Below are 41,966 nucleotides of genomic sequence, written 5' to 3' on the forward strand. Positions count from 1 at the left end.
CCTCGCCGGCAATGTCGGCCGCCATGGCCAGGCTCGCGCCGCATGGCCGCTGCACCGTTCTCGCCGGCCAAAGGCACATGATGGCGGCGGCGGCACCGGATCTCACCTCACGATGCATCGCCGAGTTCCTGAACGAAGGTGAAAGCCTGGAGCAAGGAGCAGCAGCGGACGCCAGCTTCGACAGCGGCGAGTTCCGGCGTGCGCTCGGCTCCTTCCTAACAGGCGTCACCATCGTCACCACGATCGGCGCGGAAGGCGAGCCGCGCGGGTTCACCGCCAACTCGTTCACATCGGTGTCGCTTGATCCGCCGCTGGTGCTGGTCTGCATCGCCCACAAGGCGCTCGGTCATCCGGTGTTCGCGACATCGAAGAGCTTCGCCATCAACATTTTGAACGAGACCCAGAAAGCGGCCTCCGGCATCTTCGCCTCGAAGGCAGCGGATAAATTCGCGTCGGTCGACTGGCGCCCGGGGAAGACCGGCAGTCCGGTTCTCGACGGCTCGGTCGCAACCTTCGACTGCGATATGGAGCGGTTGGTCGAGGCGGGCGACCATTCGATCCTGATCGGCCGCGTCCGCGACTTCCAGCACAATACCTCGCAGCCTCTCGGCTATTGCCGCGGCGCCTACATCACGCCCGGGCTCAGTCAGGAGGCGCTGGCCGCCGCCCAGCCCGGCACCGATGTCGGCGCCATTCTCGAAAACGGCGGCCGTATCCTGTTCCTCGAAACGCCAGACGGCTTCCTCGAACTGCCGCGCGGCCGGGGGCTGGGCTCGGCAAGCGACGGCAAGAGCCTCAACGGGCTTCTGGCCGCAAAGGCCATCGAGGCCCAGCTCGGCTTCCTCTTCGCCGTATGGGACGACGCGGGCAATCCCTCGCGCACCCATGTTTACTATCGCGGTACCTTCGACGTGCCGGCTTCCAGCGATCGAGGCATCCGGCTGATCGACATCGACGCGATCGACGGCTTGAAGATCGCCGATCCGGCCATCCGCTCGATGCTCACCCGCTATGTGCGCGAATGCACTGAAGACGCATTCGGCGTCTATGTCGGCAACGAGGTCGAAGGCGAGGTAAGGCCGCTCGCCAGGACCGCCGCCCTCAATACAGGTGACCAGGGATGAAGTTCTCGCTCTTCGTGCATATGGAACGCTCGGATCTCGCCAAGCCGCATTCGGAGTTGTTGCGCGAGTTGGGTGAGCTGGTCCTGCTGGCGGAACAGGCGGGCTTCGAGACCGCCTGGATCGGCGAGCATCACGGGATGGAGTTCACCATCTCGCCCAATCCATTCATCAACATCGCCTATCTTGCGGCCAAGACCAGCCGCATCCGCCTAGGCACCGGAACCATCATCGCGCCCTTCTGGCACCCGATCAAGCTTGCCGGCGAGGCGGCGATGACCGACGTGATTGCCGGCGGCCGGCTCGACATCGGCATCGCCCGGGGCGCCTACAGCTACGAATATCAGCGCGTCTTCCCCGGGCTCGATGCCTGGGGCGCCGGGCAGCGCATGCGCGAGATCATTCCGGCGATCCGAGGTCTCTGGGACGGCGACTACAAGCACTCCGGCGAATTCTGGCAGTTCCCGCCAACCACCTCCTCTCCCAAACCCCTGCAAAAGCCCTACCCGCCGATCTGGGTGGCGGCGCGCGATCCGAACTCGCACGACTTCGCTGTCGCCAACGGATGCAAGGTCCAAGTGACGCCACTGGCGTCCGGCGACGATGAGGTTGCAAGCCTCATGCAGCGGTTTAACGACGCCTGCGCCGCGCATCCCGAAATCCCGCGTCCGGAAATCATGCTCTTGATGCACACGTTCGTCGCCGAGGACGCCGCCGATGCCGATCGGCTGAGCCAGGATCTGTCGAACTTCTACTGCCAGTTCGGCGCCTGGTTCCAGAACAAGAAGCCGGTGCACCAGGGCATTTTGGAACCGCTGAGCGCCGAAGAGATCGCGGCCATGCCGCAATACGCGCCGGACAAGATGCGCCAGAACCTGGTGATCGGCGAGGCGCACGAGGTGGTCGCGCGGCTGAAAGCCTATGAGACGCTAGGCTTCGACCAGTACTCGATCTGGATCGACAGCGGCCTTTCGCACGAGCGCAAGAAGAAATCGCTGCAATTGTTCATCGACCGGGTGATGCCGGCCTTCATCTGATCGCGAACGAACGGGCAAGGCCATGACCGACGCCGCATTCAGGAACTTCATCGACGGCCGCTTCGACGAGCCGTCGGCCAGCTTCGACAGCGTCGATCCGTCGACCGGTGCGCCATGGGCGAAGATGCCGGCTGCAAGCGAAGCCGATGTCGACCGCGCCGTCGAGGCCGCGCATCGTGCGCTGCGCACCGGCCCTTGGGCATCGATGACAGCAACCGCGCGAGGCAAGCTGCTGGTCAGGCTCGGCGACCTCGTGGCCGCCAATGCGGGCCGCCTGGCCGAGCTGGAGACGCGCGACACCGGCAAGATCATCCGCGAGACGCGCGCCCAGATCGCCTATGTCGGCGACTATTACCGCTACTATGGCGGACTCGCCGACAAGCACGAAGGCGCGCATGTGCCGATCGACAAGGCCGATCTCGACGTCACCATCCGCCGCGAGCCGATCGGCGTGGTCGCCGCGGTGGTGCCGTGGAACTCGCAGCTCTTCCTCTCGGCGGTCAAGCTCGGCCCGGCGCTTGCCGCGGGCTGCACGGTGGTGCTCAAGGCCTCAGAGGACGGCCCGGCACCGCTGCTCGCCTTCGCCGAGTTGGTCAGCGAAGCAGGCTTTCCGGCCGGCGCCGTCAATATCCTCACGGGCTTCGGCCAGGAGTGCGGACGGCGCCTGACGAGTCATCCGCTGGTCTCGCGCGTCGCTTTCACCGGCGGCCCGGCCACGGCGCGCGCCATCGTCAGGAACACGGCGGAAAACCTCGCGCACACGACGCTCGAGCTCGGCGGCAAGAGCCCGGTCGTCGTCTTCGCCGACGCCGACCTCGACAGCGCCGCCAATGCGGTCGTCGCCGGCATCTTTGCGGCGACCGGACAGAGCTGCGTCGCCGGTTCGCGCCTGCTGATCGAGCGTACCGTAAGACAAGAATTCCTTGGTCGGTTGAAGCGCAAGGCCGAAGCGATCCGCATCGGCGATCCTCAGGATCCGGCCACCGAGATGGGGCCGCTCGCGACCCTGCGCCAGCGCGACCGGATCGAGACCATCGTCGCCGAAAGCCTCGCCGCCGGGGGCACGCTGGTCACCGGCGGCAGGCGCCCCGACGCCGGCGCCGGCTTCTACTATGCGCCGACGATCATCGATGCCGGTGATAGCAACCTGCCCTGCGTACGCGAGGAATTGTTCGGGCCGGTGTTGAGCGTGCTCGCCTTCGACACCGAGGCCGAGGCATTGGCTCTAGCCAACGACACGCCCTTCGGTCTCGCCTCCGGCGTCTTCACCTCGAATCTCGGCAAGGCGCACCGCATGGCGCGCGACATCCGTGCCGGCGTCGTCTGGGTCAACACCTATCGCGCCGTGTCGCCGCTCGTTCCCTTCGGCGGCTACGGGTTGTCGGGTCTTGGCCGCGAAGGCGGGCTCGACGCCATCCGCGACTACACGCGCTCGAAATCGGTCTGGATCAAGACCTCGGACGAGCCGATTCCCGATCCCTTCGTCATGCGCTGAGAACGCATGCCGAGGGTGCAGCGACAAGAACAAGAAACGGAACAGAGAAATCAGAGGAGAATGACATGAGACTGATCTTAGCCGGCGTGCTCGCCGGGCTGCTATCGGCAACCGCCGCCAAGGCCGACGAAATGGTATTCACCAGCTGGGGCGGCACCACGCAGGAAGCGCAGACCAAGTCCTGGGCCGAGCCGTTCGCGGCGAGCTCCGGCATCAAGGTGCTGCAGGACGGCCCGACCGACTACGGCAAGCTGAAGGCCATGGTCGACGCCAAGAACGTGACCTGGGACGTGGTCGACGTGGAAATGGATTTCGCCATCAAGGCCGCCAAGGACGGGCTGCTCGAGCCGATCGACTTCGCCGCCGTGCCGAAGGCCGATCTCGACCCGCGCTTCAGCAACGAGCATGCCGTCGGCAGCTTCTACTATTCCTTCGTGCTGGCCTGGAACAAGGGCGCCGTTTCGGGTGAGCCGACAAGCTGGGCCGACATGTTCGACACCAAGAAGTTTCCCGGCAAACGGACCTTCTACAAATGGTCGGCGCCGGGCGTGATCGAGATCGCGCTGCTCGCCGACGGCGTGCCGGCGGACAAGCTCTATCCGCTCGATCTCGAGCGCGCTTTCAAGAAGCTCGACACGATCAAGTCGGATATCGTCTGGTGGGGCGGCGGCGCGGAGTCGCAGCAGCTCATCGCTTCGGGCGAGGCTGCCTTCGGGCAGCTCTGGAACGGCCGTGTCTTCGCGCTCGAGAAGGACGGCGCCGATGTCGGCGTCTCCTGGAACCAGAACCTCACCGCCGCTGACGTTCTCGTCGTGCCGAAGGGCGCCAAGAACAAGGACAGCGCGATGAAGTTCCTCGCCGCCGCGACCAGCCCGACCGGCCAGGCGAAATTCGCCGAGGCAAGCGGCTACGCGCCGATCAACACCAAGGCCAAGGCGGAAATGCCCGCCGACGTGGTGAAAGGGCTGCCCGACGCGCATGTCGAGGGCCAGATCAATCTCGACATGAACTACTGGGCCGAGCACCGCGACGAGATCGCCACGCGCTGGTACGCCTGGCAGACCAAGTAGCGCCACAGCAAGCCGGGGGCGCGGCAAGCCGCTCCCCCTTCGGGACGACGGGAACCGCTCGATGCAAGCACACTCCCTCAGCCGCGGCTCGGTTGCCGGCCTGCCGGCCGGCAGCGGCGGCGCCCTGCCGGCCCTGGTGCTGGTCGGCCTGTTCTTTGTCGTGCCGGTGGTCGCGCTCTTGCTGCGCAGCGTCACCGATCCCGAGCCCGGCCTGCAGAACTATGCCGCGCTGTTCGGCAGCGGCACTTATGTGCGGGTGTTTCTCAACACCTTCCTGGTCGCGGCCGTCGTCACCGTCGTGACCATCCTCGTCGCGTTTCCGGTCGCCTGGATGCTGGCGATCATGCCGCCGGCGCTCGGTTCGGTCGTCTTCGGCATCATCATCCTGTCGATGTGGACCAATCTCCTCACCCGCACCTATGCCTGGATGGTGCTTTTGCAGCGCACCGGTGTGATCAACCGGGCGCTGATGGGGCTCGGCGTCATCCACGAGCCGCTGCCGCTCATCAACAATTTGACCGGCGTCACCATCGGCATGGTCTACATCATGCTGCCCTTCATGATCCTGCCGCTGGTCGGCACGCTGCGCGCCATCGATCCGATGACGCTGCGCGCCGCCGCCCTTTGCGGCGCTAGCCCGTCGCAGGCATTCCGCCGCATCCTGCTACCGCTGTCCCTGCCCGGCATCGCCGCCGGCGGGCTGATGGTCTTCGTCATGTCGCTCGGCTATTTCGTGACGCCCGCGCTGCTCGGCGGCACATCGAACATGATGCTCGCCGAAATGATCGCCCAGACGGTGCAGTCGCTGCTCAACTGGGGGCTCGGAAGTGCTGCGGCCTTCGTGCTGCTCGCCGTCACCATGGTGCTCTACGCGATCCAATTGCGCATGCTCGGCGCCAGGCGCCTCGCCGGAGGGCTCTAAGATGCTGCTCGACTACGACCGGCTCGGATGGCTGCGTGCGGCGCTCGCCGGCTTCACTGCGCTCATCGCGGCTTTCCTTCTGTTACCGGTGGTCTTCATCGTCCTGTTGTCGTTCGGCTCGTCGCGCTGGCTGGCCTTTCCGCCACCAGGCTGGACGCTGAAATGGTATCAGGAACTGCTTGCCGACCCGGCCTGGGTCGACGCCGCTTTGACCAGCGCGAAGATCGCCGCGATGGCCGCCATCCTCGCGGTTCTGATCGGCCTGCTCGCCTCGTTCAGCCTGGTCAGGGGCGAATTTCGCGGCCGGCAGTTCCTGCGCGGCCTGCTGCTGACGCCGATGGTGCTGCCGGTGGTGGTTTTCGCCATCGCCATCTACGCCTTTTTCCTGCGCATCGGGCTCGCCGGCACGACGATCGGTTTCGTCATCGCCCACACGATCCTGGCGCTGCCCTTCGCCATCATTCCGATCGCCACCGCGCTCGAAGGTTTCGACAAATCCATCGAGGACGCGGCGATCGTGTGCGGCGCCAGTCCGCTGCAGGCAAGGCTCAGGATCACCCTGCCCTCGATCCGCATCGGCATCTTCTCAGCGGCGATCTTTTCCTTCCTCGCCTCATGGGACGAGGTGGTGGTGGCGATCTTCATGGCGAGCCCGACCCTGCAGACCTTGCCGGTGAAGATCTGGGGCAGCCTGCGTGCCGATCTGAGCCCGGTCGTCGCCGCCGCCTCCAGCCTGCTCGTCGGCCTCACTCTCGCCCTGATGATCGTCACCGCACTCCTTCGCAGAAGACTGTCCAGATGACCCGGCCATTCCTGTCCATCCGCGCGGTGAGAAAGGCGTTCGGCGCCTTCGTCGCCGTCCACGACGTCACCATCGATGTGCCGAAGGGCGAATTCCTGACCTTTCTCGGGCCGTCAGGCTCCGGCAAGTCGACGACGCTCTATGCGATCGCCGGTTTCCAGGATCCGACGTCGGGCGACGTGCTTTTGGAAGACAAGTCGCTGCTTTCGGTGCCGTCGCACAAGCGCAACATCGGCATGGTGTTCCAGCGCTACACGCTGTTCCCGCATCTGAGCGTCGCCGAGAACGTAGCCTTTCCGCTGCGGGTGCGCCGCCGGCCGGATGCCGAAGTGAAGCGCAAGGTCGCCGATATGCTGGCGCTGGTGCGCCTGGAAAAATTTGCCGACCGCTATCCCGGCGCGCTGTCCGGCGGCCAGCAGCAGCGCGTGGCGCTTGCCCGCGCGCTCGCCTACGATCCCCCGATCCTGTTGATGGACGAGCCGCTGTCGGCTCTGGACAAGAAACTGCGCCAGGAAATCCAGGCCGAGATCCGCCGCATCCACCGCGAGACCGGCGTCACCATCCTCTATGTCACGCACGACCAGGAGGAGGCGCTGCATCTTTCCGACCGCATCGCCTTGTTCAAGGAAGGCCGCATCGAGCAGATCGGCACCGGCGAGGATCTTTATCTCAGACCCGCGAGCGAGTTCGTCGCCGGCTTCATCGGCAATTCCAACTTCCTGCCGGCGGAGCACCTCGAAACAGAGAACGGCGTTGCCTTGGTGCGGCTGGCCGATGGCTCGATCGTCAAGGGCGTGAAAGCCACACAGGCGCTCGGCCGCGGCCAAAAGGCCAGGCTGATGGTGCGGCCGGAAGCGTTCCGCCTGACCTCCATGGAGGGGAATGCATCGCTTGCCGTCGAGATCGTCGACACCGCCTTCTTCGGCGATCGCCGGCGCGTCGTGGCGCGCACGGGGTCGGGCGACGAGATCGATATCAGGCCAACTTCGGATACAGCCGAACCGGGCGGCACCGATGCCGCTTCGGGACGGCAGATTTTCTTCGATCCCGCTACGGCCTTCCTGTTTCCGGTCTGAAGCCGGGCTGGGTCATCCCCGCGACTGGCTCGCCGCCATCCAGTGCCACGTCGTCACAACCGCGACATGGCCGGCGCCTCGATCACCGTCATGCATCTCGATGACGAATTGCAACGCATGATCGACCATCCGTGCGACTGCGCCATGTTCCGGAGCTGAGCGAGATGGACTTCACGTCCGGGGATTTGAAAGCCCTTTTCGGCACTTTCTCCGAGCGGATGGCGACGGAACGCGACAGGCTCTGCGCGCTCGACGGAGTGATCGGGGACGCCGACCACGGCGTCGCCATGGAACAAGGCATGAAAGCCGCGGCCGAAGCGGCGCAAGCCGCCGAAGGCACGCTGCGGGATTATATTCAATACCGCGGCCAAAGGCTTTCTCAACGCAGTCGGCGCCTCCTCCGGACCGCTCTACGCAACCGCGCTTTTGCGCGCCGTCAAGGCCGCGGGTCCGCGCGCATCGATGCCGACCGGCGAGTTGCGTACCATCATTGCGGCGATGCGCGACGGCATCGCCCAGCGTGGCAAGGCGGAACTCGGCCAGAGGACAATGCTCGACGCCTGGGGGACGGCCGCCGACGCGGCAGTCAATGGCCGCAACGCCGATGCCATAGCCGCCGCTGCCCGCCGGGGCGCGGAAGCGACGCGCGACATGATCGCAACCGTCGGTCGCGCCGCGCGTCTCGGCGAGCGCTCGCTCGGCAATGCGGACCCCGGCTCGGTCTCGGCCGCAATGCTGGTCGAAGAAATCTGCAGGGCGATAAAGATCGCTTAGGCGGTGTGCCGCCATGCGATCAGCACTTGCCAGCAGGCCTGCATTCGATACAGGAGGCGCTTCAGCCGTTTACGATCGATTGTATCGATCAACTCTCCAGCGACATGACGGCAAGGTGAAGCGCGCGGACGCCTTTCTTAATGATCGGCTCATGTCGGCGTCGGGCGAGGACCGCCGTGTAGACGGGCTGATGCAGAGTTGGAGCTTCTTCCACGATGTGGGAGGGGCGCTCGGCGGCGAAGCGTCGCGCATCCTCGGCGCGCATGTAGCATGTGCCGCCGGCCCGCCGCAGCATATTGTCCGCAAGCGTCTCGGAGCCCATCGAAAGCCGGCACGCAGTCAGGTTTGGCAGCGCCTCGGCATGAGCCTTCTCGAGCGCCACCGTGTAACCCGGCCGGATGTAACTGTCGGGGCTTACATCGCAAAGCCTGCGCGCCGTGGTCGAGACCATCACATATTCTTCGACCATGAGCTGGTCATATGTGATCTCGGGCAGGTAGCGCGGAGCGTAAACAACGGCAATATCAAGGTTTCCCAGGCTCAGATCCGATATCATCTGCGGCGAATAATCGGATTCGACGTGGATCGAGGACCGGGGCAAGACTTGCAGCAGCATTTCCAGCCAACCAGGCAGGATCGAGCGGGTCATCCCGACCTGGGCAGCGACCCGTAGGCTGCCCTCGAACCTGTTGAAGGCGCGCACATCGTGACGCGCCTGGGACCAGGTCGACAGCATCGACCGCGCATAGGCCTCAAACCGCCGCCCTGCCGCCGTCGGCTCGGCACCGGCGCGGCCGCGGTGGAAGAGCTCGGATCCAACGGCGGTTTCCAGGTTCTTGATACGGGTGCTGACCGTCGATTGCGTCAGTCCGAGGCGCTCCGCCGACCGGTTGAAGTTCCGCGATTCGATGATGTCCAGAAAGGTTTCGACCTGTTCCAGCTGCATGGGCCAGCCAATCGATTTTTACGATCGTATCCGCCCGATCATACGCTTGATCCAAACACTGACAAGGCAGAAGTTCGATGCAAGCAACCCAGGGGCCTCCAGCGCGCCCGCATCATTTAGAGGGACAAGTGTTCATAGTCGATTGCGATTGCCACAATTACTGGTCCAGCGCGACGGTGCTGGAGCCCTACCTGTCCGGCGTCTGGAAAGACATGTTCATCGAAGGCGAGAAGACCGGCCCCGTCGGCGCCTTTCCGCACGGCCATCGCCCCTGGTTTCATCCGCAGGATTTCTCCCGGAAGGACGTGCGGCCGAAGGTCGAGGCGGACAATTACCTGATCATGAAGGAGAAGCACCTCGATAAATACAATATCGGAGTGGCAATCCTGACTGGCGACGAGCCGATCGAGGCTTCGACGCTGGCAAATCCCTATTACGCCAGCGCGCTGGTAAGCGCCTATAACGACTATCAGATCAATGAATGGCTGCCGAAAGACAGCCGCTTGATGGGCTCCATCGTCATCGCGCCGCAGGACCCACGCCTTGCGGCGGCGGAGATCCGGCGGCTCGGCGCGCATCCCCGGATGGCGCAAGTTCTGGCCTCCCAAGGCTCGGTGCGGCCGTATGGCGATCCGTTCTATCACCCGATCTTCGAGGCCTGTGCCGAGGTCGGCTTGCCGTTCGCCATACATCTTGGCGGGCATGGCGGCATCAACTGGAATGCCGTCGCGCCCGCGCCCACGACTTTCTTCTGGGAGACCCATGCGATCCTGCACATGTCGGCCATGTCGCATGTCGCGAGCATGATCGCGCATGGTGTGTTCGAAAAATGGCCGGATCTTTACTTTGTCGTCATCGAGTGCGGCATCGCCTGGGTGCCGTCGGTGCTCTGGCGACTTGACGCCGACTACAAAGCCCTGCGCAAGGAGACGCCATGGCTGAAGATGCTGCCGTCGGAATATTGTCGACGCAACATACGCTTCTCCACGCAGCCGTTAGAGCAACCGTCGAACGTCAAACACCTCTGGGCGCTCCTGGAAGCGATGGACGGGGAGAACACGCTGCTGTTTGCGTCCGACTACCCGCATTGGGATTACGATGACGTCAACACGCTGCACATCCCGCCGGAATGGCGCGGCAAGGTGCTCGGCCAGAATGCGCTCGATGTCTACAAGCGGATCCCCCGCCCGCAAGCCGCCGCGGCAGCGTGACGAGGACCCAAATGGCCGAGAAGACGTATATCTGTCGCGCCGACGAGATCCAGGTCGGGACGCCATTCATCGCCAAGGTGCGCAGCCTGTCGATCGGCGTGTTCCGGATCGGCGATAGTTTCCATGCGCTGCTGAATGTTTGTCCTCACCGAGGCGCTCCGCTTTGCGAAGGGCCGCAATGCGGAACGACCGCTCCCGTCGAGGGACCCGAATTCATCTACCACCGCGAGAACGAAATCGTTCGCTGCGCCTGGCATGGGTGGGAGTTCGACATCCAGACGGGTGCGGCCCTGGTCAACCCGTCCGTTCGCGCGCGGACGTTCCCAGTCACCGTCGAGGCCGGGAGCATTTACGTGACGGCCTGATCGGAGCGGCGCGCGCCTTGGCGACCGGTTGGGCGCCGTTACCCGAAGCAGCCGTCTTATGCGCCCGGCTTTTGGCATGCTGCTGCTGGCGCCGATCGCATCGGCATCCGCTGCAATAGGCCGCTGACGGATCGGCGCCGGTTTCTTCGCGACAAACCGCTGGGCTATGGCGAAGACGCATTTGCGGCTTGGCAGGTCAACATGTGGCGTTAGAAATGGGAAGCTGGTGCCGACCGGCGATACGGCATGCGTCCCTTCTATGACGCCTCCGCCGGCCACACCCCAACCAAGGAGCATTCCATGACCTGGAGCGGCGTGTTTCCAGCAGTGACGACCAAGATGCAGGCTTCCGGCGCAGTCGACCTGAAAGCCACGCAAGCCAGCATCGAGCGGCTTGTTCAGAACGGCGTGTCAGGCGTGATCGTCCTGCCCATGCTTGGCGAGAATGCCACGCTGACACAGGCCGAGCGCGATGCCGTGGTTTCAGCGGCCAGGGAAGTCGTGGCGGGACGGGTGCCGCTGCTCTCCGGTCTTGCGGAATTATCCACCGACGACGCGGCCGCGGCGGCTCGCAACTACCAGAAGCTTGGAGCCGAGGGGCTGATGACCTTCCCCAGTCTCGCCTATCGCACCGACCGCCATGAGACGGTGGCATGGTACAAGACCGTGGCCGAGGCCAGCGACCTGCCGGTGATGATCTACAACAATCCGCTCGCCTACAAGGTCGACGTCGACGTCGAGACGCTGAAGGCGCTGGTCGATGTTCCTGGCATCGTCGCCATCAAGGAAGAGACCGGCGATATCCGCAGGGTAACCGACCTGTTCAACGCCTTCGGCGACCGTTTCGACATCTTTTGCGGCGTCGACGATCTTATCCTTGAAAGCCTGACGCTCGGTGTCGCCGGCTGGGTTTCGGGCATGACCAATGCATGGCCGGCCGAGTGCGTATCGCTGTTCAACGCCGCCCGCGGCGGCGATTATGCGGTAGCGCTTCCGCTCTATCGGCTGATGACGCCGGCATTTCATCTCGATACGGACGTCAAGCTGGTGCAGTACATCAAATTCGCCGAGCATCTGGTGTACGGCGCTCCGGAACACGTTCGAAAGCCGCGCCTGCCGATCGGCGGCGAGGAACGGTCGAAGGTGGAAGCGGTGATCAGGAAGACGATTTCCGATCTCACAGCGCTGAAACGTGTTTGAGAAACGTTTGCAGGTGACGGCGCTGCGGACCGCCGAGCAGTCGGCCATGGTCAACTGCCGGTTCGCACCCGCACCTTTTCGGCGAAGGCCTCCACCTCGCCCTGGCGAGGTTGCTTGCCGGTGTGCGTGAGCAGGTAGGCCGGCGTCAGAGACAGACGGTTGCTCACCGGCTCGACGATCTCGAGCGAGTAATAGCCGATCTGCGTGAAGTACAGCACGCGCGCCCGCACGAAGGCTTCGGTGTCTGCGTAACCGTGCCGCAAAAACATCGCCCGGATGGCATCGACCCGCGCATCGTCTTCCTCGTTCACGATACGATGGACCTTGGCGGACTGGCGCGACCAGGCACGCACGGCGAAGTCCAAGCGCGGATTGAACAGCCTCTCATCCAGCCAGCACTCGAAGACATTGAGCACGGCCTCAGTTATCGACGCGGCGGGCCGGCCGGCCTGCTCGAGGATGAAACGGGTGTTGTTGTTGCGCCAACAGTCGAGAAGCTGATCGAGCAGGTCCTGACGGCTCTTGAAGTACCAGTAGAAACTGGAACGGGAGACGTTCAGCTTCTGCCCGAGCGCGAGGACGCGCACCGCCTCCACGCCTTCGGAGATCAACGTCTCCAGCGCGAGCTTCATCCAGTCCTCGCGCGTCACCTTGGTGTTGCCGATCAGACCGGACCGTCGCACGACTGCATCTGCACTGGAATCGGAAGGCATGTCGGGCCGGCCAGGTTTGAATGCCGGCTAGATAGACCTGAAACCGCCCCCGCTACAATACTTGCACCTGTTCGAGCCACTCCCAAAGATACGGGGCAATGCTCCGGTCGACGTGCACACGCGCCCGATCGGGGTTGCCGAACCGGTAGAAGAGAACGCCGGAGCCGGCAAAAAGGATCGAAGCCGAGAGACTTGCCTGCCTCGGATCGAGCGCCGTGCCCCTGGCGACCAGACCGGCCAATCCCGGCCCTTCGATCTCGAATACATGCAGCCCGGCATCCATGACCGTGACCGCGAAACCGGCCGCGTGCCAGCCGGCCGCGACGGGTAATGGCCGTCCGCTCACGGCGAGAATACGATCGCGCGCGATGCGCACCATGTATTTGTCGCCGTTGGCAACCGCGCCGGCTCCGACTCCTTCCCCCGCGAGACCCGAAGCCTGCGCCCAAGCCGTCAGGTCGCCGCTGACCAGAAGCTGCTTCAGCCCGTCCAATGTGCGCACGCTAATCCCGTCCGTGTTCAGGACCGCGGTGGTCCAGTCGGGCGCTGGGGGCCATTTTTCGGCAAGGTTACGCATGCAGGCGGCTCCCTTCCGGATCGAAGGCGCAGGGCGCGACGATGGTGGCCTGGCGCAGGACGCCGAGGTGCTGAACGTCGATCGTTTGGCCATGCCGTGCGGCACCCCGTTCGATGAGCGCCAGGGCGACGGGGCGGCCCAGGGTCGGGCTTTGATAGCTGGAGGTGACGAAGCCGATGCTCCGGAGCCGGTCGCCGCTTTTCTCCACACCATGCGCGCCGGTCGCCAGCGGCGCCTCGCCTTCGCCGACAGCCAGGCCGACAAGCTGATTGCGATCGGTTCGGCACGCCGCTTCGGTGAAAAGCGAGCGCCGGCCGACGAACTCACCTGTACGCTTGGTCCGCGGTCCCGCGACGCCGAGGTCGTGCGGCATGACGTTGCCGTCGGTGTCCTTGCCGATGACGATGAAGCCCTTCTCGGCGCGCAGGATCATCAGGGATTCAAGCCCGAGCAGCACGGCGTCGAACGCGCGGCCTTCCTGCTGCATTCTTGCCCAGAGCGCCTCGGCCCGGTCGGCGCGGATGGAGATTTCGTAGCTTCGGTCGCCGGTGAAGGAGACCCGGGCAATGCGCACCTCGTCGCCGGCAAAGCGGCCGGCGGTAACCGCCATGTGCGGCAGGCTGGCATCGTCCAGCGCGGCACCCAGATCGAGCGCCTCTATCAGCCCGCGCGCTTTCGGACCCGAAATGGTCAAGGTGGCGTATTGCGCGGTGGCGTTGTGGATATAGACCGCATCGCGGCCGAAACGATCCTGCCGCCATTCTTCGAGACGCGCGTGGACAGCGGCGACATGCGACGACGAGCAGGAGACGATGAAGCGGTGCTCGTCGAGACGAACCAGGACGCCGTCATCGAAGACGACGCCATTTTCCGACAGCATGAAACCGTAGCGGCAATGGCCGGGTTTGAGGGTCGACATGGTGTTGTAATAGATGAAGTCGACGAATTCGGCCGCGCGTGGACCGATCACCTCGATCTTGCCGAGCGTCGAGCCGTCGAAGAGCGCAACGGACTGCCGGGCGCGCCGCGCATCCTCCTGGATCGTGGCTCCGGCTTCGCCGCTTCCGTAATAGGCCGGCCTCAGCCAGCCGCCATATTCCTGGAACACTCCGCCTGCTGCGCGATGGTTTGCCTCCAGCGGTAGGCGACGGACCGGGGCGTGCATGCTGCCCCGACGCGCTCCCGCCAGGCTGGCGAACGGCACAGGCGTGAAAGGCGGCCGGTAGGTGGTGATGCCGACATCCGAGATGGCGCGGCCGGTAGCCGCGGCCAGCAGCGCCAGACCGTTCAGGTTCGACGTCTTGCCCTGGTCGGTCGCCATGCCAAGGGTCGTATAGCGCTTCAGGTGCTCGACGGAGACAAAATTCTCCCGCGCCGCCAGTTCGACGTCCTTGGCGGTGACGTCGCTCTGGTAGTCGATCCAGACGCGGCCTTTGGCATTGGGCTTCGGCCACAGGCTGACGCCGCCAAGCGTTCTTTCCTCGCCCGTGCTGCGAGGTGCCGGCGACGCTGAGCCGAACCCGCCGAGGGCCGCTAGGCCGCTGGCCAAGGTTTCGGAAAGCGAGACCATGCCGGCGACGGCGCCGGCTACGCCGATCCCCTCGATCGCTTCTGCGGGAATGAAAACCGACAGTTGATCGCTCCAGGCGAGCTTGCCTTTCGCCTGCGAGAACAGATGCACGGTGGGTGTCCAGCCGCCCGAGACGAGCAGGCAATCGGCCGCAAGGGCGGTCCCGTCGTCGAGCAGAACACTCTGAACGGCGTTGCGGCCGCGCGCCGCTGCAATGGCGCGTCCGGCGAGGACCCGAATACCGGTCTTGGCCTGCGCGCCACCCTCACGCCGGCAATCAACCACCGTCACCGAAGCGCCGGCCGCAGCCAGCGCCGAGGCCGGCTCGTAGGCGCTGTCATTGTTGGTTGCGACCACGATATGCCGGCCGACAAGGACGCCATGCCTGCGCAGGTAGCTCAACGCCGCGTCAGCGGAGAGTATGCCCGGAAGGTCGTTGTTGGCGAACGGGACCGGCCGCTCGATCGCGCCCGTCGCCAGCACGATGCGGCGCGGGCGCACGCGCCACAGCGTGTCGGGTCGGCCGTCGCGGTGAATCTGGTTGAGCGCGACCAGATTGTGATCATAGAGGCCGAAGGCGGTCGTATCGCTAAGCACGAGATGCCCACTGCTCTTCAGCCGGGCCACCGTCGCATCGATCCATGCCGCACCCTTGACACCGTCGATTTCGCCTGCACGGTGGCGCAGCGACCCGCCGGGATGCGTCCGCTCGTCGACCAGCACGACCGAGTGCCCGGCTGCCGCCGCGCCGGCAGCCGCGGCGAGGCCGGCCGGTCCGGCGCCGACCACCAGGACGTCGCAATGGTGGTTGATCTGGTCCGAGACGGGGCGCGGCTTCCAATTGCGGTCGACGACGCCAAGCCCGGCCATGGCGCGGATGCGCGGCTCGAACAGGTGCCAGTCCGGCCACATGAAGGTCTTGTAGTAGAATGCGGCGGGCAGGAAACGGGCAAGGCGGTCCAGCACCGCGTTGCGGTCGGCCAGCGCCGTCGGCGACGCGTTGACGCTCTTGACCATGAGGCCGTCCCGCGCCGGCACGGTCGTTGCCCGCGCATTGGGCATGCGGCCGCCGGCGCTCTCGACATCGACCAGCGCATTGGGCTCCTCCACGCCGGATCCCCAGATGCCACGCGGCCGGTGATATTTGAAGCTGCGGCCGACGATCGGCCGGCCGCTCGCCAGCAAGGCAGACGCGATCGTGTCGCCGGCAAAGCCGTCGACGCGCGTGCCGTCGAAAGTGAAGCTCAGCGGGCGGGCCCGATCGATGTCGCTGCCGCCATTGGCAAGTCGCGAAGCGCTCATGCGCCATGCTCCGCGTCGCCGAGCACGGAGGAACCCGACACCTTGTGATTGACGCTGTCGCGGCTCATCGCAAAGAATTCGCCGCAGGTCAGGTGCATCCAGATCTCGCGAGTCGGCCCCTTCGGGTTGTCGCGCATGTGGAGATAGCCGGCCCAGCGCTCGGCCCCCACTTCGCCACCGTCGGGCCGCAAATTGCCGGCCTCGCCGCCATAGTGAAACTCGCTTTCTTCGCGCGGCCCGCAGAACGGACAGGGAAAGAGCTGCATCTTCTCTATACCTTCAATGGGCAATGCCGGAGCCGGCAGCCTCGTCGATCAGCCGGCCGCGGGCGAAGCGGTCGAGATCGAAAGGCCGGCTGATGTCGTGGTGCCTGCCGGTGGCAAGCAAATGGGCAAGCAGCGTGCCGCCGGCGGGAATTGCCTTGAAGCCGCCCGTGCCCCAGCCGCAATTGAGGAAAAGCCCGGGCAGTGGCGATTCGCCGATGATGGGCGAGGAATCGGGGACGACGTCGACGATGCCTGCCCATTGCCGCATCATCTTCAGCTGGCCGAAGATCGGGAACATTTCGAGCATGCCTGCGATCACGCCTTCCAGCACCGGCAAGTTGCCGCGCTGGCCATAGGACGGGATGCGGTCGAGCGCGCCGCCGATCACCAGTTCGCCCTTGTCCGATTGGCTGACATAGACGCCCGTATCCGGCGAGATCACCACCGTGTCGATGATCGGCTTGACCGGCTCGGACACGCAGGCCTGCAGTGCATAGGAATTGACCGGCAGCCGGAATCCCGCCTTCGCCGCCAGCACCGAGGAGTGGCCGGCCACCGCCATCCCCGTACGCTCGGCCCGGATTGCGCCGCGCGACGTGACGACCCCACGGCAGCGCCCGTTCTCAATGATAAAGTCCCTGATCTCGCAGTTCTGAATGATGTCGACGCCGAGACGGCTGGCGGCGCGCGCATAGCCCCAGGCGACAGCGTCATGACGGGCCGTGCCGCCGCTCGGCTGCCAGGTGCCGCCATAGACGGGGTAGCGGGCATCCGGGCTGAAATTGTAGATCGGCACCACCCGGCGGACATCCTCGACCGAGAACAATTCGCAATCGATGCCGTTGACCTGGATGGCGTTGACGGACCGGGCAGCGGTTTCCATTCCCGCTTCGCTATGTGCGAGGGTGAGAATGCCGCGCGCGGAAAACATCACATTGTAGTTCAGATCCTTCGATAGCCTCTTGTAGAGACTATGCGCCAATCCGTAGATCGCCGCGCTTTCAGGGTAGAAGTAATTTGATCGGACGACGGTTGTGTTGCGGCCGGTGTTGCCGCCGCCGATCCAGCCTTTCTCGAGCACCGCCACATTGGTGACGCCGTGGTTCTTTGCGAGATAGTAAGCCGTGGCGAGGCCGTGGCCGCCACCGCCGACGATGACGGCGTCGTAACGCGGTTTGGGCTCCGGCGAGCGCCAGGCCTTCTCCCAGCCCGTCTGGCCGGCGACGCCTTCCTTGAATAGCGAAAGCGCTGAATAGTGCCTTGTCATGCGCTCAGGCCCGCATCACGTGAGCGATAGTGCAACGGGCCAAGAAACCTTGAGACGCCATATCGGCGGCGCAGTACCGAACCGGCGCAATCAACTCGCCCCGTCCTCGAAAGTCCATAACCCATCCCGTTCTGCCGCGGTTCGACAAAGTCGTCCACCTTCGCGCGGGGCGAACTTAGCTCGAATGGACACCTGTGTCCATTGAGGAATCGAGGCTGCGCCTCGCAGGGAGCGCGGCAACCGGCCATCTAAGCCAAGTGAAATGCATTTGCGCGTGTCAGGCGCATGGCGGATTTCATTTGCTTGGTGATCCTCCTCCCATGGGGCAAACTCCCGCCGGGCTGTCAGGAGGAGAAATGAGAGCACGCGCAGCGACGGTCGGAGATCTCGAGGATGTTTTCCGCGGCCTGTCCAAGCGAATGTCGGACGAGTACCTGGCGGCCGGCAAGGACAGCAAGGCCGCCTACGACAATCTGATGATGAACCTGAAGGAAGGCCGGGCCCATGCGCTGGTCGAGGGCGCGCAGGCCGTCGCCTTTATCGCCTGGCATGAGCATGGCGACGCGGCCGACACGCTGTTTGCCGCGCAGGAGGACTTCTTCAGAGCGGCAACCGTTCGCTTCTGCAGGCGTCACATCCGCCACATCCAGGCGCTCGCCGGCAACCTGCCCGTGCACTCGCGCAGCTGGCTCGATGGACCGGACGTCGCAAAATGGTTTCGGCTCATCGGCTATGTCGAGCGGGGACAGGAGAATGGCGCCACCCTGTTCGAACTGCCGCCGGCGCCCAATGGGTGACACGGGTTATTGGCGCAGCGGCTTGCACCGCGCAGCAATTGGCGGGATGGTGTGGAAGGCAGCCGGGGGCGCTGGCAGGCCGGAGATGCATGGCTGCTGGAAATCAAAATGGTGCGCGCTTGTTTAGCCCTTGTCGCCCTTGTTGCCCTTGCGAGGCCAACAGAAGCAGGCGAGCGAGCGGCTCCTCTCTTCCACCGCTCCGATCTGGCGTCCGCGTATTCGGGTGAGTCCGACCTCGTAACCGCATATACGACCGGGATGGCCCGGTACCGTCTTCAGCTCATGGCGCGTACCGGCACCGCCAATCTCGCCGCCCCTCTCGAACCTTTGGCCCTGCGGCCGGAATTTCGCCAGCGGACATGGCGCTCGGCCGATGGCAGCCTGCTGCAGGGCTTCGCCGGCAAAGGCGGCTTCCGGCTGACTGTCGGCAACTGCCTTGCCCGCCTCTGCGCGGCCAGCGAATGCAGCGAGGCCGGCTGGCCGGTCTATGCCTGCAGCGACGGCCATAAGCGCAAGATGTCGGTGAAGAGCTTCGTGACGGCAACCTTCGACGGCGTCCCTTACCGGCGGTTGAGCGCTCCGCCGGAACCGTGATTTGATTGCGGTCGACGACGCTGCCGGTTCAGCAAAGTCAGGTACTCGTCACCACCCGAAACGCTGGCTGCACCGCTTCTCGTCACCGGAGCAGCCACATCAGCACGGGACCGCCAGCGAGCGTGGCGACCAGGCCGGCCGGGATCTGGCGCGGGATCAAGGTGCGGCCGATCTGCGAGCGAAAGGCAATGCGAGAAGTGCAAGCACGGCGGCCAGGTTGCGCCGGCGTTGCCCGGCATGGCATCTGTCGGCCGATGACACGCAAGCCCCTACGACAGCTTCCCGAATTCCCGCGACGACCGATCGCTGGAAAAGTCAGCCTCAACCGAGCGCTGTCGAAGCTAGGATTCTGCTCGCGCAAGCAGGCCGAACTGATGATCGCCGAAGGACGCGTGCGCGTTGCCGGCAAGGTGGCGCGCGATCCGTCGCTGCGCGTCGATCCGGATCGCGACCGCATCGCAGTCGATGGCGCACAGGTCGCCGCGGAACGAAAAGTGTATCTGATGCTCAACAAGCCGCGCGGGCTGGTCACCACGCGCGACGACCCCGACGGGCGCGGCACGGTCTATGACTGCCTTGCTGATCTTGACCTGCCCTTCGTGTCGCCGGTCGGCCGTCTCGACAAAGCGAGCGAAGGTCTGCTGTTGATGACCAACGACACGCGCTGGGCGAACGGCTTGCTCGATCCTGCCTCGCATGTCGCCAAGACCTATCATGTGCAGATTGCTTCCGCGCCCGACGAGAAGATGCTCGAGCGGTTCCGCCAAGGCGCTGTCGTCGACGGGGAATTGCTGACGGCGAGCTCGATCGCGCTCTTGCGCAGCGGCGGGCGCACGGCCTGGCTGGAGATCGTGCTCGACGAAGGCCGCAACCGCCAGATCCGCCGCATGCTCGGCGCCTTCGACATCGAGGTGCTCAGGCTGGTGCGGGTGGCGATCGGGAGGCTGCAGTTGGGTGATCTCGCGAAGGGCAAGGCGCGGCATCTAACGGCCGTGGAGCTGGCGATGCTTGCCGCTTAACAGGGGCCGGAACTACTTTTGGTTCCAGCGGCGGATGACCGGTTCGGTCAGGTCGTGCTCGTAGCCGAGGATGCTGAGGCTCGCGGTATCGAGGACGAAATGTTCGCCGCCTTCCGGCGGCAGGCTGATCCAGCGCGCCGCAAGCACGCGCAGGAAATGCGAGCTCGAGAAGATGAGCACATTGCCGGCCGCCGTCCGGATTTCGGCCACGATCGCATCGGCCCTTGCGCCGACATCGGCTGCCGTCTCGCCGCCCGGACAGCCGTCGCGAAACAACTGCCAGCCGGGACGTCCGGCAAGGATTTCCTTCGTCGTCACGCCTTCATAGGCGCCATAATCCCATTCCTGCAGGTCGGCCTTCTTGAGCGCGCGCCCGCCGAAGCCGGCCAGCCGGCAGGTGTCGAAGGCGCGCTGCGATGGGCTCGACCAGACCGCCTGGAAGCTCTGCTCCTTGAGGCGGTCGGCGACGCCGCGTGCGGCCTGTTCGCCTTTCGCGGTCAACGGAATGTCGGTGCGGCCGGTATGCTTTCCCGATGCGCTCCATTCCGTCTCGCCATGGCGGACAAGGTAGATCTCGGGAAACGCGCTGCTCATCCGCCGGCCCTCACGCTTGGATGCACCGGCAAGAATGCCGGCCCGCGCCACCCTATGCGGCGTCCGACAAAAAGAACAGGCCGCGGCGGAGCCACGGCCTGTTTCGGCTTGGGTGGGCGCTCTTTGTCTGTGCAACTCCGGATCGAAGGCTACGGTGAAGTCACCGAGGCAATTTTCCGGGAATTGTTTCGATCGCTCAGGCCGGCTGCAGGCCGCCTGAGAGCGCGAGGTCTGCCTCCTCCGGCATCTGGCCGGCCATGGCGGCGGCGAACTGCTTCTGGTCGAGCTCGCCTTCCCAGCGCGCCACGACGATGGTCGCGACGGCATTGCCGACGAAGTTGGTGAGCGCGCGACACTCCGACATGAAGCGGTCCACGCCGAGGATCAGCGCCATGCCGGCAACCGGCACCGAAGGCACGACCGAAAGCGTGGCCGCCAAGGTGATGAAGCCGGCGCCGGTGATGCCGGCGGCACCCTTGGAGCTCAGCATGGCAACGAGCAGCAGCAGGATCTGGTCGCCGAAGGTGAGCGGCGTATCGGTCGCCTGGGCGATGAACAGCGCTGCCAGCGTCATGTAGATGTTGGTGCCGTCGAGGTTGAAAGAATAGCCGGTCGGGATGACAAGACCGACCACCGAGCGATTGCAGCCGGCGCGCTCCATCTTGGCCATCAGGCCGGGAAGTGCTGCCTCCGACGATGAGGTGCCGAGCACCAGGAGCAGCTCTTCCTTGATGTAGCGGATCAGCGCCAGGATGGAGAAGCCGTTGTACCATGCCACCGCGCCCAGCACGATCAGCACGAAGAGCAGCGACGTCAGGTAAAAGGTGCCGATCAGGAAGGCGAGATTGGCGATCGCGCCGATGCCGTATTTGCCGACGGTGAAGGCCATGGCGCCGAAGGCGCCGATGGGCGCAGCCTTCATCAGGATGGCGACGAGGCGGAAGATCGGCGCCGTCAGCGCCTGCAGGAAGTCGACCACCGGGCGAGCGCGCTCGCCGACCAAAGCGAGAGCGACGCCGAACAGCACCGAGAAGAACAACACCTGCAGGATGTCGCCCTGGGCGAAGGCGCCGGTTATGGTGTCGGGGATGATGTTCAGCAGGAAGCCGACGATCGTCGTATCATGGGCCTTCTCGGTGAAGGTCGAGACCTTCGAGGCGTCGAGCGTCGCCGGATTGATGTGCATGCCGGCGCCGGGCTGGACGACATTTGACACGATCAGGCCAACGATGAGCGCCAGTGTCGAGAAGACGAGGAAATAGATCATCGCCTTGCCGGCGACCCGGCCGACCTTGTGCAGGTCGGAGACGCCGGCGATGCCGGTCGCGACGGTGAGGAAGATCACTGGCGCGATCACCATCTTGACCAGCTTGATGAAGGCATCGCCGAGCGGCTTCAACGAGGCGCCGATGTCGGGATAGAAATGGCCGAGCAGGATGCCGGCGGCGATCGCCGCCAGGACCTGCACGTAAAGATGCCGATAAAAGGGAACTTTGCCGCGCGGTTCCGCGGCAACGATTGCCGTCTGCATGATGTCCTCCGTTCGGCCCCGATCGAGAAGCTCGACCTCCCGGGGCAGTTGACCTTCACAGCCTCGCGGCTGCTGCGGATGCATTTGCAACAGCCGTGCCAGATTGCGCTTTAAGGCGTCGAGCATTGATTTTGTTTGGTTTTCTGACGCAACGCGCTTTGCCATTCGACAGCACAGTGCGGCGATCCGCATAGCTCGAATTGTGCTTTGTGCGAAATCATGCACAAATGGGCGATGCTGCAACGCCCCGCCGCTGCCCTCGCTTCGACGCCCGAACTGCTCGCCGGGCGGGCGCGGCGCGCCTGGCTGCTGTTTGCGACGGTGGCGCTTCTCATCGTCTTTGCAGCGCTCTATGGCGCCGGCCTCTACGGACGCTCGACCGAGATCGAGGCGCTGTCGGCGCAAGGGCGGACCGACGCCAATCTCAAGGTGGCGCTGCTGCGTGCGGTGCTCGAAAACCCGCGCGCGCTGCCGCTGCTTCTGTCCGAAGACCAGCAGGTGCATGACGCGCTCGCTGAGCGCAGCCCCGCCTCGATCGACGTGCTGAACCGCAAGCTCGAAGGGCTGGTTTCGGGCACCAAGGCCTCGGTGCTTTACGTCACCGGCCCGGACGGGCTGGCCATCGCTTCCAGCAACTGGCGCGAGCCGGTTAGCTTTGTCGGCAATGACTACGGTTTTCGCGCCTATTTCTCGGGCGCCATGCAATCCGGCACGGCCGAGTATTTCGCGCTCGGCAATGTCAGCAAGCGCCCGGGCCTCTACATTTCGCGCCGTGTCGGGAGTGCGGCGGCCCCGCTCGGCGTCGTCGTGGTCAAGATGGAGTTCGACCAGCTCGAAGCCGACTGGCACGAGGCGAACCGCCCGGCCTATGTCAGCGACGAGCATGGGGTGGTGCTGATCACCAGCGTGCCCTCCTGGCGCTTCATGACGACGGCGCCGCTGGCCGCTCCAGTCGCGGCCGACATCCGCGCCAGCCAGCAGTTCGGCGAGGCTCCGCTGGTGCCGTTGCCCATCACGAGACCGCAACCGCTGAGCCTCGATGTCGCACTGGTGCACGCCATCACGCCCGGCGGCAGCGACGCGGAGTATCTGCGGCTATCCACCGCCGTGCCGTCGACGCCATGGCGCCTCGACTATCTCGTGCCGGCGGAAGCGCCGATCGCGGCGGCGCAGCGCGAAATGCGTTTGTTGGCCCTCGGCGTCCTTGTCCCGCTGCTCGCTTTGGCCGCTTATCTGTTGTGGCGCCGGCAGTCCGCGCAGATGCGGATCGCTGCCGAGCAGGCGGCGCGCGCCGAACTCGAACGGCGCGTCGTCGAGCGCACGCAGGACCTCAGCCTCGCGCGCGACCGGCTGCAGGCCGAGATCGCCGACCACCGCAGCACCGAAGCCAAGCTGCAGGTCATGCAGCAGGAGCTGGTGCAGGCCAACCGCCTGGCGACGCTCGGCCAGGTTGCCGCGGGCGTCGCGCATGAGATCAACCAGCCGGTGGCGACCATCCGCGCCTATGCCGACAATGCGCGCGTTTTCCTGGAACGCAAGCAGACGGCGCCGGCGGAGGAAAATCTCGGCGCCATCGCAGCGCTGACCGAACGCATCGGCTCCATCACCGAGGAGCTGAAAGCTTTCGCCCGCAAGGGTCGCACCGCCGCCGAGCCGGTCGAGTTGCGCAGCGTCATCGAAGGCGCAGTGGTGCTGCTCAGGAGCCGCTTTGCCGGCCGATTGGACGCGCTGGCGATCACGCTGCCGCCGGCGACGCTGAAAGTGATGGGGAACCGGCTGCGGTTGGAGCAGGTGCTGATCAACCTGTTCCAGAACGCGTTGGAAGCGCTCGAGGGGCGTGACGGTGCTCGGGTCGAAGTGTCCGCCGCGGAAACCGCCGACGGCGTCGCGCTGATCGTGTCCGATAACGGACCGGGCATTCCGCCGGCGATCCTGAAATCGCTGTTCACGCCTTTCAATACCTCGAAGGAAAAGGGCTTGGGGCTCGGGCTCGTCATCTCGAAGGACATCGTCGCCGACTATGGCGGGCGTATCGAGGTGACAAGCAGCGGGAGCGGCACCCGCTTCACCATCCATCTCTCGAAGGCTGGCCCGAGATGACAGACGGCAATCCGGTCATCCTGATCGATGACGATAGTGACCTGCTCAAGGCGACGAAGCAGACGCTCGAACTTGCCGGTTTTGCCGTGTCTGCCTTTTCCTCGGCAAGCGAGGCACTCGCCGGCCTCGATGCCGGCTTTGCCGGCGTCTTGGTGTCAGACATCCGCATGCCCGAAATGGACGGCCTGCAGCTTTTCGACCTCGTGGTCGACCTTGACCCGGATATCCCCGTCATCCTCGTCACCGGGCACGGCGATATCGCCATGGCGGTAAAGGCGATCAAGGACGGCGCCTATGACTTCATCACCAAGCCCTTCGCGGCCGACCGGCTGGCGCAAAGTGTATGGCGCGCCGCGGAAAAGCGCCGTCTTGTTATGGAGAACCGCGCCTTGCGCGAAGCGGCCGAGCAGGCGCAGGAAGGCCTTCCGCTGATCGGCCAGACACCGGCTATGGAGCGGCTGCGCCGCACGCTGAGACAGATCGCCGACACCGATGTCGATGTGCTGGTGACCGGCGAGACAGGCTCGGGCAAGGAGGTGGTGGCGAGCCTGCTGCATCGCTGGAGCCGCCGCGCCAAGGGCAATTTCGTCGCGCTCAATTGCGGCACGTTGCCGGAGACGGTGATCGAAAGCGAATTGTTTGGCCATGAGGCCGGTGCCTTCACGGGCGCGCAGAAGAAGCGCGTCGGCCGCATCGAGCATTCGAGCGGCGGCACGCTGTTCCTCGATGAGATCGAAAGCATGCCGCCCTCCACTCAGGTGCAGATGCTGCGCGTGCTCGAAATGCGCGAGGTGACGCCACTCGGCACCAACGAAATCCGGCCGGTCGACCTGCGCGTCGTTGCCGCCGCCAAGATCGATCTCGGCGATCCCGGCCAGCGCGGCAATTTCCGCGAAGACCTCTATTATCGGCTGAATGTGGTGACGCTTTCGATCCCGCCATTGCGCGAGCGCCGGGACGACGTGCCGTTGCTGTTCGGGTATTTCGCCGAGCGCGCCGCTGCCCGCTTTCATCGCCAGGTGCCCGCGGCGCCGGCCGCCGTCCAGCGCCATCTGCGCGAACACGACTGGCCCGGCAATGTCCGCGAGCTCGCCCATTTTGCCGAGCGCTTCGTGCTCGGTCTGGAAGAGATCGGCAGCAGCCCCGCCGCTCAGCCGACAGATTTGGACGTCTCGATGCCCTTGCCGGAACGGCTGGAGCGCTACGAGGCCGAGATCATCCGCGAGACACTTGGCCGCAATGGCGGCGATGTCCGGCGTACGATCGAGGCGCTCGGCATTCCGCGCAAGACCTTCTACGACAAGCTGCAGCGGCACGGCATCGTGCGCAGCGATTTTTCCAGAGAGATCAAGCTTGTGGAACCCGATCGAAGCCCCCGGCGTTGAGGCTATCCAGGAAACCGTGGCACGTTGGCACCAGCCGGTTGGCGAACGCATGATGGCGGTGGCCTTGCCGGTTGCACTTGGCAAGCGTTGATGGTTTGTTGCCGCTCAGCGGAGAACGAATGATGCGCGAATCCCTCGGTCAAGACGAATACGGCTCGGCCAGCCCCTTTGATCCCGACGATCTGCCGAATCTCAACGCCATGGGACCGGCGATGGGCAGCGGCAATGATTTCGAGAAATATGCCGTTGCCGTCATCATCGTGTTCGGCGCGCTGATCATCGGCGGCCTGATGGCCGCGTCGATGACCTTCGGCCACCGCAACGGCTTCCTGTTTGCGTTGGGCGGCGCCACTTCGGCCTGGATTTCGGGCAACGCGCTGCTGATTGACCGGCCGCGCATTTATGCGCTGTTCGTCGGCATTGCCGCGGTGCTGCTGATTGCCTCAACCATCACCCTTGTCGTGTAGTCAGTAGCCCAGCGCCTCGCCGGAAGCGGCGCGGCTGTCGATGGCTCCGTTGTAGCGGGCGCCGCCGCCTTTCTCGATCTCCGCCAGGCTCTTGCCGCCGACCAGGATGCCGGCCGCCTGGCCCCAGGTCTGGTCGCTGAGATCGAGATGATAGCCCATGCCGGCAAGCAGCCTTTCGGTGTCGGGAGAAAGCCCGAAAGGCTCGACATAGACGGTGTCGGGCAGCCATTGATGGTGGATGCGCGGAGCGTCGATCGCCTCCTGAATGTTCATGCCGTGGTCGATGACGTTGACGATTGCCTCCAGCGTGATGGTGATGATGCGCGAGCCACCCGGGCTGCCGATGACCATGAACGGCTTGCCGTCCTTCACAACGACGGTCGGGCTCATCGAGGACAGCGGCGTCTTCTTCGGCTGGATCGCGTTGGCCTCGCCTTGGACCAGTCCGTAGAGGTTGGGCACGCCGGGCTTCTGGGTGAAATCGTCCATTTCGTTGTTGAGCAGGATCCCGGTGCCGTCGGCGACGACGCCGGCGCCGAAGGAACCATTGAGCGTATAGGTGACGGCTACCGCGTTGCCATCCCTGTCGATGATAGAATAATGGGTGGTTTCCTTCGACTCGCCGAAACCCTTGGGCATCAGGTCCTTCGAGACGCCGGCGCGGAACGGATCGATCTTGTCGCGGATGTCCTTGGCATAGCCCTTGTCGAGCAGTTTCGAGACCGGATTGTCGACGAAATCCGGATCGCCGAGCGCCGAATTGCGGTCGACATAGGCATGACGCATGGCCTCGACCATGACGTGGACGGTCTCAGCCGAGCCGGCTCCGAGATAGGACAGCGGATAGCCTTCGAGCACATTGAGGATTTCGCAGATGATGACGCCGCCCGAACTCGGCGGCGGCGAGGAGATGATCTCGTAGCCGCGATAGGAACAGGTCACCGGCTTCAGCTCGCGCACCGCGTACTGCTCGAAATCGCCTTTGGCGAGGATGCCGCCCTTGGCGCCGCTCGCCTTGACGATCGCGTCGGCAATCGGCCCCTTGTAGAAGGCATCGGGGCCTTTCTCGGAGATCGCCGAGAGCGAGGCCGCAAGGTCCGACTGAACTAGCTTCTCGCCGATGCCATAGGGCTTCCCGTCTTTTTTCAGAAAAATAGCGGCCGCTGCCGGATCCTTGGCCAGCCGGTCGGCGCCGCCGGCGAAGGAGGCCGCGTCGCCCTGGTTGAGGACGAAGCCGTCCTTGGCATAGGCGATCGCCGGGGCCATGAGATCCTGTCTGGACAAGGTCCCGTATCTCTCGCGCGCCATCTCGAAGCCGGCCACCGAACCAGGCACGCCGACGGCGAGATAACCGTCGAGGCTGGCACCTTTGATCGGCTTGCCCTCCTTATCGAGATACATCGTCTTGGTCGCCGCAAGGGGCGCGCGCTCGCGGAAATCGATGAAGGTCGAACGGCCGTCCTTCAAGCGGATGGTCATGAAACCGCCGCCGCCGATATTGCCCGCATTCGGATAGACGACGGCCAGCGCATAGCCGACGGCGACCGCCGCATCGACGGCGTTTCCGCCCTTCTTCAGCACGTCGACGCCGACTTCGGTGGCGAGATGCTGGGCGGTCACCACCATGCCGTGCTCGCCCTTGGCGGGAGCCGGCGAAGCCGCAAAAACGGCGGCCGATGGTGTGAAGGCAACAGTGAGCGCAAAGCTGACGGCGATCAGCGTCCGGCGGGTGAGATGCATGGTGGGTCTCCAAGGCGGGGGGACACCCAGGAAAGACCGTTGGAGCGCGTTAGTCCAATAACAATTGGAGTAGCATTGGGCAGAGCCCCTCACCTGCCCCGAATTGCGAAGGGCGATTCGGGGCAGTCCGACCTCTTCCCGCGGGGGAAGGAGCTCGTCAGCGCCGACGCCAACCTCTTCTGCCTTGGGAGAAAGGCGGCCGCGAAGCGGCCGGATCAGGGTGTCAGACGATCCCGCCGCCACCGCCGGCGACGCCCGGCCGCTCCGCCGCGACCTTCGCCCGGTAGCCGGCCTCGCGATAGGCGGCGACCGGATCAATGGCGCCGCCGGTTCTCAGCCGCGCCATGGCGAGGATCGGCTCGACATCGGTGCGGTAGGCGGTCTTCAGCGTCTGCGTCGCCATCAGCGCGTCGTTCGCTTCCTGAAAACCGTCCAGCGCCTTGCGGTCGACCAGCAGCGCCTGCGCATAGGCGCGCTGCACCTCGACCGCGGACAGCATCAGGCTTTCGATCGGATCGGTGACGTTATGGCTCTGGTCGAGCATATGCGCGGGATGGAAGCCCTTGGCACCCGAAAGCTCTGCATCGACCAGCTCGTTGAAGACCAAAAACAGCCGGTAAGGATCGATCGAACCGGCGTCGAGATCGTCGTCGCCATATTTGGAATCGTTGAAGTGGAAGCCGCCGAGCTTGCCGAATTGAATCAGCCGCGACACGATCATCTCGATGTTGACGTTGGGCGCGTGGTGGCCGAGGTCGACGAGGCAGAAGGCCTTGTCGCCGAGCTCCTTGGCGATGATGTAGTTCGTGCCCCAGTCCTGCACGACGGTCGAATAGAAGGCCGGCTCGTACATCTTGTGCTCGGTAAACAGCCGCCAGTCGTCCGGCAGGCCGGCGTAGATTTGCCGCATGGCGTCGAGATAGCGCTCGAAGGCCTTGGCGAAACTGACCTGGCCGGGGAAGTTCGAGCCGTCGCCGATCCATACCGTCAGCGCCTTCGACCCAAGCGTCCTGCCGATCTCGATGCATTCGAGATTGTGCTCGACCGCCTGGCGGCGCGTGCCGGCATCGGCGTGCGACAGCGAGCCGAATTTGTAGGAGAGCTTCTGGTCCTTCGCGTCGGAAAAGGTGTTGGAGTTCATCGCATCGAACCCGAGCCCGAAACGCGCCGCCGCCTGCTTCAGCCGATTCGGATCGGCCTTGTCCCACGGGATATGCAGCGAGACGGTAGGCGTCGCTTGCGTCAGCTGGCTGATGACGGCGCAATCCTCGATCTTGTCGAAGATGTCGCGCGGCTCGCCGGCGCCGGGAAAACGGGCAAAACGCGTGCCGCCGGTGCCGACGCCCCAGGACGGGATCGCGACGCCGAATTTTTCCACCTTGTCGCGGATGGCGTCGATGGCAATGCCGCGCCGGTCGAGGCGCTCGCCGAGCGAGGCGTAGTCGCGTTCGAGGGCGGGTTGGCGAGCTGAGTTGTGGTTGGCGACGAGGTCGGCTGAGATGATCTGTTCGGACATTTTTTCCTCCCAATTCGTCTGCGCTGCCCCTCATCCGCCTACCGGCACCTTCTCCCCGTATAGTCACGGGGAGAAGGGACGCGTTCCAGCGCTGGCGCCCCCTCTCCCCGTTCTTACGGGGAGAGGGTAAGGGTGAGGGGCAGCGCTGGCTCTGACAATTTACCGCGTAAAGCTCTGCGCGTTGCCGGCGTCGACATTGACGATGTTGCCGGTCGACTTGGCCGACATGTCGGAAGCGAAGAAGTAGATCGCTTCGGCGATATCTTCCGGAAATACCGAGCGTTTCAGCATCGAACGCGACCGGTAATGCTCCTCGAGATCGTCGGTCGACATCTTGTAGGCGGCGGCGCGCTGTTCCTTCCACTCGCCGGTCCAGATCTTGGAGCCGCGCAGCACGGCGTCCGGATTGACGACGTTGACCCTGATCTGCGCCTCCGCACCCTCAAGCGCGAGACAGCGCGCGAGATGGATCTCGGCCGCCTTGGCCGTGCAGTAAGCGGCGGCGTTGGGCGAAGCGGCAAGGCCGTTCTTGGAGGCGACGAAGACGACATTGCCGCCGATCTTCTGCGCGCGGAACAGCCGGAAAGCCTCGCGCGAAACGAGGAAATAGCCGGTCGACAGGATGTCCATATTCTTGTTCCACAACGCCAGCGTCGTTTCCTCGATCGGCGCCGAGGAGGCCAGGCCGGCATTGGAAACCAGAATGTCGATGCCGCCGAATTCGACCGAGGTTTCGGCAAAGCCCGAAGTGACCTGATCTTCCGAGGTCACGTCGATCCGCACCGGACGGACGAAGTCTTTGCCGTAGGCCTTCGACAGCTCTTCGTGAGCGCCGGCAAGCGCGGCCTCATCGATATCGGCCAGCACGACGCAGGCGCCTTCGCGCAGCAGCCGGTTGGCCGTGGCGCGGCCAATGCCGCCGGCGCCGCCGGTGACCAGCGCGATCTGTCCCGCCAGCGCCTTCGGCTTCGGCAGGCGCTGGAGCTTGGCTTCTTCCAACTGCCAGTATTCGATGTCGAAGGCCTCCTGAGCCGGCAGGCCGACATAGGACGAGACCATCGAGGCGCCGCGCATGACGTTGATGGCGTTGACGTAGAACTCGCCGGAGATGCGCGCCGTCGCCTTGTCGCCGGCGAAAGTGAACATGCCGACGCCCGGCATCAGATAGACGACCGCGTTCGGATCGCGGATGGCGGGCGAGTCCGGATGTTTGCAACTGTCGTAGTAGGCCTGGTAGCCGACGCTATAGGCTGCAATGTCGTCGGCGAGGCGCGCGATGACGGCATCGACATCCGGCCTTGCCGGATCGAACTCGATTACCAGTGGCCGGATCTTGGTGCGCAGGAAATGGTCCGGACAGGACGTGCCCAGCGCCGCCAGCGGGCGCAGGTCTTTCGAATTGACGAATTCGAGCACTGCCGGCTGGTCGTCGAAATGGCCGAGCTTATGGCTCTTTTCCGAGATCAGGCCGCGGATTCTCGGCATGAGTTTCGCGGCAATGGCACGCCGTGCCGGCGCGTCGAGCGCCTTCACCACCTCGCCGCCGAAGATCGCCTTGCCGTCGGATTTGCGCTCGAACCAGTCGATCGCCTGATTGATCACCGAAATCGTCGTTTCGTAGCATTCCTTCGGCGTGTCGCCCCAGGTGAACAGGCCGTGGCTTCCGAGAACCACGCCCTTGGCGTCGGGGTTCTCGCGGCAGAATTTCTCCAGCCACAGCCCAAGCTCGAAGCCCGGCCGCTTCCAGGGCAGCCAGCCGATGGCCTCGCCAAACACCTCTTTCGTGATTGCTCTGGAGTCCTTCGCCGCGGCAATCGCGATAATGGCATCGGGATGCATGTGGTCGACGCAAGCCTTCGGCACGAAGGCATGCAGCGGCGTGTCGATGGAGGCCGCGCGCGGATTGAGGTTGAAGGTGCAGTGGGGCAGATAGCCCACCATCTCATCCTCGTGGTCGACGCCGCGATAGAGGCTCTTCAGCGCGCGCAGCTTGTCCATGTAGAGGGTCGCAAACCCGTCGAGCTTGATCGAAGCGCTGTCGCCGCCCGAGCCCTTGACCCACAGCACCTCGACGTCCTCACCGGTCAGCGGGTCTTTCTGCCAGACCTTGGACGAGGTGTTGCCGCCGCCATAATTGGTGACGCGCTTGTCTGAACCCAGCGTGTTCGAGCGATAGACCAGAAGCTCGGGACCGCTCATCCCTTCAGCCTTTGCGTCGTCCCACAGATTGGCGAGGCGCGAGCCGGAGCGCTTGTCGAGCATAGGTATCCTCCCTTGGGACGCTAAAAAATGCGCAGTCCAATTTGGTTGGAATGTCTACGCAACAGGACCTTTTGTCAATCATAAACGATCAAGATCGATCATATTGCACTGCACAATGAAAATATGTGATCGGAAATGATTGACACTGCGCGTTTTCTGGTGCCTGATAGCCAGGCAGGGAGGAACCATGCACGAAAAAGAGCGCCACAGGATCATTCTGTCCGCCGTCCAGGAAAAGCCTGTGGTGACGGTGCAGGAAATGGTCGACCTGACGGACTCCTCCGAGGCGACGATCCGGCGCGATATCGCGGCGCTGCATGTGCAAAAGCGCCTGCGCCGGGTGCGCGGCGGCGCCGAGGCGATCTCACCGCCGCAAGTCATCGGCCTTGCCGGCCGGCCCTTCTCGGTCAACGAAACGCTGAACGCCGCGCAGAAGCGGGCGATCGCGCGGGAAGCGGTGAACCTTTGCAAGGACGGCGAGCCAATCATCATCAATGGCGGCACCACGACCTTCCAGATGGTGCATTTCCTGACCGGCCGCCGCATGCCGATCTTCACCAACTCGTTCCCGATCGCCGAGCATCTGCTCAAGCACTCGAAGAACATGGTGATGCTGTCGGGCGGCACGATCTATCGCGAGCAGAACATCATCCTGTCGCCTTTCGACAATGACGTGACGCGCAATTTCTATGCGCGGCGCATGTTCATGGGCGCTCAAGGGTTAGGCCCGCTGGGCTTGATGGAAGGCGACCCGCTGCTGATCCAGGCGGAGCAGAAACTGATCGACCAGGCCGACGAGCTGGTGGTGCTGGTCGATTCCTCGAAATTCCGCATGCGCTCCAGCCTGATCCTGTGCGGGCTGTCGCGCATCACGACCGTGATCACAGACGACGGCATCGACGACCGCGAAGCCAAGATGCTGGAAACCGCGGGTGTGGCGCTGATCGTCGCCCGCAAACAGTCAAGCGACAAGGAGGAATCTTCACTGCAGGCCTGAGGACAACTCGCGCCCGCAGCGGCGATGGAATGCAACGCTCAAGGGAGGATATTCGAATGAGCTTTTTGAAGAAACTGCTGGTCACGGCGGCCTTTTCCGCCGCCATGTTCGTGAATGGCGCCTATGCCGAGAACGTCAAGATCGCGCTGGTCGTGAAGTCGCTCGGCAACGGCTTCTTCGACGCCGCCAACAAGGGCGCCGAGGAAGCGGCCAAGGAACTGGGCGACGTCGACGTGATCTATACCGGTCCGACCAAAGCGACGGCGGAGGCACAGATCGAGGTGATCAACTCGCTGATCGCGCAGAAGGTCAATGCCATCGCCGTCTCGGCCAATGACGCCGATGCGCTGGTGCCGGTGCTGAAGAAGGCGATGGATCGCGGCATCACCGTGATCTCGTGGGACTCCGGCGTCGCCAAGGAAGGCCGCCAGCTCCACCTCAACCCGTCCGACACCAATTTGATCGGCGAGACCATCATCAAGCTCGCCGCCGACTACCTGCCGGAAGGCGGCGATGTCGCCATCCTCTCGGCATCCTCGACCGCGACCAACCAGAATGCCTGGATCGAAGCGGCCAAGAAGGTGCTGCCGGAGAAGTTCCCGAAGATCAAGCTGGTCGCCACCGTCTATGGCGACGACGACTCCGCCAAGAGCACCGACGAAGCCAAGGGCCTGTTGAAATCCTATCCGAACCTCAAGGCGATCATCGCGCCGACCACCGTCGGCGTCGTTGCCGCCGCGCAGGTCGTCACCGACGAGAACCTGATCGGCAAGGTCAACGTCACCGGCCTCGCGCTGCCGTCGGAGTTCAAGAAGTTCATCGACAACGGCGCCAGCCAGGCGGTCGCGCTGTGGAACCCGATCGACCTCGGCTACTCGGCGATCTATCTCGCGCATGACCTGGCGGTGAAGAAAGAAGAGGCCAAGCCCGGCGCCACGCTGTCGATCGGCCGCGTCGGCAAGGTGACGCTCGACGACACCAACTCGGCTGCGATGGCTCCGCCCTTCCAGTTCGACAAGACCAACATCGAGAAGTTCTCAAAGATCTATTGATCTGAGGAGCTTGCACCCTCCCCCTTGTGGGGAGGGTCGGCGAGGCGGTGTCGCGAAGCAAAACTGGCGAGACGGGGCGGGGGTGACGACGCTTCCATGCACCAGGACCTTAACTTGATATGCTAGACAACCCCCATCCCGCTCACGTTGTTCGCGACCCTCCCCGCGAGGGCGAGGACAAATTGGCCCCGCGCCTGACGCTCTTAGGCATCTCCAAGAGTTTTCCGGGCGTTCGGGCGCTGCACAATGTCAGCCTGTCGCTCTATCCCGGACAGGTGACGGCGCTGATCGGCGAGAACGGCGCCGGCAAGTCGACGCTGGTCAAGATCATGACCGGCATCTACCAGCCCGACGCCGGCGAAATCAGCATCGACGGCCAGGCCACGACGCTGCCCAGCGCGCATGCCGCCTTCGGCCACGGCATCACCGCCATCCATCAGGAGACGGTGCTGTTCGACGACCTTTCGGTCGCCGAAAACATCTTCCTCGGCCATGCGCCGCGCACCCGCTTCGGCACCATCGACTGGCGCACCATGCGCAAAAATGCGCGCGAGGTGCTGGAGACGATGCGCGCCGGCCAGATCGACGCCGATGCTCGGCTAAAGGACCTTGGCATCGCCAACAAGCATCTGGTGGCTGTGGCACGCGCCATGTCCATCGACGCGCGCATCGTCATCATGGACGAGCCGACCGCCGCACTTTCGATGAAGGAGATCGAGGAGCTTTTCCTCTTGATCGAATTCCTGAAGAGCGAAGGCAAGGCGGTGCTCTTCATCAGCCACAAGTTCGACGAGATCTACCGCATCGCCGACCGCTACACCGTCTTCCGCGACGGCGAGATGGTAGGCGAAGGCCTGCTCAAGGACACCGGCCAGAACGAGATCGTGCGTATGATGGTCGGCCGCAACGTCGACCACATCTTTCCGCAGCGCGAGCCGAAGATCGGCGCGCCGGTGCTGTCGGTCTCCGGCCTGTCGCACCCGACCGAGTTCGACGATATCGGCTTCGAATTGCGCAAGGGCGAAATCCTCGGCTTCTATGGCCTCGTCGGTGCCGGCCGCAGCGAGGTGATGCAGGCGATCGCCGGCATTACGCGCACCAGCCGCGGCACGATCTCGCTGGACGGCAACTCAATCGCGCCGAAATCGGCGGCGGATTCGATCGAGGCCGGCATCGTCTATGTGCCGGAAGAGCGCGGCAAGCAGGGTGTCGTCATCGGCCTGCCGATCTTTCAGAACGTATCGCTGCCTTCGCTTGCGCGCACCTCGAAATCCGGTGTGCTCAAGCTGGCGGAAGAATTCTCACTTGCCCGCTCCTACACCGAGCGGCTGGACCTGCGCGCCTCGTCGCTCAGCCAGGATGTCGGCACCCTTTCCGGCGGCAACCAGCAGAAGGTGGTCATCGCCAAATGGCTGGCGACGACGCCGAAGGTCATCATCCTCGACGAGCCGACCAAGGGCATCGACATCGGCTCCAAAGCCGCTGTGCACGGCTTCATGGCCGAGCTCGTGGCGCAGGGGCTATCGGTGATCATGGTCTCCTCGGAACTGCCGGAAATCCTCGGCATGTCCGACCGGGTCGTGGTCATGCGTGAAGGCCGTATCGCGGCCACCTACGACAACAAAGGCCTCGACGCCGAGACGCTGGTCAGGACCGCAGCGGGGATCGCGGCATGAAGAATTTTCTCAAATATCGCGAGATCTGGCTGCTCGCCGGCATCGTCCTGTTGATCGGGCTGATCTCGACCCGCTTCCCCGGTTTTGCCGATCCGGCCAATCTGCGCCAGGTGTTCAACGACACCTCGATCCTGATGATCCTGGCGCTCGGCCAGATGGTGGTGATCCTGACGCGCTCGATCGATCTGTCGATGGCGTCCAACCTCTGCTTCACCGGCATGGTGGTGGCGATGCTCAACGCTGCCCATCCGGCGATCCCGATCCCGGTGCTGATCGTCATCGCACTGCTTGTCGGCCTCCTACTCGGCGCCATCAACGGCTTCCTGGTGTGGCGGCTGAATATCCCGTCCATCGTGGTCACGCTCGGCACGCTCACCATCTATCGCGGCGCCACCTTCGTCGTCTCCGGCGGCGCCTGGGTCAATGCCGACCAGATGAGCCCCGACTTCATCAACTTCCAGCGCGCCGCCTTCCTCGGCCTGCCGGTCCTGTCGTGGATCGCGCTTCTCGTCATTGCGCTGTTCTTTCTGGCGATGACGCGCACGCAGATCGGCCGCTCGATCTATGCCATCGGCGTCAACCCGACCGCCTCGGTCTATGCCGGCATCGATGTCGGCCGCACCAAGTTCATCGTCTTTTGCATTTCCGGCATGATCGGCGGGCTAGCCGGGTACTTATGGATCTCGCGCTACGTGATCGCCTCGGTCGAAGTCGCCAACGGCTACGAGCTCAACATCATCGCCGCCTGCGTCATCGGCGGCATCTCGATCGCCGGCGGCATTGGCTCGGTCGGCGGCGCGGTGCTCGGCGCGCTTTTCCTCGGCATCATCTCCAACGCGCTGCCGGTCATCAACATCTCGCCCTTCTGGCAGATGGCGATCTCGGGCAGCGCCATCATCCTGGCCGTGGTGCTCAACGCGCGCGGCGAGCGCCGGCAGGGTCGCATCATCCTCAGAAAGGCGGAAGCGGCATGACCGACACCCCTGCCCCGCGCCATATCCCCGACCGGCTCGACAAGCCGCTTTCTTCGGCGATCTTTTCCTGGGAGGCACTGCTTGTAGTCATCGCGATCCTCATCTTCGCGGTGAACAGCTTCGCCTCGCCCTATTTCCTCGACCCGTGGTCGCTCTCGGATCTGACCTTCAACTTCACCGAAAAGGGCCTGATTGCGCTTGCAATGGCGCTGCTGATCATCTCGGGCGAGATCGACCTGTCGGTTGCCGCGATTGTCGCGCTCGCTTCGACGATGATGGGCATGGCGGCGCAGGCGGGCGCCGGCACGCCGGTGCTGGTCGCGATCGGCATCGCCGTCGGGCTCGGCTGCGGCGCCTTCAACGGATTGCTCGTCACCAGGCTCGGCCTGCCTTCCATCGTCGTCACCATCGGCACGATGAGCCTGTTTCGCGGCATCGCCTTCATCATCCTCGGCGACCAGGCCTATAAGGGATATCCGGAGAGTTTCGCCTTCTTCGGCCAGGGTTATGTCTGGTGGGTCTTCTCGTTCGAGCTGGCGTTGTTCCTTTTCGCGGCGCTGGTCTACTGGTTCGTGCTGCATCGCACGAGCTTCGGCCGCCGCGTCTTTGCCATTGGCAACAATCCGGTCGCCTGCCAGTTCTCCGGTGTGCGCGTCGACCGCATCAAATTCATCCTGTTTTGCCTCACCGGGCTGATGTCGGGCATCGCCTCGGTGCTGATCACGTCGCGGCTCGGCTCGACAAGGCCGTCGATTGCGCAGGGCTATGAGCTGGAGGCCATCACCATGGTGGTGCTGGGAGGTGTGTCGATCCTCGGCGGCGCCGGCAGCATCCTCGGCGTGGTTCTTGCCGCCTTCATCATGGGGCTGGTGACCTTCGGCCTCGGCCTGCTCAACGTGCCCGGCATCGTCATGTCGATCTTCATCGGCCTGCTGCTGATCATCGTCATTGCGCTGCCGATCGTCTGGCGGCGGCTGCGCGAAGGACGTTTCGCCTGATGGAGAAACACGCCTTCAAGATGAAGCTCAATCCCGGCATGAAGGCCGAGTACAAGCGCCGCCATGACGAGATCTGGCCTGAGCTGGCGGAGCTGCTGAGAGATGCCGGCGTCTCCGACTATTCGATCTATCTCGACGAGGAGACCAGCATCCTCTTCGGCGTGCTGTGGCGACGCGACGATCACGGCATGGCCGACCTGCCGAAACATCCTGTGATGCAGCGCTGGTGGGCGCATATGGCCGACCTCATGGAAACCAAACCCGACAATGAGCCGGTGGCGGTGCCGCTGGAAACCATGTTCCATATGGCATGATCCGCCACGTCGCCGTCATCGATATGGGCAAGACCAACGCCAAGGTGGCGCTGGTCGAGCTCACGACGCCGAGCGAGATCGCGCTGCGCCGCACCGCGAACGCGCCCGTTTGGCAGGCGCCCTACCCCCATCACGATGTCGAGGCGCTGTGGACGTTCATCCTGAACAGCCTCGCCGATATCAACCGCGAGCGGCGGATCGATGCGATCTCGATCACCACGCATGGCGCGACCGGGGCGCTGGTCGACGCCGCCGGCGAACTGGTGCTGCCGGTGCTCGACTATGAGTTCGACGGCCCCGACCAGCTTGCGGCCGACTACGACGCCGTACGCGCTCCCTTCGCCGAAACAGGCACGCCGCGGTTGCCCATCGGCCTTAATCTCGGCGCGCAATTCTTCTGGCAGCAAAAGCGCTTTCCAGTGGAATTCGCCAAGTCCGCCGCGATCCTCATGTATCCGCAATATTGGGCGCTGCGGCTGACCGGCGTCGCCGCCAACGAAGTGACATCGCTGGGCTGCCACACCGATCTGTGGAACCCCTGGACGTCCGACTATTCCTCGCTGGTCGACAGGATGGGCTGGCGTCCGCTGATGGCGCCCGTGCGTCGGGCGAAGGACAGGCTCGGATCGATCCTGCCGGCGATTGCCCGACTGACAGGGCTCGACCCTGCGACTCCCGTCTTCTGCGGCCTGCACGATTCCAACGCCTCGCTCCTGCCGCATCTGCTGTCCGATCGGCCGCCCTTCTCCGTCGTCTCGACCGGCACATGGGTGGTCTCGATGGCGGTCGGCGGCAAGAAGGTCGAGCTCGATGCGGAGCGCGACACGCTGGTCAATGTCAATGCGCTCGGCGATCCCGTGCCGTCGGCGCGCTTCATGGGTGGACGCGAGTTTTCGCTGCTGACCGAGGGCCAGGCGCAGGACTGGACCGAGGCCGATATTGCCGCCGTGCTGGCACGCCAGGCCTTGCTGCTGCCATCAACCCAGGAGGGGTCCGGGCCATTCCCTCACCGTGCCGCGCAATGGGTCAACGCCGAGGGCTTGCCACCCGGCCAGCGCTTCGCCGCCATCTCGTTCTATCTGGCGCTGATGACCGCGACCTGCCTGGAGTTGGTTGGCGGCGACGGGCGGACGACGGTCGAAGGGCCCTTTGCGCGGAACCCGCTTTTCATCCGCATGCTGGCGGCGGCAACGGGACGGGCTGTCATCGCGTCGGAAACGTCAACAGGAACGAGCATCGGCGCGGCACTGCCGGCGTCAGACGGCGCTACCGCCATGAGCAAAGGCGAGCGGACCGAGCCACCCGCAGATCCGGCTTGGCATGATTACGCGCGAGCGTGGCAGCGGGTCATCGGGACGTGATCCCCGCCATGGTATTTGCCACAACTTGACAGGTCGCGCCGACCAGCGCCGACATAGGCCAGTGGCAACTTGCGCACCGATCGTCTCAGCCCGATGTCGCGTAAAGCAACCCTTGCGGATCGATCTCCGGCTTGCGGCCGGCGACGAGGTCGGACAGGAATTTTCCCGAGCCGCAAGCCATGGTCCAGCCGAGATGGCCGTGGCCGGTGTCGAGATAGAGGTTGCGGTATTTCGCCTGACCGAAGATGGGCACGGAACTCGGCATCATCGGCCTCAGGCCTGCCCAAAGCAGCGCCTTCTTCTCGTCGAAGGCGCCCGGGAACAGGTCCTTGCCGGTTTCCAGGATGGTTCTGAAATCACGCGGCTTGAAGCTGCGATCGAAGCCTATGAATTCCGCCGTCGAGGACATCCGCAGCCGGTTGCCCAGCCTCGAATAGCCGATCAGCCGGTCCTCGTCGGCGCCGCCCATGGTCGGGCCCTTGCTCTCGTCCTCGAGCGGGACGGTCACGGTGTAGCCCTTCACCGGGTAGACGGGCAGGTCGATGCCGTAGCGGCGGCCGAACAGGCCGCTTTCGGCTCCCATCGAGATGACGACGGCGTCGCCCGCAACCGGTCCGGCCGAGGTCATCACGGCTCGCACCCGGTCGCCCTCGATGTCGAGGCCCTCGATTGTCGTGCCGAACAGGAACCTGACGCCGAGCTTCTCGGCCGCATAGGCGGCGAGCTTGTCGACGAATTGCTTGGAATCGCCGGTCTGGTCGATTGGAGAATAGATGCCGCCGGCGATCTTGTCCTTCACGCCGGCAAGGCCCGGCTCCAGCTCGGCCAAGCGGTCGCGGCCGACGATCTCGATCGGCAGGCCGCGCTCGCCGAGGTAGCGGTAATTGTCGGTGCCGGTGTCGAAGCTTTTCTGCGAGCGGAAGAAGTAGAGGATGCCTTTCTTGCGTTCGTCGTAATGGATGCCGGTCGCCTCCGAGAGCGCATTGATGCAGTCGCGCGAATAGAGCGCGAGCTTCAGCTTGACGTCGGTGTTGGCGCGCAGGCGCGCTACGGTGCACTCGCGCAGGAAGCGCAGGCTCCAGGCATAGAAATACGGATCGAGGCGCAGCCGGACCTTGATGCCGAGGTCATGGTTCCAGAGCGCGCGCAGAAAGGTCTTGAGCGCCGCCGGCGAGGCCCAGGCGGTGGCGTCGCCCGGCGAGACCAGGCCGGCGTTCGACTGGCTGGTGCCGCGCGCCGCTGCCTCATGGCGCTCGATCACCGTCACCTCATGACCGTCTTTAGCCAGATAGTAGGCGGCCGCCGTGCCAATCACGCCGGCGCCGAGCACCAAGACCTTCATGCCGTCCCTCAAGGCTCATTCCAACAGTGCGCCTTCGGCACACCACCGCATGAGCCTCAATACCGCGTCTAAACTCGCCGGACGAGCCCTTGGCCCAACAGGTCAGTCTCATTACGCAATTCCGGGACGAAGGCTGCGGCGAAGTCGCCGAACCCAACCGCTACACACTTTCCTGAACTGCTTAGTTTCGAACGGAGTTCTTGGTCGTCAGGATGCGTTCCCAGGCCAGCGCATCCTTGACGATCTGGTCGAGATCGTCGCGCTGCGGCGTCCAGCCGAACTCCTTGCGGGCAAGGTCGGAATTGGCGACCACGGCGGCGGCGTCGCCCGGCCGTCGCGCACCCATGCGAACGTCGAAATCATGGCCGAAGGCGCGGCGCACGCTGTCGATCACTTCCAGCACCGAATAGCCGTGGCTGTAGCCGCAATTGGCGACGAGGCTCTCCCCGCCATCGCGCAGCCGCTGCAGTGCCAACCGGTGCGCCGCCGCCAGATCGCTGACATGGATGTAGTCGCGGATGCAGGTGCCGTCCGGTGTCGGATAGTCCTTGCCGAAGACCTGCATGAATGGCCGCTTGCCGAGCGCCGTCTCGCAGGCGACCTTGATCAGATGCGTGGCGCCGGGCGTCGACTGTCCGGTGCGGCCCTTGGGATCGGCGCCGGCGACATTGAAATAGCGCAGCGCCGTGTAGCGGATGTCGTGCGCAATCGCGGCATCGCGCAGCATCCACTCGCTCATCAGCTTGGAGAGGCCGTAAGGCGATTCCGGCGCCAGCCGGGCATCCTCGCGCACCGGCTCCAGCCCGGCGCCGCCATAGACGGCTGCGGTGGACGAGAAGATGAAATGCGGCACGCCCTCGCGCACGGTGGTTTCGATGAGCGCGCGCGTCTTGCAGGTGTTGTTCTCGTAATAGCCGAGCGGATCGGCGACGGATTCCGGCACCACGATCGAGCCGGCGAAATGGATGATGGCGTCGACCTTGTTTTCCCGGATGATCCGGCCGACCAGATCGCGATCGGCGACGTCGCCGACGACGAGCTTCGCCTCCGGCGCCACCGCCCATTCGAAGCCGGTGGAAAGCCTGTCGAGCACGACGACGCTTTCGCCGGCGTCCAAAAGCTCCCAGACCATGTGGCTGCCGATATAGCCGGCACCGCCCGTCACCAAAACCGTCATCGCTTACCTCGCTGATCAAGATTTATCGGAAACTGTCTCAACAGCCGCCGTGCTGGAAACCCCGCCGTAAGCCCATTAGCCTCCCATTTTAGTGTTAAGTCTGTAACAGTTCCGCCTGCCCGAGGCATCGTACCGAAACAAAGCTGGTTCAAATCCCCGGGAATAGGCCATGATCCGGCGTCGTTAGGAACAGGCGCGGGGCGTGGCATTTTGACCGGTGCGGCGCGGTGGACGTAACATAGGCCCGTGACTATGATCCGGCGCAAAATTGGGAAGCCGACATGAACTACCAGCGGTTCTTCGAAGACGCGATCGACCAGCTCCATGCCGAGCGGCGCTACCGCGTTTTCGCCGAC

38 protein-coding genes (1 of these 38 cut by a window edge) are annotated in these 41,966 nt (G+C 64.4%); 24 read left to right on the top strand and 14 right to left on the bottom strand.

Annotation, left to right across the window (positions count from 1 at the left end; genetic code table 11):
• The 7 genes from P9254_RS25800 to P9254_RS25830 all read left to right on the top strand — a co-directional run.
• Positions 1-1,124 carry the 3' portion of an alpha/beta fold hydrolase gene (locus P9254_RS25800; protein WP_278055581.1) on the top strand. It extends 670 nt beyond the left edge of the window, so only the last 1,124 of its 1,794 coding nucleotides appear in the window; its start codon lies beyond the left edge, outside the window; its stop codon occupies positions 1,122-1,124.
• Positions 1,121-2,158 (top strand): LLM class flavin-dependent oxidoreductase, encoded by a 1,038-nt coding sequence (locus P9254_RS25805; protein WP_278055583.1) that lies wholly within the window; start codon positions 1,121-1,123, stop codon positions 2,156-2,158. The genes P9254_RS25800 and P9254_RS25805 overlap by 4 nt, the downstream gene beginning before the upstream one ends.
• A gap of 22 nt (positions 2,159-2,180) precedes the next feature.
• Complete coding sequence (locus P9254_RS25810; protein ID WP_278055585.1) at positions 2,181-3,653, top strand: aldehyde dehydrogenase; 1,473 nt, start codon at positions 2,181-2,183, stop codon at positions 3,651-3,653.
• Positions 3,654-3,718: 65 nt separating this feature from the next.
• Complete coding sequence (locus P9254_RS25815; protein ID WP_067328491.1) at positions 3,719-4,723, top strand: ABC transporter substrate-binding protein; 1,005 nt, start codon at positions 3,719-3,721, stop codon at positions 4,721-4,723.
• A 61-nt stretch (positions 4,724-4,784) separates the two neighbouring features.
• Entirely contained in the window at positions 4,785-5,645 is an 861-nt protein-coding gene (locus tag P9254_RS25820; RefSeq protein WP_127241173.1) for an ABC transporter permease, read from the top strand.
• Position 5,646: 1 nt separating this feature from the next.
• The gene (locus P9254_RS25825; protein WP_067328485.1) at positions 5,647-6,447 is read left to right on the top strand and encodes an ABC transporter permease; all 801 of its coding nucleotides are present in this window, start codon (positions 5,647-5,649) and stop codon (positions 6,445-6,447) included.
• The gene (locus P9254_RS25830) at positions 6,444-7,523 is read left to right on the top strand and encodes an ABC transporter ATP-binding protein (RefSeq protein ID WP_278055589.1); all 1,080 of its coding nucleotides are present in this window, start codon (positions 6,444-6,446) and stop codon (positions 7,521-7,523) included. Before P9254_RS25825 ends, P9254_RS25830 begins: the two co-directional genes overlap by 4 nt.
• A 53-nt stretch (positions 7,524-7,576) precedes the next feature.
• On the opposite strand, the gene P9254_RS29020 is transcribed toward P9254_RS25830, so the two are convergent.
• On the bottom strand, positions 7,577-7,894 hold the full coding sequence (locus P9254_RS29020) for a hypothetical protein (RefSeq protein WP_336619674.1): 318 nt from the start codon (positions 7,892-7,894) through the stop codon (positions 7,577-7,579).
• Here P9254_RS29020 and P9254_RS25835 point away from each other — a divergent pair.
• Positions 7,875-8,297 (top strand): DAK2 domain-containing protein, encoded by a 423-nt coding sequence (locus tag P9254_RS25835; protein ID WP_336619673.1) that lies wholly within the window; start codon positions 7,875-7,877, stop codon positions 8,295-8,297. The two genes, P9254_RS29020 and P9254_RS25835, sit on opposite strands and share 20 nt — an antisense overlap.
• An 88-nt stretch (positions 8,298-8,385) precedes the next feature.
• On the opposite strand, the gene P9254_RS25840 is transcribed toward P9254_RS25835, so the two are convergent.
• A complete protein-coding gene (locus P9254_RS25840; protein ID WP_127241171.1) occupies positions 8,386-9,243 on the bottom strand; it encodes a LysR family transcriptional regulator in 858 nt (285 codons plus the stop codon).
• Between the two features lie 128 nt (positions 9,244-9,371).
• Between P9254_RS25840 and P9254_RS25845 the strand changes: the two genes are divergently transcribed.
• The 3 genes from P9254_RS25845 (at position 9,372) to P9254_RS25855 (ending at position 12,019) form a co-directional block, all read left to right on the top strand.
• Positions 9,372-10,454, top strand: coding sequence for an amidohydrolase family protein (locus P9254_RS25845; RefSeq protein WP_095799496.1), 1,083 nt, complete (start codon positions 9,372-9,374; stop codon positions 10,452-10,454).
• A gap of 11 nt (positions 10,455-10,465) precedes the next feature.
• Positions 10,466-10,819, top strand: a complete 354-nt coding sequence (locus P9254_RS25850) for a Rieske (2Fe-2S) protein (protein WP_066994002.1) — start codon at positions 10,466-10,468, stop codon at positions 10,817-10,819.
• 246 nt (positions 10,820-11,065) lie between these two features.
• Positions 11,066-12,019, top strand: a complete 954-nt coding sequence (locus P9254_RS25855; protein ID WP_442920342.1) for a dihydrodipicolinate synthase family protein — start codon at positions 11,066-11,068, stop codon at positions 12,017-12,019.
• Between the two features lie 50 nt (positions 12,020-12,069).
• Here the strand turns inward: P9254_RS25855 and P9254_RS25860 are convergent, their stop codons facing one another.
• The 5 genes from P9254_RS25860 to P9254_RS25880 are packed head-to-tail and all read right to left on the bottom strand — an operon-like array spanning position 12,070 to position 17,714.
• Positions 12,070-12,732: a TetR/AcrR family transcriptional regulator gene (locus tag P9254_RS25860; RefSeq protein ID WP_127241170.1), complete on the bottom strand. Its 663-nt coding sequence runs from the start codon at positions 12,730-12,732 to the stop codon at positions 12,070-12,072.
• Between the two features lie 52 nt (positions 12,733-12,784).
• Positions 12,785-13,309, bottom strand: a complete 525-nt coding sequence (locus tag P9254_RS25865; RefSeq protein WP_095826040.1) for a hypothetical protein — start codon at positions 13,307-13,309, stop codon at positions 12,785-12,787.
• On the bottom strand, positions 13,302-16,181 hold the full coding sequence (locus tag P9254_RS25870) for a sarcosine oxidase subunit alpha family protein (RefSeq protein WP_278055595.1): 2,880 nt from the start codon (positions 16,179-16,181) through the stop codon (positions 13,302-13,304). The genes P9254_RS25865 and P9254_RS25870 overlap by 8 nt, the downstream gene beginning before the upstream one ends.
• Positions 16,178-16,447: a sarcosine oxidase subunit delta gene (locus tag P9254_RS25875; protein ID WP_095799404.1), complete on the bottom strand. Its 270-nt coding sequence runs from the start codon at positions 16,445-16,447 to the stop codon at positions 16,178-16,180. The genes P9254_RS25870 and P9254_RS25875 overlap by 4 nt, the downstream gene beginning before the upstream one ends.
• 13 nt (positions 16,448-16,460) lie before the next feature.
• A complete protein-coding gene (locus tag P9254_RS25880) occupies positions 16,461-17,714 on the bottom strand; it encodes a sarcosine oxidase subunit beta family protein (protein WP_278055598.1) in 1,254 nt (417 codons plus the stop codon).
• Between the two features lie 356 nt (positions 17,715-18,070).
• Here P9254_RS25880 and P9254_RS25885 point away from each other — a divergent pair, with 356 nt between their 5' ends.
• From P9254_RS25885 to P9254_RS25895, 3 genes are all read left to right on the top strand, one after another.
• A complete protein-coding gene (locus tag P9254_RS25885; protein WP_066993921.1) occupies positions 18,071-18,511 on the top strand; it encodes a hypothetical protein in 441 nt (146 codons plus the stop codon).
• Positions 18,512-18,520: 9 nt separating this feature from the next.
• Positions 18,521-19,105, top strand: coding sequence for a hypothetical protein (locus P9254_RS25890; RefSeq protein ID WP_278055600.1), 585 nt, complete (start codon positions 18,521-18,523; stop codon positions 19,103-19,105).
• A 254-nt stretch (positions 19,106-19,359) separates the two neighbouring features.
• Positions 19,360-20,124 carry a pseudouridine synthase gene (locus P9254_RS25895; RefSeq protein ID WP_095799402.1) on the top strand — a complete coding sequence of 255 codons (765 nt, stop codon included), beginning with the start codon at positions 19,360-19,362 and terminating at the stop codon, positions 20,122-20,124.
• A 12-nt stretch (positions 20,125-20,136) separates the two neighbouring features.
• Here the strand turns inward: P9254_RS25895 and P9254_RS25900 are convergent, their stop codons facing one another.
• Positions 20,137-20,718 carry a histidine phosphatase family protein gene (locus tag P9254_RS25900; protein WP_095799401.1) on the bottom strand — a complete coding sequence of 194 codons (582 nt, stop codon included), beginning with the start codon at positions 20,716-20,718 and terminating at the stop codon, positions 20,137-20,139.
• Between the two features lie 196 nt (positions 20,719-20,914).
• On the bottom strand, positions 20,915-22,249 hold the full coding sequence (locus P9254_RS25905) for a dicarboxylate/amino acid:cation symporter (protein ID WP_095799494.1): 1,335 nt from the start codon (positions 22,247-22,249) through the stop codon (positions 20,915-20,917).
• A gap of 234 nt (positions 22,250-22,483) precedes the next feature.
• Here P9254_RS25905 and P9254_RS25910 point away from each other — a divergent pair, with 234 nt between their 5' ends.
• The 3 genes from P9254_RS25910 (at position 22,484) to P9254_RS25920 (ending at position 26,201) form a co-directional block, all read left to right on the top strand.
• A complete protein-coding gene (locus P9254_RS25910; RefSeq protein ID WP_278055605.1) occupies positions 22,484-24,349 on the top strand; it encodes a sensor histidine kinase in 1,866 nt (621 codons plus the stop codon).
• Complete coding sequence (locus tag P9254_RS25915; RefSeq protein ID WP_067322825.1) at positions 24,346-25,734, top strand: sigma-54-dependent transcriptional regulator; 1,389 nt, start codon at positions 24,346-24,348, stop codon at positions 25,732-25,734. The genes P9254_RS25910 and P9254_RS25915 overlap by 4 nt, the downstream gene beginning before the upstream one ends.
• Positions 25,735-25,853: 119 nt before the next feature.
• Positions 25,854-26,201 (top strand): hypothetical protein, encoded by a 348-nt coding sequence (locus P9254_RS25920; protein WP_164746884.1) that lies wholly within the window; start codon positions 25,854-25,856, stop codon positions 26,199-26,201.
• Here the strand turns inward: P9254_RS25920 and ggt are convergent, their stop codons facing one another.
• The 3 genes from ggt to P9254_RS25935 all read right to left on the bottom strand — a co-directional run bounded on the left by ggt (position 26,202) and on the right by P9254_RS25935 (position 31,719).
• Entirely contained in the window at positions 26,202-27,941 is a 1,740-nt protein-coding gene (gene ggt / locus P9254_RS25925; protein ID WP_127248465.1) for a gamma-glutamyltransferase, read from the bottom strand.
• Positions 27,942-28,164: 223 nt separating this feature from the next.
• The gene (rhaI, locus tag P9254_RS25930) at positions 28,165-29,457 is read right to left on the bottom strand and encodes an L-rhamnose catabolism isomerase (RefSeq protein ID WP_127243344.1); all 1,293 of its coding nucleotides are present in this window, start codon (positions 29,455-29,457) and stop codon (positions 28,165-28,167) included.
• 159 nt (positions 29,458-29,616) lie between these two features.
• Entirely contained in the window at positions 29,617-31,719 is a 2,103-nt protein-coding gene (locus P9254_RS25935; protein WP_278055610.1) for a bifunctional rhamnulose-1-phosphate aldolase/short-chain dehydrogenase, read from the bottom strand.
• 187 nt (positions 31,720-31,906) lie between these two features.
• Between P9254_RS25935 and P9254_RS25940 the strand changes: the two genes are divergently transcribed.
• The 7 genes from P9254_RS25940 (at position 31,907) to P9254_RS25970 (ending at position 39,091) form a co-directional block, all read left to right on the top strand.
• Positions 31,907-32,716, top strand: coding sequence for a DeoR/GlpR family DNA-binding transcription regulator (locus P9254_RS25940; protein ID WP_066993950.1), 810 nt, complete (start codon positions 31,907-31,909; stop codon positions 32,714-32,716).
• Positions 32,717-32,772: 56 nt separating this feature from the next.
• Positions 32,773-33,768: a rhamnose ABC transporter substrate-binding protein gene (gene rhaS, locus P9254_RS25945; RefSeq protein ID WP_095782942.1), complete on the top strand. Its 996-nt coding sequence runs from the start codon at positions 32,773-32,775 to the stop codon at positions 33,766-33,768.
• Between the two features lie 119 nt (positions 33,769-33,887).
• Positions 33,888-35,444: a sugar ABC transporter ATP-binding protein gene (locus P9254_RS25950; RefSeq protein ID WP_278055613.1), complete on the top strand. Its 1,557-nt coding sequence runs from the start codon at positions 33,888-33,890 to the stop codon at positions 35,442-35,444.
• Entirely contained in the window at positions 35,441-36,418 is a 978-nt protein-coding gene (locus P9254_RS25955; RefSeq protein WP_067322800.1) for an ABC transporter permease, read from the top strand. The genes P9254_RS25950 and P9254_RS25955 overlap by 4 nt, the downstream gene beginning before the upstream one ends.
• Positions 36,415-37,416 (top strand): ABC transporter permease, encoded by a 1,002-nt coding sequence (locus tag P9254_RS25960; RefSeq protein WP_095799395.1) that lies wholly within the window; start codon positions 36,415-36,417, stop codon positions 37,414-37,416. Before P9254_RS25955 ends, P9254_RS25960 begins: the two co-directional genes overlap by 4 nt.
• A complete protein-coding gene (gene rhaM, locus P9254_RS25965; RefSeq protein ID WP_067322795.1) occupies positions 37,416-37,730 on the top strand; it encodes an L-rhamnose mutarotase in 315 nt (104 codons plus the stop codon). Before P9254_RS25960 ends, rhaM begins: the two co-directional genes overlap by 1 nt.
• On the top strand, positions 37,727-39,091 hold the full coding sequence (locus P9254_RS25970; RefSeq protein ID WP_278055616.1) for an FGGY-family carbohydrate kinase: 1,365 nt from the start codon (positions 37,727-37,729) through the stop codon (positions 39,089-39,091). The genes rhaM and P9254_RS25970 overlap by 4 nt, the downstream gene beginning before the upstream one ends.
• Before the next feature lie 85 nt (positions 39,092-39,176).
• Here the strand turns inward: P9254_RS25970 and P9254_RS25975 are convergent, their stop codons facing one another.
• A complete protein-coding gene (locus tag P9254_RS25975; protein WP_095826051.1) occupies positions 39,177-40,433 on the bottom strand; it encodes a D-amino acid dehydrogenase in 1,257 nt (418 codons plus the stop codon).
• Between the two features lie 181 nt (positions 40,434-40,614).
• The gene (galE, locus tag P9254_RS25980) at positions 40,615-41,610 is read right to left on the bottom strand and encodes a UDP-glucose 4-epimerase GalE (protein ID WP_278055619.1); all 996 of its coding nucleotides are present in this window, start codon (positions 41,608-41,610) and stop codon (positions 40,615-40,617) included.
• Between the last annotated feature and the right edge of the window lie 356 nt (positions 41,611-41,966).

This window comes from Mesorhizobium sp. WSM4983 (assembly GCF_029625765.1).
Taxonomy (GTDB): Bacteria; Pseudomonadota; Alphaproteobacteria; order Rhizobiales; family Rhizobiaceae; genus Mesorhizobium.

Coding starts and splice junctions, on each gene's coding strand:
- P9254_RS25805 (WP_278055583.1), top strand. CDS start 1,121: ATGAAGTTCTCGCTCTTCGTGCATATGGAACGCTCGGATCTCGCCAAG.
- P9254_RS25810 (WP_278055585.1), top strand. CDS start 2,181: ATGACCGACGCCGCATTCAGGAACTTCATCGACGGCCGCTTCGACGAG.
- P9254_RS25815 (WP_067328491.1), top strand. CDS start 3,719: ATGAGACTGATCTTAGCCGGCGTGCTCGCCGGGCTGCTATCGGCAACC.
- P9254_RS25820 (WP_127241173.1), top strand. CDS start 4,785: ATGCAAGCACACTCCCTCAGCCGCGGCTCGGTTGCCGGCCTGCCGGCC.
- P9254_RS25825 (WP_067328485.1), top strand. CDS start 5,647: ATGCTGCTCGACTACGACCGGCTCGGATGGCTGCGTGCGGCGCTCGCC.
- P9254_RS25830 (WP_278055589.1), top strand. CDS start 6,444: ATGACCCGGCCATTCCTGTCCATCCGCGCGGTGAGAAAGGCGTTCGGC.
- P9254_RS25840 (WP_127241171.1), bottom strand. CDS start 9,243: ATGCAGCTGGAACAGGTCGAAACCTTTCTGGACATCATCGAATCGCGG.
- P9254_RS25850 (WP_066994002.1), top strand. CDS start 10,466: ATGGCCGAGAAGACGTATATCTGTCGCGCCGACGAGATCCAGGTCGGG.
- P9254_RS25855 (WP_442920342.1), top strand. CDS start 11,066: ATGCGTCCCTTCTATGACGCCTCCGCCGGCCACACCCCAACCAAGGAG.
- P9254_RS25860 (WP_127241170.1), bottom strand. CDS start 12,732: ATGCCTTCCGATTCCAGTGCAGATGCAGTCGTGCGACGGTCCGGTCTG.
- P9254_RS25865 (WP_095826040.1), bottom strand. CDS start 13,309: ATGCGTAACCTTGCCGAAAAATGGCCCCCAGCGCCCGACTGGACCACC.
- P9254_RS25870 (WP_278055595.1), bottom strand. CDS start 16,181: ATGAGCGCTTCGCGACTTGCCAATGGCGGCAGCGACATCGATCGGGCC.
- P9254_RS25875 (WP_095799404.1), bottom strand. CDS start 16,447: ATGCAGCTCTTTCCCTGTCCGTTCTGCGGGCCGCGCGAAGAAAGCGAG.
- P9254_RS25880 (WP_278055598.1), bottom strand. CDS start 17,714: ATGACAAGGCACTATTCAGCGCTTTCGCTATTCAAGGAAGGCGTCGCC.
- P9254_RS25885 (WP_066993921.1), top strand. CDS start 18,071: ATGAGAGCACGCGCAGCGACGGTCGGAGATCTCGAGGATGTTTTCCGC.
- P9254_RS25895 (WP_095799402.1), top strand. CDS start 19,360: ATGACACGCAAGCCCCTACGACAGCTTCCCGAATTCCCGCGACGACCG.
- P9254_RS25900 (WP_095799401.1), bottom strand. CDS start 20,718: ATGAGCAGCGCGTTTCCCGAGATCTACCTTGTCCGCCATGGCGAGACG.
- P9254_RS25905 (WP_095799494.1), bottom strand. CDS start 22,249: ATGCAGACGGCAATCGTTGCCGCGGAACCGCGCGGCAAAGTTCCCTTT.
- P9254_RS25910 (WP_278055605.1), top strand. CDS start 22,484: ATGCTGCAACGCCCCGCCGCTGCCCTCGCTTCGACGCCCGAACTGCTC.
- P9254_RS25915 (WP_067322825.1), top strand. CDS start 24,346: ATGACAGACGGCAATCCGGTCATCCTGATCGATGACGATAGTGACCTG.
- P9254_RS25920 (WP_164746884.1), top strand. CDS start 25,854: ATGATGCGCGAATCCCTCGGTCAAGACGAATACGGCTCGGCCAGCCCC.
- ggt (WP_127248465.1), bottom strand. CDS start 27,941: ATGCATCTCACCCGCCGGACGCTGATCGCCGTCAGCTTTGCGCTCACT.
- rhaI (WP_127243344.1), bottom strand. CDS start 29,457: ATGTCCGAACAGATCATCTCAGCCGACCTCGTCGCCAACCACAACTCA.
- P9254_RS25935 (WP_278055610.1), bottom strand. CDS start 31,719: ATGCTCGACAAGCGCTCCGGCTCGCGCCTCGCCAATCTGTGGGACGAC.
- P9254_RS25940 (WP_066993950.1), top strand. CDS start 31,907: ATGCACGAAAAAGAGCGCCACAGGATCATTCTGTCCGCCGTCCAGGAA.
- rhaS (WP_095782942.1), top strand. CDS start 32,773: ATGAGCTTTTTGAAGAAACTGCTGGTCACGGCGGCCTTTTCCGCCGCC.
- P9254_RS25950 (WP_278055613.1), top strand. CDS start 33,888: ATGCTAGACAACCCCCATCCCGCTCACGTTGTTCGCGACCCTCCCCGC.
- P9254_RS25955 (WP_067322800.1), top strand. CDS start 35,441: ATGAAGAATTTTCTCAAATATCGCGAGATCTGGCTGCTCGCCGGCATC.
- P9254_RS25960 (WP_095799395.1), top strand. CDS start 36,415: ATGACCGACACCCCTGCCCCGCGCCATATCCCCGACCGGCTCGACAAG.
- rhaM (WP_067322795.1), top strand. CDS start 37,416: ATGGAGAAACACGCCTTCAAGATGAAGCTCAATCCCGGCATGAAGGCC.
- P9254_RS25970 (WP_278055616.1), top strand. CDS start 37,727: ATGATCCGCCACGTCGCCGTCATCGATATGGGCAAGACCAACGCCAAG.
- P9254_RS25975 (WP_095826051.1), bottom strand. CDS start 40,433: ATGAAGGTCTTGGTGCTCGGCGCCGGCGTGATTGGCACGGCGGCCGCC.
- galE (WP_278055619.1), bottom strand. CDS start 41,610: ATGACGGTTTTGGTGACGGGCGGTGCCGGCTATATCGGCAGCCACATG.